Source organism: Marinobacter sp. (assembly GCF_040904845.1).
Classification (GTDB): Bacteria; Pseudomonadota; Gammaproteobacteria; order Pseudomonadales; family Oleiphilaceae; genus Marinobacter.
This window is the reverse complement of sequence record NZ_JBBDSR010000038.1, coordinates 1-43,320: the sequence shown is the minus strand read 5'-3', so window position 1 is coordinate 43,320 and position 43,320 is coordinate 1. Positions and strand designations below refer to the sequence as shown.

The window sequence follows — 43,320 nt, the reverse complement described above, 5'->3', positions numbered from 1 at the left end:
CAATAAATTGGTCGCTTAAATGCGGTCATTTGGACAACTGGGTTGAAAATCGCCGCTCCCGCTCAAGCCCATTACAGCGGGCTTCCAGTTCCTGAATCCGGCGTTGTTCTGGCGTTAAGGCTCTGCCCTTAGGCGTGATGCCTTCACGTTAGTTTTCCAGTTGTTTAAACCAGCGCCTTAACACATTCTCTGCAACGCCAATGGACGTACCGGCCTGTGCGATACTGTAACCCTGATCCAGCACCAGGCTGGCTGATTCCTGTTTGAACTCGGGAGAAAAAGAACGACGCTTTTTGGTCATCAGACACCTCGTTTATGGTGGCCACTTTACCACCTACGTTGGTGTCCCGAATCATTGAACCACTACAACCAGATCTTAGCGACTTCGATAAAAAACTATAAAATACGTAAATTGGACTTCCACTTATTACCGGCTATTTAAATCGCTCAGCATTGAAACAAATTAATGATCACACAATAAATGCTTATAGAGTTTCCCCTTCAAAACAAAAGGGAGAAAAACCGTTATGACTCTCAAAATTCGCCGAGAGGCTCAACGGACGTCCCCCCAGCGCTTCGTCAATGAGCCTCTTAAATTGCTCATAATCCCCATTTTTGAACAGGACGGTTCCAGGATACCGTTTACATACATCTGACGCTATACTAACAGCGCCCATATTTAACGCGTCGGCTACAGCTATTCCAAAGCTATCTCTACTTGTTGGCCGTAAATAATAATCTGACGACGCTAATGCTGTCATAAAATCAAAGCTTGGAGTGTCCCAATGAAAAAAAACATTAACGGGTAGTTCCATATTAAGAAATTGTTCTTTTTTATCTCCATCTCCGTACATAAAAATATGCAAAAAGGCATCATTTCGACCACCAATTGCCTTAATACACCAATCGTGGTTGTAGATCGACGAGGGATATCCTGAAGCAATAAAAACAAGATGTTTTTTATTCGTGTGGACCAAAGAAGACTTTCCATGACAAAAATCATCTTCTACCGGAGGAAGATAAGTGCTTCGCAAAAAAATCACCCTGTCATCGATACCAATTTTTTCATAAAAAACTTTTTGCGTGGGGGTAATTGCATAAACCCTGTCTAATTTTCCAGACAATAAACGAAAAAAATAGAGCGTTAAAAAATTACAACAAAGCTCACCGTGATGCAATACAACATAAAATTTGTTACCCCTCTTAGGTAATAACAAAACTAAAAAAAGACCTTTGGGAGAAGAAAAATTAAAAAAAATCTTCTTCTTAGAAAAGAAATATATAAAAAAATAATAAAGATAAAAACTTTTTCGCCCATTAACCTGCGAAAACTTCCCCCTAAAACTTTTCGGAATATCCTTTTTTTTGGACGGATAAAGGTCCACAACCTCCCCTGTCATGTTGTTTGAAGCGAGCCTATAAATGAAGTTAGTAACGCCACCTATTGGCTCCGGAATTCCACCGACCACTACATCGACAAAGTTCAAAATCAGGCCCTTCCAGTTATTTATAAAACTACACACGATTCGATATAACGCTTACTTTAAAAATCGAAGAAATTTATCCCCTTAACTAAAAACAATTTAGTGCTCGCAGTTTAGAAAATTAGTAACCTGTTTTTTAAGATAAATCACAAACTTATCTTATATTTATATAATTTAATCTAAACGACTTACAATAGAAAAAATAAATGACACTGCACCAGCCCTTAACAAAACCAGACGATAAGCTTTTATCTATCTATGTGCGTCGGGCTCTGATCCATTGAAAAATTACGATTCTCATATATCGCAAAAATAGACCCTACAATCATTCCGACATAAAAATTGGTGATATTTATTTGTATCAACATTCCAAATACAAGAAAAAACAAAATTGTTTTTAGTAATGGATTTTTAGCACTAGAATCTTTAACTACATACAGCCAAATCCAAAATATCAAAAAGGAGCCAAATCCGAAAAACGAAAAGATATCTATAAATTCGTTATGAAAAGATCCATCCAGAACTGATTGTCTATAATCATTCCCTACCGGATAAAAAACGTCGATTATTGTGATGCTTTCAAGATAATGCTTCCAATGATTGGTTCGGGTAACCATGGAACTTTCTTCAAACCACTGATGTAGAGCACCAATCCAGGTAAGCGAAACAACAATTGTAAAACTAGTTCCAGAAATAACTAAAGAGCTCAAAGGAACTAGTTTAAAAAATGTGTAAACTAAAGGTGACGCTAATGCGCATGCGAAAAAATATCTCGATGTAGAAAAATGTATTTCGATAAGTGCAACTATTAGAATTACACATGAAATTAATATTTTTTCTCTTTTAAACAAATTATCAATCGCAAGCAATAAGACTACCAGCGGCAAAAAGGAAAAATAGTCGTAATAATTGTATATTCTTATTTCTTCTATAATAAATATTGAACTTGGATTTCCATACCACAAAGAACTAATTAATTTCACTACAACAATTGCAGACAGTCCTAGGAAAACATTCACTCTTAGTTTATCTATATTCACAGATTTTTGCTGCGCTCTTAGTCGTATACAGTAGTACGTGAATACTGGAATCAGAGAACCTATAGACAATGCAGCCGACCGCACACCTCCATCAAAGATATTTAAGGAAGCCATAAACATAATGCCAAAACTAAATGCGAGTATTTTTTTTGGTATAATATTTATCCTAAATACAAAAATAAGGAGAAATAGCAATCCAATTGGAATTGCAGGCATACCGTACCTATTAAAAGGATCGCTATCAAAACGGAATTGACCAGAAAGATCAACTGTTACAAACAAAGGAACTGCAACTATCACCGGGATCCAAGCCCATAAAAAAACTTTACGCCGACGATTTAACTTTAACATACATCTGAATTCACTATATCGCTAATATTTTACAGGCCGTTTACGGCTCTACACGTGAGGTTTTGCATTATTTTTTGGCACATTTTCAACTATTCAGGCCGAATTGGAGCCTGCCGAGAAAATCCCTGCAAGAATCTTCGCCGTCTAGCAAGCTCTGAAGTCAACAATTAACTGGTACTTTTGGCTAGGCCCTAATAGCAGATCTTTCTGAGGCCAAGGAACAGTTTGATGTACTGGAATAGATTTTCAAGCTTGGTACTGGTACTGGTACTGGTACTGGTACTGGCTTTGAGTTTCGGCTCTAAATTTAAATTCGTCCCGATCCTTGCTAGTGTCGGGCGTCGGCTTTTTACGAACAATGATGAGCTTATCTGTAGTATATGTCTCCATCATGCCTTTGACGCCCAATATATCCAGAAATTTTACACGCTCGTTGCCGCTTCCATAAAGCAGAAATCAAGGCAGGATACGGTGAACGTTAGCGAATATTGCGTCGATGCTACAAAAACTGCCAAGCGTGTCGTCAACGCTATTGTGAATTTCGGAATACACACTGCTTCCTTTTTTGGTATTCAAGGAAGTGATCAAAAATGAAAATGGTGATTTCATACGGTAAGTAGCCCAATTGCAGTCGAGCGAGTTGCGACAAAGTTCGACGATGGCCTGCAGGATTTTTCTATGGCAACGCGGCTGGGTAATGTACCCGTAATAGTAATAGGACGCCTTCTACTTAGTCTTAGTCACGTTCAATAACTCCATAACAATTTCATCGACAGCTTTATAAACATCTTTTTTTGCCCTAGCTACCGCTGAATTAATATTAAAACTTCGATAAACATCAAAAGATATCCGACCAGGGTCTCCAACCATAAACTCTTCTAAAATATCCTTATTCCTGCAAAACATTTCAAACATCCCTCTCACTTTTGGATCCCACGCGAAGCCGATACTTGGAATTCCATAAGACAGAGCAAAGATAAGGCTATGCATCCTGCATCCAATAAAATACGCAACGTCGGCGTAAGAGTCAGCAATACCAGTTGGTTCGCCCGGTACGTTTATAACCTTCACTGTCAATCCTGACTGAATTGATTGGACCAAGTCTTTAAATTTTAATGATTCAAGTGCGTCGTGTGGATATGCGGTACAGATGACCTTGATGCCGAGAAGATTGTCGCGAGCAAGCTTCGCTACGGAATGTGCCAATTCAACAAAATCGTCATGATTGAGAAAACCGTAAATTATATTAACGCCAAGATATTGTCCTTTATTTTTTTTGACAGGAGGCGCAATATCGGATATCACAAAAGCAGGATCTATTACTACTTGAGCTTTTTTAAAATCAGGTGGAAAATATTCAAGAGACACTTTATCTCTTAAATATAATTTATCGCAGTTTTTGGCTAACCCATTAATAATTTTCTTCGAATCATATGGAAGGGGACCAGCACCTGCACCGAAAATTATTATAGGCTTATTAAGGTTTTTAGAGAATGATAGCAACCGATAACCATAATCGCTTCCCATCTTAGTCATCACAATATTACCACCACCAAAAATCAATGCGTCGTACGATTCCAGCTTACTTCTAAGCTTCTTTCTATCTCCGGATAGAACAAAAATTAATTTCTTTAATACATAGAAAAATATTGGGAAATTGTATTGGAGAAATGTTGATATGGCAATCCGATTATTTTTCACTCCACGGCCTGGGGTGTATGAAAACGGAACTCTAAACAAAAGATCTTCGCTCGTCACTCCAACTTTTTTATTAGAAAATAGGTATTCTATGCATTTCGAAATTGCCACGTCCCCTGAATTATTTCCGTATATTGGAGATAGCTTTAATAATTTTATATTTTTCAAATCTTATCTCCAGAAGAAATATAGAAAGTTATGAGAATTAAAAAAATACACAGGAAAGCATTTAATACCGAGGTAATATAGACGAATTCTATTTCACTTAATCCAAAAGCAATCGATACGAAAATAAAGAGAAACCTAGAAGTAAGGTTAACTGCTTCATAGCACATGTGATATTTTGGGATTCCAGTTACATTAAGCAACGAAACGCTTGGGACGTAAAAAACAGTAAAAGCTAGCCAAATCGATATAGGTAGTACAAAATCCTCAACCCCTACCCACTCAGGCCCCAATCCTATCTCTATTAAAAATCCGGAAATTAAATTGATTCCAGAAAAAACTGCTAACGATAGAATCCCCAAAAAAAAAGTAAGATTTTTCGCAACGTTTAGTGCCTGCTTATACGAAGATAGGCTCAACTCTCTAAGTAAAACTTGTTTCGCGGAGTTCCCCACTAGCCGAACAGGTATTACCAGCAGTTTTTGACAGAATGCAAAAAGACCAGCTGATTCTTTGCCACCAATATGATCAACACCAACAATCATCACATTCAAGGATACTGCATTTAGTACCGACTGGATAACATTTGGCTGCCACTTTTGTTTTTCAATTCTCATCACTGTCCAATAACCCATTGGAGAGGTTTCTTTTTTTGTAGTGATGATATCTTTCGGACAGAAAACAAGGAAAATAAGAAAAGAAGATATAAAAAACGAAAATATATACCCCAGGACTAACCCATGCCAATCGAACCCAATAACCCCCAAGGTAATCTGCATTGCTAACGCAAGAAGTGCTTGGACAGCAATCAGAAATCCGAACTTCAAAGCCTGCCCATGGAAAAGAATTATGGAGCCGACTAAAGTAAATATTCCAAACGATGACACACAGAGAACCACTAGAAGAAATAAATTTAGTTTACTCAGACTTAACTCTAAGAAAATTATAGACAAAGAGCCGCCAACGACTGAAACCAATGCTATATTTACTAGCGCTACAAACGAGTATTGTCTCGCTTTAGATACGTCGGTTAATGTCGGTATTATTAAATCTAACTTCAACAAAGATGACGAAGCGAAGATAGCTGAATAAAATATCAGCATTGAGTATTCGCCGTAATCAGAAGGAGCGTAAATTTGCGTTATTATTGGATATGAAGCTGCATTTATTAAAACGGAAATTAGGCTTCCACTCGATAGAGCTCCGATTTTCTTGATGATTCGACTAAGCATTTAATTTATTTCATACTTTTCATATATAGACTTCAAGAGTAGATCTTCAGTAGTTAGCTTCAAACTTTTGACGTGCCCGAGATAGAGTTGCTTAACGTCCAATTTTCCGTAGAATTATGTATTAGGTTGAAAAAACTTTTAAGCGCGATTTCGGTATGACCCTCACCTCTGTTATTTTTTTGCCCGCTTTTTGCCTTTTTGGCTGAACCGGGAGAACCTACTGCGGCAGGTATTGTTCACCTATCACAAGCTGCTGAATCCCTTCAGCACTATTCAGAGCCCCCTAGCTGAATGCCCCGCAGATCGCTTGCGAACTTTCTTCGGGATTTCTCACTTGCTGAGCTTCAAGTTGGCGGAGCTTCTCACCGGCCAGCTTGGCAAAGGCGTTTAACGCCAGCCTGCAGGTCCTTTTGATCTCCTCGCGGACGGTCGCGCTCCGGTAGAGTCAATGGTTTTGGCTTGTGCGATTATCGAAATGTCTTTGATCACCAATCTGTCCCGGCTTCAAACGCTTTGATCTGAAACCGCGATGAAAGGAGAGGAGTCCGTCATCCTAAGAAGGCGGGACGTGCTTCACTTTCGAAACCAAAAAAAGGGTCTGTTCACCAATATATAGCAAGGAGGGGCTTTAGATTTCCAGCAACTTAACCTATATCCGGTCCCCCGGCCCTATACCTCTTCCCGTTTGCCATTTACGTTGGAAGGACTAGCTTCGGCGATGATGCGCAGGAAATTGTCTGTAGTAGAGGGGTAGCCCACTTTAGGGACTATTTGTCGGTACCTTCACCAAGCTGCTCTCTGACGAGCATTACAAATTCGGCGACAAAGGCGAGAAATACTCCAAGCATACCTCCCAGAACCGCTGCCAAAACCACCACCAAGCTTCGGCTAGTGCCTGTGCGTTCAGCACTTTCCCTGCTGACAGCGAGCGTTTCTCCAGGGTTCAGGCCTTCCAGCTTGCCCTCCAGATCAACTCGTTTTTCATAAGCGTCCGCAATAGCGGAACCGGTATCTTCGCCACCCTGCAATGACTCTACTGCACGGTCTATGGCCTCGATCCGGTTCTCCAGACTCTTTTTATCCCTCGTCAGCAGCGATTGCTGCCGCTCTTTTACCTGATTGATCAGCTTTTTGTGGGTTTCCTCCACCAACGTTGCGTTTTCCTGCGATGCTTCCGAAGCCATGCGGATTAAGCCAGTGTTCTCCGGGTTGGAAAAGTTGATCTCAAACGGTAGCTTTTCCTCTTCCATCTCGCGATGAGTGGCCTGAACTTCAGGAAACCAGCGGTTTTGCAATGTGGCAATAGTTGTTGCTGGTGCCACTACTGTTTTACCTGATTCCACTTCAGCCATCTGATAAAGACTTACGTATTCGTATTTCCCCGGCATCAACAAGGCATAGGCGAGCCCCACCAGAGTTGTCACGAGAAAAACCACGTAAAAAACGCGCCGGCGGCGGATAAAAGTCGCCGCCAGGTCAACCAAACTGATTTCGTCGTCGTAATAGGGTCTTTGTTCTGGAACGTTGTTCATTGTTTGGGAATCCGCTTATTGCCTATCTTGTTGGTTCGGGCACGCTACCGCCCCACCGGCCATGCTCAGCGTATCAGGCGTGCGACCAGCGAAGGTGACAGGCTGGTGTTTGTTGGTCTCGTATTCAAAGCGCGGATTTTACGGGAAATGCGGCCGTTTTTCAGTTACTCGTTGTTAGGATTGCCGGTCTTTTTAATAAAGGCCCGCACAAAAACGATGAAAACCGCCAGCATGCCGCCCAGCAGGGTGCCCACTATGACAATCAGCGCCCGCTTTGGTTCGCTCTTCTCCTGAGGGGCGACGGCGGGGTCAACGGTTTTGAAAACGTATTCTTTTTGCGCGTTGGCCAGCATCACGGTGCGGGTTTCCTGCTCGATGAGCTGGTAGAACACCTGCTGCATGCCGGATACGTTGGTTTCTTCCAGCTTTTCTTCCAGGTAGCCAATGCTGCGTTCGGCGCTTGCGACATCCTGGGCCCGCATGTGTTCGTTGATGTCACGAACCAGCAGCGCCACCCAGTCGCGGGCGGCGGAAGGTGACTGGCTGCTGAAACTGATGGTGAGCATGCCGGTGTCGGCGGATTGGTTTACCCGTAGGTTGGCGCGAAAGGCCTTGACCAGATCCCAGTCTGTTGGCTTTCGGCTTTCTCCCGTGGCTTCATCCGCCTGCCATTCGCCGGTGGCTGGATTGTAGATATCTTGATCGATCACCCAGCTGTTGTTGCGCTTATCCCAGCTTTCCGTGGCCATCAGGGCGACGGCCAGGCCGTGGCGCTGAATGAATTTCGTCAGAAAAATGCGGGACTGGAGCACTTCTTTGGCGATTACGGTTTTGCTGGCACTGCCGCCACCCAGGTTAATGCCCGCCATGCTCGCCAGGCCACCGAACTGGCCAGCCAGTTTGCCCAGGTTGCCGCCGTCTTCACCGGTGGCGGGTGCCAGGGTGGCATTCGCGGTGTAAATATCCGGTTTGGCCAGGGCGTAAGCGATGCTGCCCAGCGCAAACAACAGGCTGATGGCGATAATCCACCACTTGCCGTGCCAGACTACGGCGAACAGTTCCCGCAGGTCGATTTCATCGTCCAGGTGGTCGTATCGATAGGGTTGCGGGCCTGGCTGCAAGGGCGTTAAAGGCTGGTTCATTACATCTACTCCTTACAGGTTGCCGACAACGGCGGCACCCAGGGCCATTTGATAAACGATCTGGCTGACGTTGGTCCACAACTCCAGCTGGTTCAGGCGGTCTACGTCGATGGGCACGATAATGGTGTCGCCGGGTTGCAATTGCTGGCTGCGGCCGCCGAACCACCGGCTTTTCTCGGGCAGCATTACGGAGCCGTCGGCTTTTACCACGTAGACGCGGTCATCATCCGCTTGTCGTGTTGGGCCGCCGCTGCGCTCGAGGTAGTCGTCCACCGCCAGCCCTCTGGTGTGAAGGTGGCTGGTGGGGAACTGCACTTCCCCGAACACACTGACCGATTGCGGCATGTTGGGTACGGTCAGGGTGTCGCCGTCCTGCAGGCGAATGGCTTGATAGCTCTCGTCGTCCAGCACGGCGGCCAGGTCAATGACCATGCGGCCGAGGGGCCGGGCGCTTTGCACGTCTTTCAGTAACTCTTCCACCTGCTGGGTGCGCTCGGCGTTCTGACCACCGAAGTTGTCGCCTTCCAGCTGAACCCCCAGCAGATCACCCTGAAGGCGTTCCTCCGCTTCCCGCAGGCGTTGCTGTTCCCGTTGGCGGAGTTGCTCGCGGGTGAAGATGGCACCTCTGGGGAAGGCGTTGTCAGTCAGGCCGCCGGCGCGGGTGATGACTTGCCGCAGGGTTTCGTCGCTGCGCAGCGTATATTGGCCGGGGTAGCGCACTTCGCCATCCAGGGTAATGGTTTTGGCCGCCGCAAATTGCGGGATGGATTTGATCAGCAGGCGGTCGCGGCTTTGCAGGGTTATGCTTTCTTCCCCGGTCAGGATCGCCTGCAGGTTGATCTGTTTGATGTCGGTTTGGCCGGTGCCTTGCTCGCCTGTACTGAAACGGGCCAGCTCGGCGGTGTAGAGCGATGCGGAATCTTTCAGGCCGCCGGCGACGTAGATGGCGTCGGCCACCTTACCGGATTCCGGCAATGGGTATTCGCCGGGGTAACGCACCGGGCCGGTGATCCGGATGGTCTGTTCCGGGGCACCCGGTTGGGCCTGGGCCTTCAGGCGGTGGAGCACGGGGGCGAACAGAGATTCGCGGCTGAAGCGGTTGTCATCCCCACCGCTGGCCTTCAGTTTGCCCTGGTCTGTGAAAATCAGCAGCTGGTCTTTCTCGGCCAGGCGGACATCGTCGGCACTGCCCGGGTTACTGAGCGCGTCGCGGATGCGCAGGTTGATCACGGAAACCGCGTCGGTGTCTGGGTCGGTTCGCACTATGGCGGCGTAGCGTTTGTCCGCCACTGGCAGCAGGTCGTTATCCAGTGAGCGGACAACCGAACTCACGCGCATACCCGGCACCCACGCCAGGCGGCCGGGGCGGGTGGCTGCGCCTTTGACCTCGACATACTGGCCGGTGATTTCTGACACAGAGGCCACGGTGATCCGGTCGCCGGACTGAATGCGGGCGCTCTGGCCCTGGGGCTTGGTGAGGTCGGCTTCGGCGAGTATTCGCAGGTATTCCTCATTGGTACGTTCGATGCGCGTGAGCTTGGGGTAGGCCTGGGGCGTCAGGCCGCCGGCGAGTTGAATCAGCTCCTGCAGTGTGGATTCGTTCTTCAGCTCGTACAGGGCCGGGCGATGGACTTCGCCTTCCACGCCCGCGCGCTTTCCCACCGGCGGTATGAAGATCACGTCGCCCGGCTGCAGGCGGTTATCCTTGGAGCTGTCGCCTTTCAGTAGCAGATCGTACAAATCCAGTTGCCCTACGACTTTGCCGTTGCGCTTGTGCTCGACCGTTCGCAGGGAGCCGGTGCGCTTGATGCCACCGGATACGTACAAGGCGTTGGTGATGGTGGACAGGGAGCTGACGGTGTAAGAGCCAGGGTTGCGGGCCTCGCCCAGAACGAACACTCGCATGCTGCGCAGCTCTCCGAGGGTAACGCTGGCCTGTACGCCGATGTACTGCTCGGACACCAGTTTGCGAAGCTGGCGACGGGCTTCGGTAAAGGTCAGGCCGGCAAGGGTTTGCGGACCGGACTGCGGAAAGCTGATGCTGCCATCGCGGCCAATAGGCAGTTCCAGTTGCTGATTCTCTTTCCCCCACAGCTGAACGTGCAACACGTCGCCAGGGCCGAGCGTGTATTCCGACGGCACGGGAATTTCAGTGACCGGCGCGAAGGTGGTGGCGCTGCCGGCGAACAGGTCATAACCGAAGGGCTTCAGCTCGCCGGCTGGGCCGTTCGCGTCCTTGTCTTCGTTTTGCGGCCGCAGTTCTTCGCGCTCTTCATTCGAAATACGGCTGACCGGCTCGACCACCTGAACATTGCGCGGCCGCTGGCGCTGCTGCCCGCCGGATTGAATATCGTCGAGATCAACGCCGTATTGTTTGGCGAGGGCCTGCTGCTGGGACTGAGGCAGGCTTTTGAACTGGTCGATCTGGGACTGGCTGATGTCTTGCGCCTTGGCGACCAAAGGAGCCATCAATGCCAGGACGACTAAAAGCGATTTCAGGTTCACGGGTATGGAGTCCGGTAGTTAGGTGGTGTTTAGAAACGGTAACGCCAGGTCGCACCAAGAGAGAACGGATCTCTGGTGCCGCCGAGGAGCTGAATGTCTTTGTCGGTGACCTGGAGGTTCACATCGAGCCAGCCATTGAACAGTTCGGTGCCGTACCCGAGGGTGCTGATGGCCACCTTCTGGCTGCCCCGGGGTACGTGGTAAAAAATATCGTCGCTGGTGACAACGGTGCGATTCGCGCCATCCACGTTGAGTTCGGCGTAGCTGACGGTGGCGGTCAGGTTGCTGCCGCCACTGAAGAAGTTGAATGCGCCCAGGGTTATGGCTTCGGCGTCGCCACCGAAGGAGGCCGCCATGCTGCGGCCGTAATAGCGGTAACCGCTGCGATAGATGGAGTGGTCGTAGGTGATGTTGGGCATGGCGTCGCCCAGGAAGTCATCGGCGAGGGTGTTGGTGTATTCGACGAACCATTGCTGGTGGTGCGCGGCCAGCTGGCTTGTCCAGTCCAAACCGAGCAACCAGGATTTGCGGGCGGGGAAGGCACCGGCTTCGTCTTCGCCCATCATCTGGCCGTAGATCCCCATTGATTGAGCGCCCACAGCAAAACCGTAACGCACATCGACACTGCCGAGCTGATTTCCGGGGTCGTCTTCGCCCAGTTGGCCATTGTCCCGACCGATGAAGGCGTTCCAGAGCGTGGAGCCGTTCTCTGGCCGCCCTTCCCCGCCAAGCATGATGGCGCGGGACAGACCGATATCAAGGCCGTCCACCGGGCGGAAGGTGAGGCGCATGCCAATGAGCTTGGTGTCTGCAACGGCCCGCTCTTGTTCCAGCTGCCCGGCGAACACCGAAAACTGCCAGGGCCCCACCCAGCGCAGCCAGTCGCTTTCTGGTGCGTGGGCGTCTTGGCGGTTCAGCCATACGGAAGGGATGGGCCGGGCGTTGTTGGACAGGATCAGGCTGGACTGCCAGCCCGGCCCCCACCAACGGTTGATAGCACCAGCACCAAACACCCAGTTACCGGTGGTGGCGGCGATGTAGGAGCCATCAAGGCGGTAGCTTTCATCGTCTTCCGGATCAGCCGCCACACTCGGGTTCAGCCCCAGCGCCCAGGCCGTACCCTGCCATTGCGCGTTCAGGCTTGCGGTGCCACTTTCCCGCTGGGTTTGCTGGAAGCCGCGAACGAAGGTGGGCTCGGTGGTTCCGGCCGCTGCAAACTCGGCCCGGAAGCCGGGTGATGCCTGCTCACTTTGCTCAAAGCGCAAGTAGGCCAGCGCCCCGCCCACGGACTCGGAATCGCCGGCAACGGTTCCCCGAACGCCATTTTCGAAGTCGGCCCACATCATGGGCCAGGAGGTAACGCTGCGGTCCAGATGGTGGCGATCAGCCAGTTTTTGTGCGGCGTGCCGAGCACGAAGGTCACCCGGCTCAAGCCAGGGGGCTGCCTGTAGCACTGACGTATGCAAAGACGCAATCAGGCACGCTACCGCCCCACCTACCAGAGTTGAGTGTTTTGAGGTCATCGGATGATTGGCTGTCAAGTGATTGAAAATTCGTTAGCAAAGTGTGACGGGAGACTTACTTGACTTAGTCTGACACGCAAGTGCTCTAATCCCTGATTGCAGATACCGGCACTTTTACTCTCTGGGCTTTCTGCATAAAACTGATCAACACTATGGCCCGCTCTTCCCCATCGTAGGCCTGGAATATGGCACTCAGGCCCTGAAATGGCCCTTCGCTCAGCTCCACTGCCTGGCCAGGTTTGATGCCGCCCTGCTCTGCCACGGCATCCAGGCTTTGTTTGATGTGCTGAATTACGTCATCGGCGATGGCTGCCGGTTTGCCGGCGAAGCCCACAACTCGGATGACCCCACGGGTAGAACGTAATTTGGACCACATTGGATCCGTTTGTTCCAGATTTATGAACAGGTATCCGGGGAATAGCGGTTCGAGCTTTTTGGTGCGTTTGCCTGCGGTGATTTTTTCCACGGTGATTTTGGGGTAGAAGCAGGCGATGTCCTGGTTTTGCAGGTGCTGCAGGGCTCGGTCACCCTGGGTGGGCTTGTGTTGTAGTGCGTACCATGCCATAGGGGTTCGTTCGGTCCGTCGAGTTGCCGGTATTAATGTGGCGAGTGTAACACTTTTCGGTTTTTTGGCGGAGCCTCCAGGGGGTGGGGTTGTCGGATTACGCCTTTGGCTAATCCGACCTACGGGGGATTGGGGGGGCTAGAACGTCCATACTGTTGGGATGATGGCTACCGCCACCGCGCCCACCACCACGCTCAGTGGCGTGCCGATACGCACGTAATCCAGGAACTGGTATCGGCCGGGGCCGTAGACCATCAGGTTGGTCTGGTAGCCCAAGGGGGTAATGAAGGAGGCGGAGGCACCGATCATTACGGCGATGGCGAAGGGGATGAAGTTCACTCCCAGTTGTTCAGACACGGCCAGCGCGATGGGAAACATCAGCACGGCGGCGGCGTTGTTGGTGATGACTTCGGTGAACGCGGCGGTGAGGATGTAGACGATGGCCAGGGCGACCCAGGGGGTCAGTGGCCCGAAGCCGAGCAGGCCGCCGGCGATCCATTGCGCGGCCCCGGTTTCGGTCATGGCGTTGCCGAGGGCGAAGGAGGCTCCAATCACCACCAGCACCGGTAAATCCAGGCTGCGGCGGGCACGGCTGGCGGTGAGGCAGCCTGTAACGATCATGGCGCCGGCGGCCAGCAAGGCGGCTTCCAGTATGCTGAGCAGGCCGCTGGCGCTGAGCAGTACCATGACCGCCAGTATGCCGAGGGCGCGGGGCGCTTTGTGAAAATCCGGCGGGGTGGAGTCGTTCAGGGCACTGACCAGTAGAAAGTCCCGGCGAAAGCGGTATTGCTCGACAAACTGGTGGCTGGCTTCCAGCAGCAGGGTGTCGCCCATGCGATAGGTAATGTCGCCCAGCTTGCCGGGCACGCGTTTGCCCTCGCGGGAAACGGAAAGAATGACGGCGTTAAAACGGGTGCGGAAGCGGCTGTCGCGAATGGTTTTGCCCAGGGCGGGAAATTCCGGGCCCAGCACCACTTCCACCAGGCAACGCTGGTGGTTCTGAACTTCCAGCTTATGCACGCTGCCACTGGCGGGTTTCAGGCCCTGGATGCGGCGCAGTTCGCTGGCGCATTCGGGCGCGCCGACAAAGTAGAGCTTGTCGCCGGCTTGTAGGGTGCGGTCCGGCTCTACGGCGGTGATCAGCCGGCCGGCACGGTCTATTTCGGTCAGGTAGCCGTATTGCAGCGCCCGCAGGCCGGCCGCGACAATGGTTTTGCCAATCAGCGGGCCAGCGCTTTCCACTTCCACTTCCACACCGTATTGGCGTACCTGTTCGAGTTCTTCGGTGACGCCGCCCCGGTCCGGTAACAGGCGCGGGGCCAACAGCACCAGAAAGCCGCCGCCGGCGATGAGAATGGGCACGCCCACCCAGGCCAGTTCGAACAGGCCGAGATGGATGTCCAGCCGGCTTTGCAGCATGCCGTTGACGACCAGGTTGGTGCTGGTGCCGATGAGCGTGCAGGTGCCGCCGAGAATAGCGGCGTAGCTCAAAGGCAATAACAACCGGGAGGCGGAAATGCCGAGCCGTTGCGCCCAGGACTGCACGGCGGGGATAAACATGGCCACTACGGCGGTGTTGTTCATAAAGGCGCTGAGCACGCCGGTGGGCACGATCATCCGCAGCTGCGCGCCGCGCTCGGTATTGGGGTGGCCAAGCAGCAGGCGGGCTATCCACTCTACCGCGCCGGTTTCTTTCAGGCCGGCAGCGACTACGTAGAGGGTGGCAATGGTGATCACGCCCGGGTTGCCAAAGCCCGCCAGGGCTTCGCTGGGGCCGAGGATGCCGGTGATCAACAGAAACGCCAGCGCGGCCATCAATACCAGGTCCGCCGCCACGCGGGTCATGGCGAGAGCGGTCAGTACCGAGAACAGGGTAAGCAGTGTGACAATGCCTTGCCATTCCATGGTTGATGGGGCTCCGTTTCAGGCCGTTACTGGGTGATCAGGCCGCGTTCCAGCAGGTAGGCCATTAACTGACCCACACATTGGTCCACACTCATCACCGCCGTATCCAGCCGTAGTTCTGGGCGCTCGGGGGTTTCGTAGGGGGAATCGATGCCGGTGAAATTGGTAATCGTGCCTTCCCGGGCTTTCTGGTAAAGGCCTTTGGGATCGCGGCTTTCGCAGGCTTCCAGCGGCGTATCCATGAACACTTCAATGAATTCGCCGGCGGGGAGCAGGTTGCGCACCAGCAGGCGGTCGCTGTTGAAGGGAGAGATAAAGGCGCTGAGTACGATCAGGCCGGCGTCGGTGAACAGTTTGCTGACTTCGCCAATGCGGCGGATGTTCTCTACGCGGTCGTCGTCGGTAAAACCGAGGTCTTTGCACAGGCCGTGGCGTACGTTGTCACCGTCCAGCAGAAAGGTGTGGTAACCCCGGTTATGCAAAGCCAAATCCAGCGCGTTGGCGATGGTGGATTTGCCCGAACCGCTCAGGCCGGTGAACCAGAGCAAGCAGGGTTTCTGATGCTTGTTAACGGTGCGTTCGGCGCGGGTGATTTTGTGGTCGTGCCACACGATATTGTCAGGCAAAGCTTTTTCCTTTGAATCCGCAGGGTGGTTGTTCTGTTATTTTCCAAAGGCAATGAAGTACGGGTTCAGTACGTCTTCCTTGCCATAGTGTAGTGGTTTTCCCTCCAGTGTCTCCACTTTCCCGCCGGCGGCGGCCAGAACGGCGTGGGCAGCGGCGGTGTCCCATTCGCAGGTGGGACCCAGGCGCGGGTACACGTCTGCCTTGCCTTCGGCGATGCGGCAGAATTTCAGCGAGCTGCCGGCCTGCACCAGTTCGTGTTCGCCCAGCTTTTCGATGAAGCTTCGAGTGCCTTCGTTGAGGTGGTTCTTGCTGGCCACTACGCGCTGTGCCGGTCCGGGGTCTGCCGTGTGGATTGGGTGGACCTGGCCGCTGCCGTTGCGCTTGAAGGCACCCTCGCCTTTCGCGCCCCAGAAGGCTTCGTTCAGCGCAGGTGCGGTGACCACGCCCAGCACCGGTTCGCCGTTTTCAATCAGCGCGATGTTGACAGTGAACTCGCCGGAGCGCTGGGTGAATTCCCGGGTACCGTCGATGGGATCAATCAGCCAGAAGCGTTGCCAGTGCTTGCGCTGGTCCCAGGGGGCGTTGGCTTCTTCTTCGGAGAGTACGGGGATATCCGGCGTTAGCTGTTGCAATCCATCCACGATGACGTCGTGGCTGGCCACATCGGCGGCGGTGATGGGGGATTCGTCTTTTTTGTAGTTGACCTTGAAATCCGTCTGGTAGATTTCCATGACGCGTTCGCCGGCGGCATCGGCGATTTTGAGGACTTCCGGGAGGATGGTGCCGTGGTTCATTGGTAACGCTCTGCTTATGGGTTTTGCGGTAGTTTAAAACAGTGCCAGCCGTTTTACATGATTTCGCACGCCTTGAGTATCGGCTCGCTGACCTTTGGCGGAAAGCCGGATGGCAGAGATAGTAGGCCGCCTGATCGCCGGTGACGAGCACCCGCTGAAGATTTGGTAAAGCAGTAGGGGCTGGGGAATTGCACCGAGCGGCTCCGCCGGAACACCTCAGCGAAGACTCACCACATTGTTCTTAAACCACTCATAGGTGGCACTCAGGCCCTCGTCTAGCGAGATACTAGCCGTCCAGCCCAACGAGCTCAACTTGGAAACATCCATTAGCTTCCGCATCGCACCATCTGGCTTGCAGGAATCAAACACCAGCTTGCCTTTAAACCCTGTAACCTTGGCGACTGATTCCGCCAGCTCTCTAATAGAGCAGTCTTTACCCGTTCCAACATTAATGTGAGAAAGCATGGGTTGAGTACTGTCCGCATAAATCTTTGCATCCAACTCCATGACGTGCACGCAGGCTGCTGCCATATCATCTACATGCAGAAACTCTCTCATAGGTTTCCCGCTGCCCCAGATTATCACCTCTTCGTCACCAGCCCGAGCCCCTTCATGGAACCGGCGAATTAATGCAGGGATTACATGACTGTTTTCCGGATGGAAGTTGTCATTGGGCCCATAGAGATTTGTCGGCATTACGCTACGATAATCCCGTCCGTGCTGACGGTTGTAACTTTCGCAAAGCTTGACACCAGCAATCTTGGCGATGGCATAGGGCTCGTTGGTAGGCTCCAGAAGCCCCGTCAGCAAGGCACTTTCCGTCATTGGCTGTTCAGTCATTTTCGGATAAATGCATGACGAACCGAGGAACAACAGTTTTTGGACACCGTTCAGGTGAGCCGCATGAATGACATTGGATTCAATCATCAGGTTTTCATAGACAAAATCCGCTGGAAAGGTATTGTTGGCATAGATGCCCCCAACCTTCGCTGCCGCCAGATACACCTGGTCGATTTTCTGCTCCTCAAAAAACAATTGCACGGCCCTCTGACTGGTCAGGTCGAGCTCTTTTCGACTCGCCGTAATCAGGGTAACCTTTGGATGTTTTTCTAACTCGCGGAGTATGGCCGAGCCCACCATTCCGTTATGGCCCGCGACGAAGATGCGGGTCTTGCTTACAGGCATATCAGTTCTCAACCGAAACAGGAATTTCATACCCATGGTTTTTCAGAAGCGCATGGCGTTGTGCAGTTTTCAGATCTTCGGCCATCATCTGCGAGCACATTTCTTCAAGTGTGATTTCTGGTGTCCAGCCAAGTTTTTCATTCGCCCGGGTAGGGTCGCCCAGCAAAGTCTCCACTTCAGTAGGGCGGAAATAGCGAGGGTCTATCCGCATCACTACATCACCTACCTTTAGTGCCGGAGCCTTATCGCCGTCAATAGATTCAATGACTGCGACTTGATCCATGCCCTGCCCCTCGAAGCGCAAGGCAATTCCGAGCTCCTTTGCTGAAAGTTCAATGAACTGCCGAACGGAACACTGCACACCGGTAGCGATAACAAAGTCCTCTGGCTGATTCTGCTGTAGCATCAGCCACTGCATGCGCACGTAGTCTTTGGCATGCCCCCAGTCACGAAGCGCATCGATATTCCCCATATACAGGCAGTTTTCCAGGCCTTGCGCTATGTTGGACAAACCACGAGTGATTTTTCGGGTAACAAAGGTTTCACCTCGTCGCGGAGATTCGTGATTGAACAGCACGCCATTACAAGCATACATGCCATAAGCTTCGCGGTAATTTACAGTAATCCAGTAGGCATAAAGCTTTGCCACTGCGTAAGGTGATCGCGGATAAAATGGCGTGCTTTCTTTTTGAGGCGTTTCCTGGACCAGGCCATACAGCTCTGAAGTAGACGCCTGGTAGAAGCGGGTTTTCTTTTCCAGCCCCAGTAATCGGATGGCCTCGAGCAACCTTAGAGCCCCCATGGCATCCACGTCAGCTGTGTACTCAGGTGCCTCGAACGAAACCGCAACGTGAGACTGTGCACCCAGGTTATACACTTCATCCGGCTGAACCTCCTGAATAATGCGGGTGAGGCTTGAAGAGTCCGTGAGATCACCGTAATGGAGTACAAAGTTCTGGCATTCTACATGGGGATCCTGATAAATGTGATCAACACGTTGGGTATTGAACAAGGAAGCACGGCGCTTGATGCCGTGAACTTCGTAACCTTTTTCAAGAAGGAATTCAGCTAGGTAAGAGCCGTCCTGCCCTGTGACGCCTGTTATTAGAGCTTTTTTCATTCTAAATCCTCAGAGACCAGATCTGAATACAAATCGATGTATTGCCGTGCAATTACTACAGAGTCGAATTTTGTAGATGCAGACTTCGCGGCAGCGTGCGACAGCGACTCATAGTCGCTTTTATTTAAAACCCAATCTACCCCCACCGCCATATCTTCTGGATCAAAAGGCGCAGCTTTATAGCCATCCACCTTGTGCTCTATGATGCCCTTCGGGCCGGTTGCGTCAAAACTCACAACAGGTGTTCCACATGCCAGAGACTCTACCAGAGTTTTACCAAAAGCCTCTTGCACGCTGGGAGCAACAAAGACATCAGCGGCATTGTAAGCAAGACGCATTGAAATATCATCATTAAGATATCCAAACGCTTTGAATTCGAAGCCCGTCCCTTCCAAAAGCGAAATGTCCGGCTTTCCAAAAACACACAAAAATATAGAATGTTTGTCCAAATATCTCAGAGATTCTAAAAACAAATGAAAACCTTTGTAAAAATCTTTAACATTAGTAGATCCTGCAAGTATCACTTTCTTTTCTGTGCAAACCCCCAAAATTTTCCGGGCGATATCTTTTTTCATGGGATAAAACAACGAACAATCAACATTGTTATTAATATAACCAGCTTTATTCCCACGAAAAACAAAACTTTTATTAGCTTGCTCAGCAATCCATTCACTGATCCCTACAGGTTTTATATCACTAAAATATTTTTGTTTTGACTGGGCTATCAACTTCGAAAAATCCCAGCCAAAACCACTATTTAGCTGAGGACACCCACCACAACCTGTCTCATACTTTTTACAATCCAAAGCGTAATGGCACCCTCCGGTCATAGGCCACATATCCCTGATTGACATAACCACCGGCTTGTCAATATTCTTCAATGACCTCGTAGCCACAAGTCCATTCACCCAATGCAGATGAACAACTTCCGCCTCTCTGAAAACCTGCTCACGCTTATAATTAAGACCAAAAAAACCCGTACTAAAAATTCGCCTTTCTCTTTTGGGGAAGATTAACAACAAAACTAAATCCAGACTACTCATAAGTTTTGATACAAATCTTCTTAACTTTGAAACCGACAACGACTTAACAGTTGGATCGCCCAAGTTATCATGATGGTTAGTAATAATGTGAGAATCGATGCCGTGCTTGAGCAAGCCTCTGTGAAGCCAATATGCCCCCCTTGCCGCACCGCCCCTTAAATCCCCAGCCACAAGATGCACAACTCTGATTTTCTTCAATACAACTCCATGCCCTTTATATTGCATTCTCTGATACCAAAACCTTAAATTCAACCACAAATCATAGAGTGGAAATATGGTTATTCCTATTTCGTTACGATCCGAAATATAAAATTAATCTTTAAAGCTCGACTTTCTGAAAACAAAAAAACGATGGTACGGATTTTCATTTACCCGATAAGTCCGTATCAAGGTTACACCAGATACTTTTTCCAGATCACTCCGTATTCTAGATAACGAATATCCCGCCTTATTAATCTCCCAGTGATGTTCACCATCAAATACATGCTCTTTTAGGCGAACACGAGGACTGTGAATATGGAAATTAAAGGGGCCAACCTTGGGAATATGGATTACACATGGCCACGCAGCTTTTGCGTCAGGCAAACTGACAACTATTCCTTTTTTAGCCACACGAACCATTTCACGAAATATGGCTAGGCTCATTTCATATGGGACATGCTCCAACATCTGAAAAGCACATACGACATCGAACTCGCCATCACAAAAAGGCATACAATCTGCCGATCCCACGTAATCGGGCTGAAGCTCAGAATCAATATCCAGAGTTTTTACCTCCATCCCAAGCTGAGTAACTAAAGCTTTAAAAATCCCAGGCCCCGGCCCTATCTCAAGCACAGTTCCCGGAGAATATTCCAACACTTCACTTACTTGGTTCCACATGCTGGCCCAACGTTGCTTTGACATATAACTACTGAACTTATAATGATCTTTTTCAACTTGCTTTTTCATTACTCGACCTCACACTTGCACAGCAAACTATCCAAACCATCATCAATATATAAGAAAATGCGCCGGATAAGGAAAAAAGTGCAACAGCCCACAAATCACTATTGAGCACATAAAAGCCCACCAACAGGCCAATTATTTTCGCCCCTGTGCTGAATATTTCATAAAAAAGCAAGCCACGCTGAATACCTAAAGCTGGAACAGCGGCGACACTGGGCTTATTAATAAAGTTAAAGAAGAAAAAAACCGACAACCATTGCGCGTACTCGCCGGCAGAGGCCCACTCACTACCGAAAACAGTACTGAATAACCAAGGCCCGAAGGCGATCATCACGCTGAACGGTAAAAAGCCAATAGCAATCAAGGCTCCTGTAGCGCGAACTATATGTTTTTGGAGATTCTCACTCCGGCGTGCTGCTTCTGTAATTCGAGGGTAGAAAACATCGTTTACCGCTTTACCCAATAGCATTGCAGGCATCCCCATTACCATCTTCGCAATGGTATAGAACCCTGCAGCAGCAGGCCCAAAAAACGCGGCCAGCATAAGAACAGGCAGGCTTTGAGACCCAGCATTGATCAGATTCTGCGGTGCCCTATAGAGGGGAAAATCCCGATACCGCAGAAGCAGCTCGCGCAGTCGTACTTTTCGTCCCTTCTCCGAACTCGAAGAAACCGGATGATACTGCCTTTTCGCACCGATATATAATAATGCAGCCTGCAACACATGGCCTACCGTGGCCAGCGCGATCAGCGTTGCTCCAAAAGGATAAAGCCAACCAACACCAACTTTGGCACTGCTCAATATGAATGAATGCACTAGAGCGGTACGAGCGATGAGACCAAATTCCTGTTTTCTGATCAACCACTGTTCGACCGTCTGCATCAGTGCCGCAAACAGCATGGCCAGCGGAATAAGAATCAGGAACTTTTCAATTGCTTGTGCGCCAAGCAGGGTCGCCAGCCAACTGTCGCCTAGCGCCATCAATACACCTGCAACAACTGCAATGACAAACGACAAAACTACCGACAGCTTGACCAGGCCAAGCGCTTCACGCTCCTCTTCCGGCAGAACGATAGCAATGGGGTAGGCTAATGCGGCAAAAGGTACCACGACGGTCACGAGAGCCAGGTAGGTGCCCAGCAGACCAAATGCCTCGGGGCCATAAATGCGTGTGACAACGGGGGAAATAGCCATGGCAATCAGTTGGGCACCGGCAGTGCCCGAGCTGACCAGCGCTATATTTCGCGCTAGCGGACTATTCCATGTGCGGCTCAAAGCCTTTCTCGGAAAAGTCAGCAAGCTATTCATTCGCTCAGGTTCCATTGGATTTTCGGTTAGCTAGCGAATACGTTCTTAGATTCGCTGATTTTTATAACGCTCAAGCTGCATAATTTCCGACGTCTTAACTGACGCACAGGTTAGAGTCTACGTGAAACCAGACACTTTTTCAGGGTACGCAGTGGATCTGTGGTAATCTCTGGCCCGCCACTTAACTTACGGTAGAGTGCAATCACTTTCCCGCATCGTTGTATAAGACCATCGAGCGGATTATAGACCAATGATAATGAAACAATGTACACTTAACGTTCAGCTCGCACGTCAGTATTGGATGCATATCTGTAGGACAAAAAATGACATTACAACGCAAACACCCCTGCGACCATCAGCGCCCGACCTTTAGTATAATTACAGTTGTATTTAATGACGAAAACAATATCGAAAAAACCATTAAAAGCGTGCAGTCGCAAACATGCAAGGATTATGAGTATATAGTTATAGATGGAGGATCCAATGACAACACCCTGAGCATTTTGAAAAAACATAACGACCTCATAAATATTTTAATTAGCGAAGGCGACCTGGGAATTTATGATGCCATGAATAAGGGTGTGACAGTTGCCTCTGGCGAGTTTATTAGCTTCATGAACTCAGGGGATACATTTTTCAACATACAAACACTCGAAATTGTGCGCAATGAATTAAATAATGTTGACATACTGTATGGTCTCACAGAGTTTGTTGACAGCCAAGGAAACAAAACTCTATATAAACCCGAATCGCCTCTCCGATTTTACTTCAATCTCCCATTCAATCATCAATCCATGTTTATTAGAACCCAAATTCATAAAGAAAATTTGTACAATATTCGATTCCGAGTGTACGCAGACTTGGTACTTTTTTTTAAGTTAAGCAAAAAAAATATTATCTTTCGAGAATCAAACGTAGTTATCGCAACCTATGATTCGAATGGAATTAGCTCCAAGGTAACTCTAAGAACTCTACTTGAGAGATTTAGAGCTGGAAATATTGTACATGGAAGAATAAAAAATCTTCTTTTGTTTTCTTTTTTCTCTGCACGGCGCATTCTTAATGATGCCAAGTCTCGACTCAAAAAAAATTAGAAATAGCCAAGACTTTGGTATAATTCGATATAAGAATTCACTGCGCGCTCTTCAGAGAATTTATTTAATACTCGTTTTCGCCCGATTTTCACAGACCTCTCATATAAACCATTCGAGTCTCTGAGGTTCCTGATCGCTCTTGCAAACCCGACAACATCATCTACTTCACACAACAACTCGGGCATGTCTGGCCCGACTACTTCCGGCAAGGAGGAGCAATTCGAAGCAACTACTGGCAGCCCGCATGACATAGCTTCAACGGCAACCAATCCAAAGCCCTCTAACCTAGTAGGGAACAACAGCACATCATTTGAATGGTATTCGTGCACCAGATCTGCCACCGACCGTAGATAGCCAATGTTTTTCACCCTGTGGGCTATATCCGATATGTTGCCCCAGTCGTGCAAGTTTCCGGTCACTCTGAGCTCAAACCCTTCACCAAGTTCCCTCATAATCGCAGGCAAAAGATCGCTACCTTTACGCTTATTTAGCGAACCGATACACAGAACCCGAAAGGGCTTAGACTTACATTTCGTAACGGTTTTACGCTCCGGAAAGGCCTCGGTGTCTACCCAGTTATAAATTGTTTTTATACCTGAAGTGTCAAAAATATGTTCGGTCATTGTCGCCGTATATGCACTAACTGCAGTTACAGCAGTCGCTTTTCTAATTGACAACGCTTCACATCGTTTAACCCATAATTGGTGATACCAGCTCTGCGCACAGGATTTATAGGGTATCAACATAGGGTCATGAACACATGAGTGGACAGTCACTACCAATGGCAGGTTGTCGGGAATAAATCGACTGTGTAGCCATGAATTCACATGAACAAGTGACGCCCAAGAAGGAGCCTCTGGAACGCTAACGCTAAAGGGAAAATATTCTGCCCTTTTCGGCAACCAGGTAATTTCGGCTCGAACCCCTCTTTTATTAAGCGCCAAGACTAAACGCTCAGTATACTTGTCAACCCCTGTGCCGACTTGAACGGCAGGAAACCAGACTCCCCCGCTACCTGCAGACGTCATAGCTTTCACCGCTGGGATATTCTTTTGAGCTTAGTCGCATATCTCGTCGCTACGTGATTCCAGTCAAAACATAATTTCAATTGTTCTGAAGACTGCCACTCGGAGGTACGATCACCCGAACACTCGACAGGCTTTAACATCTGCGATACTGCGGAGGTTATGGCACGGGGATCCCCTGGCGGGACCACTGTCACAGAGCTCGTGTGCTCAATTACATCCTCAACCGCTGGCAGTTTCGATACCACAACCTTACAACCGCAGCCCAAAGCCTCCACCAGCACTAAACCCAAACCTTCCTGATCCCCCCCTTCTGCACGTACAAAAGGTGCCACAAAAACGCAGGCTCGCTGGTAGTATTGCGGTAGCTCATGCTGCTCAACTGCTCCTACGAATTCCACACTGTTGTCAAGGCTCAGGTTGGAAGCCTGATCCTTCAGATTGGCCTCTTCAGGACCAAACCCTACGACAATAAGCTTAGCTGCAGGGTGGTTGGAAAGAATCCCCGGCATGGCGTCTAACAGGTATTTCAACCCCTTTTTCTCTACCAGTCGGCCGACAAAAAGAATTTCATTGTTTGATCTCGCCACTGCCGGGTCATTAACAAAACGACCCGATAAATCCACGCCCATTGGCTCAACAGTAATCTCCTGGCACGCAATATCAATTCGGCGAGCTTCTTCTAGCATTGCTCGACTTACAACTGTACATGCATTCGCACGTCGGGCAACAAACCTCTTGAGTTTCTGAAAAATTGAAGAACGTAAAGAATATAAATCTGCACCGTGGGATGTTACCAAAAAGGGCACTTTGCAACCCAAGACAGAAAACATAGCGGCCATCAAGCCCTGCGGGATCAGCCAGTGAGCGTGAATAACATCGGGCTTCCAGGCTATTATGATTTTCAAGAACGCGAAAAACTGACCCAAGATTAACAGAGGCAACAGCGTCGCCTTTAATGGATTAGCCTTAATATTGCCGATTATTCCCCCATTATGTATAAGACTCTCGAAAGGAGAAGGTGCGTATCTGAAACGGATGATTCTGACATCATCAATAAATTCCAGGGAGCTAGCACCCTTTGAGCGGGGGCAAAGAACAGTGACCTCAAATTCTTGCGTAAGACGTTTACTAAGCTCATGAACAAAGCCCGGCTCATAGTCCCCAAGCCAGCGTGGATAGGTAGATGTCAAAACCAACAACTTCGCCTTTTTTTTACTCATCGATGAACCCGATATTGAGGTTACTCTTCAGTATCTTTATAGAGCAATGCCGTAATTTGCTCAGACACCAAGCCAACAAGGAAAATTATGAGCGATGTTGTGAACATCAATGCACTCATATTTGTGAATCTACCAGCAGAAGAGTACGTATAGCCATAATATCCAAGCCCTAAAAGAAATATGGAAAAAGAAATTGGTACAAATAACTTTAAGGGTGAGTAAAGAGTTCCTATCTTAAAAATAATGAGCAAAAACCGAAGACCATCCTTTAGTGGTTTTATATGACTTTTCCCCTGACGTTTAAGAACTTGCACCGGCTCATAGGCTACGGAGTAACCGGCCCTAAAAAAAGCCATGGTCGAGGTAGTTGGGTATGAAAATCCGTTTGGCAACAAACTCAGGAATTTAATAAACTTATTGCGCCACACGGCTCGGAACCCAGATGTCAGGTCTTCCACTCTCTGCCCGGTCATATACGAAGCTAACCGATTGTAAAAGCCATTGGCCAATTGGCGCCCAAATCCTGCCTGGCCATCATTATCGCGGGTCCCAACAACCATATCAAAACCTTCATCTAAACGGTTTAGCAGTCGGCCTATATCAAGTGCTTGGTGCTGCCCATCCCCATCCATTAAAACAAGAATATCCCCTGTTGCCGCTCTGACCCCGGATTTAATTGCCGCACCATTTCCTTTACTTACCTGATGATTAACCAATGTCGCTCCACTCTGACGTATGACTTGAGAAGAGTTATCAGTGGATCCATCATTAACGACGATAACCTCATGAAATTCCGACATACCCATCAGTTCGCTCAGCAGTCGCTTAAGATTATCCGCTTCATTTTTTGCAGGAATGACGACGCTAATTTTATATTTCATATATATTCCAAGAGTACCCTTGTTGGATAAAATTATTCAGAACAAGATCAACCTAATAGAAAATCACCCGTCATGGCCTGCACTTTCCAGTTTTTTGTCTATTCGTTCAAATAATGCAATATACTTCTCCATATCTCCAGAATCTATGCCTGAGCCCGCATCTCTTTCTATTGCAATTTCCAGAGCCTGCCGGGCCTCTTGATACATGTGCGCTCCCATGTACAGGGCCGCTAACCTCAATGCCGAGTCAGGAGAGGGGATCATGCGATCAACTTCAAGATAGTGGTGAAACGCACCGTCGCCATCGCCTATAGCCTTGAATATATTGCCGGCTATAACTTGCATGGAGGCAACTCCGGAGCGACTCGCGCCGTCTTCAAGCATAACATGGGTTCTACCAATAATATCTGCTATGACAGGAGCGATTTCCACGCACTTCCCAGATGCTACCACACCTTCCAAACTATCCGCTGTCGGACGCAAACCATCAGTCCAGCGATATAAACCCACCTCATTCTTTAAGTGATTTGGCTCCACCCTTTGAGAAAGACCGAAAGAGCATGAAATATTAATCATCATTAAAGGAATGCTCAGATCTTCTGGAAATTGCTCTCTAGAGACTTCCAGCTCACTCAATGCTGCTGGAGCCATTCCCCGCGATGCCAGGAAATGAGCATAGGTGCGCTGCGCCCTGGGAGAATCAGGCTGCTGGGCAGCCCAAACCGAGATGAGCCGCTCTTCGTTTCCCCACTCGCTTGCGTAACCCCAAGTAATTGCACCACACAGACTTATAAACAAACCGATTATAATCGGGGAAAACTTGTAGAGATCTCCGGAAAACCTCTTGAGTGCCATATAAAGCAGAGCAACGAAGACGAAAGCTACTCCCAATAAGGCCAGGTAATTCCGATGCTCAAAATATAGCTCCAGGGCGACTGTCGTCGACTCCAGAATATGGCCTGTAAAAAACCATAGAATCCCAAAGCTAAGGATTGGCCAACGCTTTCTTACAAACAGAGCGACCCCAATTGCTCCAACCAAGCCGAAAATCGATATTAAAGGAAGAAAAGATAGTAGTGAGTCAAATACGGGATAGGCATCGTGAAACAAGCTCAAGCGGTGAACTTTGAGAGAAAATATACTAATTATATAGTCCCAGATTACAACTGGCTCTGTTATCAACCTTTCCCATAGATTAAAATCTCGATATTTATATGTATCTATCCATTTCGGAATATACATTATATAAGATATCAAAATTAGCGAAGGAGCGTATAAAATTGTGGCGCGCCATGCCCGATATTTTTTTGATGAAACCAAACGGGAAAAAAGCGTTATCTCAATCACGCTTGCATAGACAGGCAACAACACCCCGGACTCTTTACTCAGGGTTGCGAGCACAGTAAACGCGCCAACGCCGAATGATAAAAAAACTAACTCCCACCAACTTGGATGTGCCCACTTAAGTCTAAAATACACAAAGAACAGCAAGCCGGAAACTGTGAAAAGTGTTGCCAACTGGGTCATTCTCTGGACTACGTAGAGAGTTGTCGAAACTTGTATAGGATGCAGCAACCACAACGCAGTCACGCTCAAGGAAAGCCAACCCGCTGTTGAACTCTTAAAAAATCGGGAAAAAAGAATATTGACTAAAGGGAATATCAACACCCCAATCAGAAGGTGAATCAGAACATTAGTTCTTTTAAAGCTAAATGGGCCGGAAGGCCATGCATTATCATTAATCAGGAAGCTAAGCTTGGAGATCGGCCGCCCAAGCGGACCAGCGTTACCTTTTTCAAGATAAGCTTTAAGCGAATCAACATCCGTAACCGGATTCTCGAGAACCTCCAGGTTGTCGAAATCATCAAGCAAAAATGGCCCTGTCAGACCTGCACTAAGAGCTAGCCAGGTACAGCCAAGCAACGACATAAACCCTACGCAAAGGAGAATCGCATGAAGCTTTGCGCTTTTACTTTCGTACGAGGGCGAACGGACATTGAGGTTCATAGTGTTGCCTAATTAAAAAAAAGCCCTCTCGAAAGAGGGCTTTTAATAACTCTGTTTTACTGAATTACTTGCGGCAGTTCGCTGGACGGTATTTTGCCTCGAGATCACCACCGGTGCAATCCACTTTCACACCAGATGGGCTACCAGTGACCAGGTATTCCATGGTCTTATCCTCGGTTGCAGTACCACCAAAGGCGGTCAGGGTATACTCCAACAACGCTCCACCAGTCGATGTAGAGAATGCAATACCCTTGATGTACTCGCTTTGATCCGCATCGGTGCTAATACCAGCAGCTGTAGTTGTTGCCGGGTAACCACCGGTACTGATGTAATACTCTGCCACAGTCGTTCTCGCTGCACTCGCGATGGTCAGAATTTCACTGACTTTGGCGCGAGTTGTGTAATCCTGGTAAGCAGGAATAGCTACCGCTGCCAGAATACCAATGATCGCCACAACAATCATCAGTTCGATCAGGGTGAAACCCTTTTGTACTCGGTTCATCTGCATGTTTTTCATTGTTCGACCTCTATGGTTGTCGTAGTTTCCAACTTTAGAAGGCTTCGAGGCCGGTGGAGTCTTGCCCCGCAACCGGTTTAAGCCTACGACTTAGAATGCAGGTATAATGCCAACCTTTTTAAAAAATTAAACCTGTTTTAATTCAACATGCTACGGAACAACCGAGAACCACTTCACACTTGGCTGCGGCGAAATTCGTGTTAATCATCGTCACTACATGACAATTTTCGTCACCGCAACCCAAGCCGCTGAGATACGGAACTTTTTCGATAGCCCATGATTCTATCGAAGACCATGCTTTACAGTTCGTGACTTTCCAAACCATGGCTGGACATCTAAACTCATGGCCATTCGCTCTTGGCAGAGTTTCAGCAACTTAGGCAGCACTCCTTATATCTTTTATGGCTACCAACAAATCTAACGTTACACTCACCGGTCTTGCGCGTCGCTTTGTGGAAGACGGCCATCTTGATGAGCCGGCCGCGAAAGATGCTTTCATTCAAGCCTCCCAGAACCGCATCCCGCTCATAACCTATCTTGTTCAGAACAACCTCGCGAACAGCAGCGGTCTCGCCTTTTCCGCCGCCATGGAGTTTGGGGTTTCCGTTCTCGACCTGAGTTCATTCCTGCCGGAAATGATGCCCGAGAAGGTTGTTGACGAGAAGCTGATTCGCAAACACAACGCGCTTCCCATCTATAGGCGAGGGAATCGCCTGTTTATCGCGGTTTCAGATCCGACTAACGTTCAGGCGCTGGATGAGATCAAGTTCAACACTGGCCTCAGTACAGACAGCATACTGGTCGACGATGCAAAACTCCGCGCAGCTATCGATAAGTATCTGGAATCCCAGGAAACGACCATGGGAGACCTCAACGATGCTGATCTTGAGGGAGTTGAAACCGAAGGCGGCGAGCAGGAAGACGACGGCGCAGTGTCTACCAGCGATGTCGATGACGCTCCAATCGTCAAATATGTGAACAAAATGTTGCTGGATGCGATCCGGGGCGGTGCCTCGGACGTTCACTTCGAGCCTTACGAAAAGGTGTATCGGGTGCGTTATCGCACCGACGGCATTCTTAAGGAAATGTCCCGCCCTTCCATCAAGCTGGCCCCCAAAATCTCAGCGCGGGTAAAAATCATGGCGCAACTTGATATCTCAGAGCGTCGGGTTCCCCAGGACGGCCGGATCAAAATGAAGCTTTCCAAAACCAAGGCCATCGATTTCCGGGTAAACACTCTGCCCACGCTGTGGGGTGAAAAAATTGTTTTGCGGATTCTGGACCCGAGCCAGGCCAAGTTGGGCATTGATGTGCTCGGGTATGAGGCTGACCAGAAACAGCTCTATATGGATGCCCTTCAACAACCCCAGGGCATGATCCTGGTGACCGGCCCCACCGGCTCCGGCAAGACCGTGTCTCTCTACACCGGCCTCAACATTCTCAATACGCCTGAATTGAACATTTCCACGGCGGAAGATCCGGCGGAGATCAACCTGGAAGGTATTAATCAGGTCAACGTGAACACCAGGGTGGGCCTTGGGTTCCCCGAGGCCCTTCGGGCGTTCCTGCGGCAGGATCCGGATGTGATCATGGTGGGTGAGATCCGGGACCTCGAAACCGCCAATATTGCCATCAAAGCCGCTCAGACCGGGCACCTGGTGCTTTCTACACTGCACACCAATAGCGCCGCGGAGACTCTGACACGGATGATGAACATGGGCGTGCCCGCGTTCAACATCGCCACATCAGTGAGCCTGATTATTGCGCAACGTCTGGGCCGACGGCTATGCAGCTGCAAGGAACCCGCTAAAGTGCCGAAGGAAATACTTTTGGAGGAGGGGTTCACACAGGAACAAATTGACACAGGCTTCACGTTGTACCGCCCTAAGGGCTGTGATAAATGCAATGGTGGATATAAAGGGCGTGTCGGTATTTACGAAGTGGTCAAGATTACCGACGAGCTGGCGAACATGATTATGGAAGAGGCCAGCTCCATTAAAATTGCAAAGCAGGCTAAGGCCGAAGGCTTCCAGAATCTCCGCCAGTCCGCCCTCTTGAAAGTAATCGAGGGTGTGACCAGCCTTGAGGAAGCCAACCGCGTGACGAAGGATTAACCATGGCAGAAAAAGCAAAAAAGCTTCAGGCATTCGTCTGGGAAGGTAAAGACCGTAAGGGCAGCAAAGCCAAGGGCGAGATCTCAGGTACCAATCTGGCCTTGGTAAAAGCCCAGCTTAGAAAACAGGGCATCAACGTGGGCAAGGTAAAGAAGAAACCGAAGCCTCTGTTCGGCGGTAGCAAGAAAATAACCCCTTTCGATATCGCGATGTTCACGCGGCAAATGGCCACCATGATGAAGGCCGGGGTTCCCCTCGTTCAAAGCTTTGACATTGTTACTGACGGCTTGGAAAACCAGGGCCTCAAAGAGCTTGTGTCAAACATTCGAAACGACATAGCCGCTGGTACAAGCTTCGCAGGCTCACTCCGAAAGCACCCAAAGCATTTTGATAATCTTTACTGCAATCTTGTAGACTCCGGTGAAAAAGCCGGCGCGCTCGAACAGATGCTCGACCGAATTGCGATGTATCTTGAAAAAACTGAAATACTGAAGAAGAAAGTCAAAAAGGCGATGACCTACCCGATCGCGGTTGTTGTCGTAGCGATCGTAGTAACGGCTATCCTGCTCGTAAAAGTGGTGCCTCAGTTTGAAAGTCTGTTCGATAGTTTTGGGGCCGACCTTCCAGTCTTCACGCAGTTCATCATCCGCATCTCTGAATGGATGCAACAATGGTGGTTCATTGTACTGCTCGGAATTGTCGGGTTCATATTCCTGCTCAAAGAGGCACTACGACGATCACCAAAGTTTTCCGATTTTGTTGATATATATCTTCTGAAATTTCCAATTGTTGGCGAGATTCTCGATAAATCCGCTGTGGCAAAATTTGGTCGCGTGTTATCGACTACTTTTGCCTCTGGCGTCCCGCTGGTGGAAGCCCTGGATTCTGTATCCGGAGCTACCGGCAATGCCCTTTACCGGGATGCCGTTCTTCGCATTAAGGACGATGTGTCCAGTGGCACCCAGCTCCAGGCCTCGATGAAACAGACCGGCGTCTTTCCGGTCATGGCTGTTCAACTTACCGCCATCGGCGAGGAATCCGGTAACCTGGACGAAATGCTGGAGAAGGTCGCAGAGCATTTCGAAGGCGTAGTTGATGATATGGTCGATAACCTGACCGCGCTGATGGAGCCAATGATTATGGCGGTTCTGGGCGTTCTGGTTGGTGGTCTGATCGTTGGCATGTATCTGCCTATTTTCCAGATGGGTCAGGTTGTGTAACACCCTGGGCTTACCTATTGTGTCGGGTTACGCTCTGCTAACCCGACCTACGATTTCCTCAGTGTCGGGTTACGCTTTGCTAACCCGACCTACGATTTCCGGATGAATCATGCAATTTTTTGATGTTTTGCTGGCCACCCCTTGGCTCCTTTACCTCGCCGTTATTTTTGTCTCCCTCTGCATTGGTAGCTTCCTGAATGTGGTCATTCTTCGCCTGCCCAAAATGATGCAGCAGGAGTGGCGCTGCCAGTGTGAGGAATTTCTTGAACTGACCGATGGCCAGCGCGAGGAGGATGATCGCGTAACATTGTCCTCTCCTGCTTCCACCTGCCCTTCTTGTGGCCACAGAATTCGCGCCTGGGAAAACGTGCCGGTGATCAGCTTTCTGTTGCTGCGTGGCAAATGCGCTGCTTGCAAAACCCGCATTTCGCCACGCTACCCGATTGTGGAAGCGTTTACTGCGGTGTTTTCGGTGGTGACGGTGGCTGTACTGGGGCCGACGGAGTCTGCCTTGTGGGCGTTGCTGCTGGTGTGGTCGCTGGTGGCGTTGACGATGATCGATTTCGACACCCAATTGCTGCCAGACAGCATTACCCTGCCGCTGATGTGGCTGGGGCTAGTGCTGAATTACTTTGGCGTGCTGACGGACTTTCACAGCGCGTTCTGGGGTGCGGTGGCCGGTTACCTGTCGCTGTGGTCGGTGTACTGGCTGTTCAAGCTGGTCACCGGCAAGGAGGGCATGGGCCACGGGGATTTCAAGTTACTGGCGGCGCTGGGGGCCTGGCTGGGTTGGCAGTTGTTGCCAGCGGTGATTTTGCTGTCGTCCCTGGTAGGGGCGGTGGTCGGCATTAGCCTGATGGTGTTCCGTAAGCATGGGCGCGAGGTGCCGATTCCGTTCGGGCCTTACCTGGCAGCGGCCGGGTTGTTGTGTGTGTGGTTTGGCCCTGAAATTCAGGCTTGGTGGTTTGGGTTTTTGGGGGTTTGATGGTCGTTGTAGGATTAACGGGCGGGATTGGCTCCGGTAAGTCCACGGTGGCGCGGATGTTCGGGCAGTTTGGCGTGCACTGGGTAGACGCGGATGATGTGGCCCGGGAAGTGGTGGAGCCCGGCACCCCGGCACTGGCGAGCATTGCGGGGCATTTCGGGGCCGATATTTTGCAACCGGACGGTTCTCTGGACCGCGCTCACCTCCGTACGCTGATTTTCGATAACCCGCAGGAGCGCGCGTGGCTTGAAGGGCTACTGCACCCGGTGATCCGTGACGAGCTGATTCGCCAGCTTCACGCCCGGGATTCCGACCCGGGTTACGCCCTGCCCTATACGTTACTGGTCTCGCCGCTGCTGCTCGAAACCGATCAGCACCAGTTGACCGACCGCGTGGTAGTGGTGGACGTACCGGTGGAGGTCCAGATTGCACGCACCGTGGACCGCGACACTAATTCAAGGGAACAGGTTGAGCGCATCGTTGCCGCTCAGATGCCTCGCGAAAAACGACTGCACAACGCTGATGAAGTGGTCGATAATACTCAGACAATCAGCCACGTGGAAGATCAGGTCGGTGAGCTGCACAAAGCGTTTATGGTGGCCTTTGGATAAGCAATCCCTGACTGTTCTGGGAGTATGCGTTATTGTGGCCGCCGCCCATGCACAGGCAGATGACGCGGTGTTCAAGGTAAAGGACCCGTCGATCAGTGACGTGTTGTCGCCGGAAACACTGCCGCCCGATTTTTACGATTTTGCCCCCGATGATTTCTGGATGGAGCCAAAAGACTCCTACTGGATGAATTTCAGTAACTGGGTGCTGCGCCAGGAACGCACTCAGGGCCAGCGTGTTCAGTCACTGGGGGAATGGGCGGATCGCACGTTTTCAGGCGCGAAGGCAGGGCTACCCAATAACGAAAGCTATCTTCGCCTCGGCTTTGCCACCGAATCTGAATACGGAGACCCGGCCCAGTTTGATCCTGAGGCCCGTTTCCGGCTGGATGTGCCCACGGTGGAAGAAAAACTTCGACTGGTGATCGAAAGTGAGAGCGATGAACTGATTCCGCTGTCGGAACGCCGCCGGGACCGCCAGCTGACCGAGGACGAACGCTCGGAAACCCAGGCTACCGGTGCCCTGCGCTATTTTTCAGAGGTGGGTGACGCGATCAACCTGAGCAACGATGTGGGTGTGCGGTTGCGGTTCCCCACCGACGCGTTCTGGCGGGTTACCGCGGATAAGCGCTGGCAATTGAACAATGACTGGGGGCTCAAGGCCGAGCAGCGCCTGTACTATTTTCATCAGGACGGCTGGGGGACCCGCTCCTGGCTGGGCGTTGGCCGGGATTTCGGTAATGGCTGGAATTTTCTGTCCGCCAGCGAGATGGAGTGGGTGCACAATGATCGCCGCTTTGAAATGGCGCAAACCTTCAATTTCTACAAACGCCTGAACAACCGCGCCACGCTTAACCCCCGTTTTGGCATACTGGGGGAAAGCAGGCCGACATGGCGACAAACCTCACTCTTCGCAGACGTGACCTACCGCTACCGGCTGCACAGTGACTGGCTGTTTGGTGAGATCATTCCGGCATTGGAATTCCCCCGGGCTGAAAGCTTCAAGGACCGGGCCTCACTGATCCTGCGCATCGAATTGTATTTTTCAGGCAGCATTGACCGATCATGACCTACACCCCGCAGGATGCACTGGCACTGACGCCCATCGCCTACACCCGCTCGTGTTTTCGCGATAAATTTGGCGTTCCGCGGCAGCCGGGTCTCACCCGTTTTGCGCGCGCTGACCTGGTGATCGAAGCACCGTTTGACCGGGAGGACGCCTTCCGGGGCCTGGAAACCGCCAGCCACCTGTGGCTCACCTTCCAGTTTCATGAAGCCGTGCGCGAAGACTGGCGGCCCGTAGTGCGGCCACCCCGGCTTGGCGGCAATCGTAAGATGGGGGTGTTCGCCAGCCGCTCGCCGTTCCGGCCCAACAGCCTCGGCTTGTCGGTGGTGCGTAACGAAGGCCTGTGCCGCAAAGGCAATCGGTTGGTGCTTCAGATCAGCGATCACGACCTGATCGAAGGCACCCCGATTCTCGATATCAAACCCTACCTGCCCTTCTCCGATTCACTGCCGGAGGCCACTCTGGGCTGGGCCGACACGCCGCCGACCGAGCGCCTGCCGGTTGCCTTTCTTGACGATGCCACCGCGCAGTTGCAACGCCTGCCAGAGGATCAGTATCCCGATTTGCGGGCGCTGATTGAAGATGTGGTGAGCTATGACCCCCGCCCGTCGTTCCGCCGCGGCCGCGAGGAAGATCGCATCTACGGTGCGCACCTGTATGATCTGAATGTGCGCTTCCGCTTTGTCCACGATCCTTCCGGAGAACGTGTCGAAGTGCTAACGGTCTGTTAAACTGCCTGCTGTTTGAACAGTTGTTCATCAGTCACAGGGAATACGTGTCTTGCCTTTGATCGGGTTATTCAAACGAATAGGTGTACGACCACTGGCGGCAAGGCTGTTGGTGTACGTGTTGCTGTTCAGTGTGGTGCTGTCTCTGGCGGCCACCGGCATTCAATTGATTGGTGAATACGACCGCCGCACGGAAGACCTCCGCTCCACCCAGCACAAAGCCGCCGACCTGATCTCCGGCAGCATGAGCAACAACCTCTGGCTGATGAACTTCAGCGAAGTGGCCAACAGCCTGGACGACATGCGCGCGATGCCGGTTATCCAGCACGCCCGGGTGATCACATCCAGCGGCGAAGAGTTCAGCACCGGCACCTATCCGGAAGGGCGGGTTATCAGCCAGTCGTTCCCGCTGGTCTTTAACCGGGCAGCGTTTCCGGGGCCCCGCAATCTCGGCACGCTGACGGTCACCTCTTCGGCGGAACAGGTTCACGACGATCTGATTGACCGCGCTTTGATCACCCTGCTGTTCCAGTCCCTGATTGTGATGCTCGGTACCCTCGGGCTGCTGTTGATTGTGCGTTTCACACTGTCTCGGCATCTGGAAACCATGGCCGATTACGCCACGCAGCTGAACCTCGACGCCCTGATCGAACCCCTGAAACTTCGCCGCAAGGCCCGGAAAACGCCAGACGAACTCAGCGAGCTGGAACAGGCTCTGAACAAGATGCGCCTGCAGCTACTGGAGGACACCCGCTCTCTGCGCCAGACCACGCTGCAATCCCAGGGTGAGCGAGACGAAGCCGTCAGAGCCAACCACGCCAAAAACCAGTTTCTGGCCAATGTCAGCCACGAGCTGCGCATACCCCTGCAATCGGTACTGGGTTACGCCACGCTTCTGGGTGATACGCCCCTGGATCAGGAACAGAAAGAGTTCGTGCAAACGCTGCTGAGCGCGTCCGAAAGCCTGTCTGCCATCATCAATGACCTGCTGGATATTTCCAGCATGGAAGCCGGCAAACTGATACTGGAGGACCTGCCCTTCGACCTGCGGGAAACCCTGAACGATCTCGTACACATGTTGGGCACTCGCGCCCGGGAAAAAGGCCTGGCGCTGGAACTGCGGGTGGATGAGAACCTGCCCTGGGCGCTTCGCGGTGACCCCGTTCGCATTCGTCAGATTCTGTTGAACCTGACCTCCAACGCCATCAAATTTACCGATTCCGGCCATGTACTGATCAGCATTGAAGTGCTCGGGCGCAAAGAAAACCGTGTGCGGCTGCGCCTGTCACTGGAAGATACCGGTGTCGGCATCAACCCGCAGGACCTTCCGCTGGTGTACGAACCCTATGTGCAACTGGGACAACACTTTCAGCGCCAGTTACCCGGGGCCGGCCTGGGCCTGACCATCTGCCGGCAGCTGGTCAAACTGATGGAAGGCTCCCTGGACGTGGAAAGCCGACCGGGCGAAGGCAGCACCTTCTGGGTTGAGCTTTCACTACCGGTGGCACCGGAGAACACCACACGAATCCGCCACGATACCCGCCTGATTCAGGGCACACGCATCCTGGTGGTGGATTCCTACGAGCTTTCCCGCAAAATCACCCTGGAAATGCTGTCCCGTCACGAGTTGCACATTGAGGCCGTCAAAGCCGCCGGCGAGGCCTTGACATCCATGCGGCTGGCATCGGATAACCAGCAATCTTACGACGCCATCGTGCTGGACGGCTTTGTGCCCGATATGGACAGTGATCTGCTGTGCCGGCAAATTCGCAGTAACCCCGAGTGGACAGACACCCGCCTGCTGGTATTGTCGTCCAACCCGCAACGCGGTGATGCCGAGCATTTCCGGCAGGCAGGGGCGGATGCGTTTCTGAGCAAATCGCTGCGGGAATCCTGCCTGACGCCGATTCTTCACCAGTTGTTCGCGGATCGCATCTCCGGTGATCGCCGGTTCCTGACCCGGTTCTCTTTGCAGGCTGTCAGCGATACACCCGCTCGCCGGCGGGAACTGCCGTGCGGGCGAATGAAAGTGTTGCTGGTCGAAGACAACCCGGTGAACCGGACTTTGGCCCGCCGGTTACTGGAAAAGCTCGGCTGTGATGTGATGACCGCCAACGATGGCGAAGCCGCCGCCAGCCTATGGCAATGGCACCCGTTTGACCTGGTGTTCATGGATTGTGTGATGCCCCGCGTCGATGGCTTTGAGGCCACCCGACGATTGCGTGTCTGGGAACGTGAGAACAACCGGGAGCCGGTTCCGGTGGTGGCGCTGACCGCCAGCGCCATGGAAGAGGACGAGGAAAAGTGCCGCGTTGCGGGGATGGATTCTTTTGTTGCCAAGCCTGTCAACATTGAAATGTTGCGGGCAGTACTGGAACAATACTGCAATCTATCCACACCGTCCTGACATCAAAGGTTACCATGAACGTAGAGTGCCCCAACTGCAAAAAGTCCATTGAATGGAGCGAGAGCAACCCGTTCCGGCCCTTCTGCTGCGAACGCTGTAAACTGATTGACCTTGGAGCCTGGGCTAACGAGGAATACCGCGTGCCCGCCGAAAACGTGTCACCGGACGATCTTGACCAGATCGACGATCTGACCCGTCACTAAGGCCGTATTAACAGGCTCTTACGGCGTTTTAAGTTGAGCCACCCGCGGCTGGCCGTTACCATGCGATCACTCTTATTTATCACCCTGATTTATCACTCTCATCGAACCAGAAAGGTAGAACAATGAAATTAACCCGTATGTCCGTTCTCGCCCTGTCGCTCGCTGCAACCCCGGCGCTGGCGTCCGATCTCGATCTGAGCCTGACCAATGATTCCGTCAAAGGCCAGGTGAACTTTTTCGGCGGGAATTCAGACCTGCAGTTGGGTACTGGCTACACTTACCATGAGGGCGGCCGCCACATTGGTAACGTGGATTTTCACGCCCAGGGCCGCACGGCGCTTGGCAACCTGCCCACTACCGCCGGCATCGGTATGCGGGCTATTGGCTGGGAAGATGATCACCTGGACGGCGGCGCGGTCGCACTGGGCGGCTTTGCCACCGTTAACATTCCCGATGTACCGGGCCTGTCGGTAACCGGCGGCCTTCATTACGCGCCGAGCATCCTGTCGTTCGGGGATTCCGAAGACCTGACCAGCTTTGAGCTACGCGGCAGCTACCGGGTCATTCGTAACGCGGAAGTCTTTGCGGGCTATCGCTACCTCAACACCGATCTGGATTCCCCCGCGCGTGTCGATGTGAATCTGGACGAAGGTGTTCTGGCGGGCATGAAGATTTTCTTCTAAGCCTGAATCACGCCATCTGTATCAAAACGGGCACCCTTGAGGTGCCCGTTTTCGTTTCGTGCCCTGCCTCACTCTTTGCCGCCAAAGCCCCTGCTAGACTGCCCGCTCATGTTTTTTAGAAAGGGACGGCTGCGGGCATGGCATTGCATTCACTCGGTCACAATCGCTCAATGACCCACCGGCTTGGGCACCACACTTTACCCTTGATCATTGCCGTCACACTGATGGCCGGCTGCGGTGGTGAGAGTGCCGTCGACGAGGCCGGTTCCCGCGGCAACAGCTTCCCTTCTGCCAAAAACGCACTGGATGACTTTACCTCGGGCAGCACCGGGGATTCGAACAACACCAATGGGCTGGGTGCCAACCAGGTCCGCGTGACGGTGGAAGTGCCTTTCAGCGTCGCCCCGGACGCCGAACCTACCCGCCGCAATTTGCGAATTGTCACGCCAGATCGGATCGAGGTTTACCGGACCGATCCAAGCCTGCACAACCTCGGCTCAGTGGATGTCACCAGGACCACGGAAGCCAGTGGCCGGGAAGTCATCACCTTCGAAAACGGCCTGCCCCTGGCACCGGATGTCATCATCGAAGCGGTGTATAACAATACCCGCATGCGAGCACTGGCCGCCGACGCCGACCGGGACGTAAAGATTAACCCGTTCTCTGAATATCTGGTCACCAACACCATCAGCGGCTATTCCAGCACCGAGTTTGATGAAATTCTCGACTGCGTGAATGACGCTGGCGGAGAGCTGTGCCTGAACAAATATGTGTGGTCCACCCTGGCCGATCAGGTGCACGATTTTGAGATCGACATTCCGGATGGCAACGACCTGGCCGACGCGCTGGACCTGCTGGACGAGCGCGGCGATTTTGCCCGCTATGTAGACAACATGGCCGCCTATGCCGTACTGGATGAGCAGTCCTCCGGTAAAATCAGCGCCAGTTCCGCCGATTATAACTCGGTGTTTCTCGGCATAGAGCTTGGCCAGACTTTCCGCGAAGCCAGCCTGGTCGGCTCCGGCCAGTGGGGGGTGCGTACCGCGCAGGAAGAGAGTGTGACCGACAACAACGGCACCGGTTACGTTTACCCGGCCCTGACCCTCACCAGTTTCGATGCGTTTAACATCCGGGTGACGTCCCTGGCCAGCGACATTCCCTACATTCGCGAAGCGCTGATACACGAAAACGGCAATCACTTTTTCGCGCGGGGTTCGGATCAATGGGAACTGAATACCCACGCGTCGGCCCCGGGGGCGGCCACGCTGCAGGGTGATACCCGCCTGCTTGCGGGCCGCGCGCTCTACCAAAGTGTAACGGGCCAAGGCAGCTCACGGATGACCGGCTGGACCCGAAACCCCTATTATCTGGACGCGTTTGTCAGCGCCACAGACGATGAGAACGGTGCGCCCGACCGGGTGCTCAGTGGCTATTTCAGTGCAGGCAAAGCGATAGAGCTGGAGGCCAGCGCCGGTGCGCTCATACGTATGGGCACTCTGGAGGATCATTACCTGTCGGTACTGGAGGTCAATCTATTACGCCAGGAAGGGTTTACCCTGGAGGCGTTAGACGACAGCTACAACGTTCTGTTTCTCAGCACACGCTTTGGAGAGCCCGTTGAGCCGTTGCAGATTGAATCGGGCACTGGTACCTGGGCGGTCAGTGGCGGTGACCTTGACCAGCAAATGACCACCAGCACAATTGGCCGTGCCAGCGACGGCACCGTCACTGGGCCTACCCCCGGGGACAGAAATACAAACTGGCGCGTCAGCTCCCGGCCTTCCCGGCTGAGCGTTGGTGACAGGCACATTGGCCGGCTCAATCTGGATATCAGCGGTTCTGCTAGTCAATTCGAAACGCCGGAACTGGGTGTCGGGGCCAGCAATCCCGACGGTTCACTGCTGGCATTCAACCTGAACAATGGAGACACCGGTGACGGCATGTTGATCGCCGCTGCCACCTCCGGACAGGTGCCTGAGGACGGTGACTACCGGCTACAGGGCATTGCCATGGCGCTGGAGGACGGAGCGAACCGGTTGCGCCACTTTGACGATGCAACGCTTTCGATTGATTCCGGCAGCTCTGCCTCGCTCTCTCGAAGGGCACTGGATATACGCCATTCGGTCAGCGATGAGACGGTCACAACGCCGTTACCGGTCGACGAGGGCACTGTCAATCTTGCCTACACGGATATCGGGGATGGCCGGGTAACGTTTACCGCCGGTAACCTGACGCTCCAGGGCTTCGTGACACCCGATCAGGACCAGTTCTTTCTTCGCCTGACCGACACTCAGGGCGGCGAGCAGTTGATGGGGCTGGTTATTGCCACGCGCCTGCCCGGAGATCAGTAAGCCACCTGGCAAACTCAGACGTATAACCTGTTATAATTGCAGTCATATCGAATGTAACGAGAGGTTTTATGTCTACTGGTATCCGGGCGCTCACGCTGGTTTTCCCTTTGGTGGTTTTTCTGATCTGGGGCAGTTTTCACACACCGGACCCTGACAGCACACGGGGCTATGGCGACGACGACTCAGACGTGGTGCTGTCTTCCCTTCCAACGCTGCCTTCCTGGGCGAGTGCGGAGCTTCCGGATTTCTCCCAGCACCGGGACAGTACGGAACGCAAGGCTGCATTCTTCTCGTTTTTGTACCCGCGCATCATGCTTGCCAACTCACGCATTCTGATTGAGCGGGATTATCTGGCCTCCCTGGCCCAGAAAACCGAGCTCAGCCAGACCGAGCAGTCCTGGCTGTCCGATCAGGCCCAGCGATTGCGGGTGGATGAAGAAGCGGGTAGCCCGGAGCTCTTTGATCGCCTTCGCAAGCGCCTGGATGTTATCTCCCCGTCATTGATTCTTGCTCAGGCGGCGAATGAATCCGCGTGGGGCACTTCCCGGTTTGCCACCCGCGGCAACAACCTGTTTGGCCAATGGTGTTTCTCGAAAGGCTGCGGGTTGGTACCGTTAAGCCGCGTGGATGGCGCATCCCACGAAGTCGCAAAATTTGCCTCTCCCTATCGCTCCGTGCGGGCCTACATTCAGAATCTGAACCGACACCCCACCTATCAGGTGCTCCGTGACGTTCGGCTGGATGCTCGAAACAGCGGCGAACTCGCATCGGGTACCGCTCTCGCAGCGGGCCTGATCGGCTATTCCGAACGGGGCGAAGACTACGTAAAAGAGATTCGCAGCATGATTCGCTACAACAATCTCAGTTACTTTGACCTTGCGTTCAGTGACACCATCGAGGGCAGTAACAGCCTGAAGCTCAAGCAGCTGGCCTCAACCAAAAAAGAAAGTCGCCTGTTGCCGAGAAGTGGCGACGAAGACGATCCGGAGTCCGGGAGCTGATTCTCCAAGACACTCTTCAACCTGGTTACTGACGCCTTATCCGGGGAACACCGACAATGCTCAATTTCTTGCCCGCGCCCCTGAAGGGAACTCTGGCAGCGCTACTGGTCCTTCTGAATACCCTGATTCTGTTTCCGGTGCTGATGCTGTTCGCCCTGTTAAAGCTGGCCATACCGGCCACCCCGGTTCGTAGAATGTGCACCCTGACCCTGAATACCGTTGCGTTCCTCTGGATTGGGGGCAACAACCGTTTCCTCGACCTGTTACACCGCATCGAGTGGGATGTTCGCGGTGCGGACAACCTCAGCCGTGAGCATTGGTATTTTGTCACCTGCAATCACCAGAGCTGGACCGACATTCCAGCCATTCAGTACGTGCTTAACAGTCGGATTCCGCTGCTCAAGTTCTTTCTGAAGAAAGAACTGATATGGGTTCCCTTGCTTGGCGTTGCCTGGTGGGCGCTGGATTTCCCGTTCATGCATCGCCACACCAAGGAACAGATTGCCAAGCGCCCGGAACTCAAAGGCAAAGATGTCGCGGCGACTCAAGCCGCCTGTGAAAAGTTCCGCTATACGCCGGTCACCATTTTCAATTTCATGGAAGGCACACGTCTGACCCCCGCCAAACACGTGGCGCAGAAATCTCCCTACAAACACTTACTGAAACCCAGGGCCGGCGGCACCGCATTTGTGTTGGGCGCGATGGGTGACATGCTACACACCATGCTGGATGTGAACATCGTTTATCCCAATGGAAAAGCCGGAATTTGGGATTTCATCTGTGGGCGCACCAACCGCATCGTGATCGATATTCAGGTACGGGAAATTCCGGAACGGTTCCTGGGGATGGACTACGAAGGAAACCGCGAAACTCGTGTGGATTTTCAGCGCTGGGTCAGCCAGGTCTGGGCGGAAAAGGACAGACGGATTGAAGCACTGAAGGTTGAAACCAGCGGCCAATCACAAACCGTAGGTCGGATTAGCGAAGCGTAATCCGACAACCATCCCCCACGCCCTGTCGGATTACGCTTCGCTAATCC

At 51.5% G+C, this 43,320-nt stretch carries 36 protein-coding genes and 1 pseudogene; 14 read left to right on the top strand and 23 right to left on the bottom strand.

What is annotated here, in order from left to right; all coding sequences use genetic code 11:
• Positions 1-52: 52 nt before the first annotated feature.
• The 3 genes and pseudogenes from WD429_RS04220 to WD429_RS04210 all read right to left on the bottom strand — a co-directional run.
• Positions 53-301: pseudogene (locus WD429_RS04220) on the bottom strand (transposase); the annotation flags it as partial.
• A 184-nt stretch (positions 302-485) separates the two neighbouring features.
• On the bottom strand, positions 486-1,487 hold the full coding sequence (locus tag WD429_RS04215; protein ID WP_368420923.1) for a glycosyltransferase: 1,002 nt from the start codon (positions 1,485-1,487) through the stop codon (positions 486-488).
• A gap of 245 nt (positions 1,488-1,732) precedes the next feature.
• On the bottom strand, positions 1,733-2,875 hold the full coding sequence (locus WD429_RS04210; RefSeq protein ID WP_368420922.1) for a hypothetical protein: 1,143 nt from the start codon (positions 2,873-2,875) through the stop codon (positions 1,733-1,735).
• 228 nt (positions 2,876-3,103) lie between these two features.
• Between WD429_RS04210 and WD429_RS04205 the strand changes: the two genes are divergently transcribed.
• Positions 3,104-3,469, top strand: a complete 366-nt coding sequence (locus tag WD429_RS04205) for a hypothetical protein (RefSeq protein WP_368420921.1) — start codon at positions 3,104-3,106, stop codon at positions 3,467-3,469.
• 132 nt (positions 3,470-3,601) lie between these two features.
• On the opposite strand, the gene WD429_RS04200 is transcribed toward WD429_RS04205, so the two are convergent.
• The 15 genes from WD429_RS04200 to WD429_RS04130 all read right to left on the bottom strand — a co-directional run bounded on the left by WD429_RS04200 (position 3,602) and on the right by WD429_RS04130 (position 22,168).
• Complete coding sequence (locus WD429_RS04200) at positions 3,602-4,741, bottom strand: polysaccharide pyruvyl transferase family protein (RefSeq protein ID WP_368420920.1); 1,140 nt, start codon at positions 4,739-4,741, stop codon at positions 3,602-3,604.
• Complete coding sequence (locus WD429_RS04195) at positions 4,738-5,970, bottom strand: lipopolysaccharide biosynthesis protein (RefSeq protein WP_368420919.1); 1,233 nt, start codon at positions 5,968-5,970, stop codon at positions 4,738-4,740. The genes WD429_RS04200 and WD429_RS04195 overlap by 4 nt, the downstream gene beginning before the upstream one ends.
• 767 nt (positions 5,971-6,737) lie before the next feature.
• Positions 6,738-7,502 (bottom strand): Wzz/FepE/Etk N-terminal domain-containing protein, encoded by a 765-nt coding sequence (locus tag WD429_RS04190; RefSeq protein WP_368420918.1) that lies wholly within the window; start codon positions 7,500-7,502, stop codon positions 6,738-6,740.
• A gap of 164 nt (positions 7,503-7,666) precedes the next feature.
• Positions 7,667-8,644, bottom strand: coding sequence for a Wzz/FepE/Etk N-terminal domain-containing protein (locus WD429_RS04185; RefSeq protein WP_368420917.1), 978 nt, complete (start codon positions 8,642-8,644; stop codon positions 7,667-7,669).
• A gap of 12 nt (positions 8,645-8,656) precedes the next feature.
• Positions 8,657-11,149: an SLBB domain-containing protein gene (locus WD429_RS04180; protein ID WP_368420916.1), complete on the bottom strand. Its 2,493-nt coding sequence runs from the start codon at positions 11,147-11,149 to the stop codon at positions 8,657-8,659.
• A gap of 29 nt (positions 11,150-11,178) precedes the next feature.
• Entirely contained in the window at positions 11,179-12,672 is a 1,494-nt protein-coding gene (locus WD429_RS04175; RefSeq protein WP_368420915.1) for a capsule assembly Wzi family protein, read from the bottom strand.
• Between the two features lie 85 nt (positions 12,673-12,757).
• Entirely contained in the window at positions 12,758-13,237 is a 480-nt protein-coding gene (rfaH, locus tag WD429_RS04170; RefSeq protein ID WP_368420914.1) for a transcription/translation regulatory transformer protein RfaH, read from the bottom strand.
• A 138-nt stretch (positions 13,238-13,375) separates the two neighbouring features.
• The gene (locus WD429_RS04165) at positions 13,376-15,142 is read right to left on the bottom strand and encodes an SLC13 family permease (RefSeq protein WP_368420913.1); all 1,767 of its coding nucleotides are present in this window, start codon (positions 15,140-15,142) and stop codon (positions 13,376-13,378) included.
• Positions 15,143-15,168: 26 nt separating this feature from the next.
• A complete protein-coding gene (gene cysC / locus WD429_RS04160; RefSeq protein WP_368420912.1) occupies positions 15,169-15,768 on the bottom strand; it encodes an adenylyl-sulfate kinase in 600 nt (199 codons plus the stop codon).
• Between the two features lie 36 nt (positions 15,769-15,804).
• Positions 15,805-16,563: a 3'(2'),5'-bisphosphate nucleotidase CysQ gene (cysQ, locus tag WD429_RS04155; protein ID WP_368420911.1), complete on the bottom strand. Its 759-nt coding sequence runs from the start codon at positions 16,561-16,563 to the stop codon at positions 15,805-15,807.
• A gap of 216 nt (positions 16,564-16,779) precedes the next feature.
• Positions 16,780-17,784, bottom strand: a complete 1,005-nt coding sequence (locus WD429_RS04150; protein ID WP_368420910.1) for a GDP-L-fucose synthase family protein — start codon at positions 17,782-17,784, stop codon at positions 16,780-16,782.
• Complete coding sequence (gene gmd / locus WD429_RS04145; RefSeq protein WP_368420909.1) at positions 17,750-18,868, bottom strand: GDP-mannose 4,6-dehydratase; 1,119 nt, start codon at positions 18,866-18,868, stop codon at positions 17,750-17,752. Before gmd ends, WD429_RS04150 begins: the two co-directional genes overlap by 35 nt.
• On the bottom strand, positions 18,865-20,109 hold the full coding sequence (locus tag WD429_RS04140) for a glycosyltransferase (protein ID WP_368420908.1): 1,245 nt from the start codon (positions 20,107-20,109) through the stop codon (positions 18,865-18,867). The genes gmd and WD429_RS04140 overlap by 4 nt, the downstream gene beginning before the upstream one ends.
• A 114-nt stretch (positions 20,110-20,223) precedes the next feature.
• Complete coding sequence (locus tag WD429_RS04135; RefSeq protein ID WP_368420907.1) at positions 20,224-20,862, bottom strand: class I SAM-dependent methyltransferase; 639 nt, start codon at positions 20,860-20,862, stop codon at positions 20,224-20,226.
• Positions 20,846-22,168: a lipopolysaccharide biosynthesis protein gene (locus WD429_RS04130; protein WP_368420906.1), complete on the bottom strand. Its 1,323-nt coding sequence runs from the start codon at positions 22,166-22,168 to the stop codon at positions 20,846-20,848. The genes WD429_RS04135 and WD429_RS04130 overlap by 17 nt, the downstream gene beginning before the upstream one ends.
• Positions 22,169-22,491: 323 nt before the next feature.
• Between WD429_RS04130 and WD429_RS04125 the strand changes: the two genes are divergently transcribed.
• On the top strand, positions 22,492-23,262 hold the full coding sequence (locus WD429_RS04125; RefSeq protein WP_368420905.1) for a glycosyltransferase family 2 protein: 771 nt from the start codon (positions 22,492-22,494) through the stop codon (positions 23,260-23,262).
• On the opposite strand, the gene WD429_RS04120 is transcribed toward WD429_RS04125, so the two are convergent.
• The 5 genes from WD429_RS04120 to WD429_RS04100 all read right to left on the bottom strand — a co-directional run bounded on the left by WD429_RS04120 (position 23,259) and on the right by WD429_RS04100 (position 28,900).
• Positions 23,259-24,290 carry a glycosyltransferase family 4 protein gene (locus tag WD429_RS04120; protein WP_368420904.1) on the bottom strand — a complete coding sequence of 344 codons (1,032 nt, stop codon included), beginning with the start codon at positions 24,288-24,290 and terminating at the stop codon, positions 23,259-23,261. The genes WD429_RS04125 and WD429_RS04120 overlap by 4 nt on opposite strands.
• A gap of 5 nt (positions 24,291-24,295) precedes the next feature.
• Positions 24,296-25,510: a glycosyltransferase gene (locus tag WD429_RS04115; protein WP_368420903.1), complete on the bottom strand. Its 1,215-nt coding sequence runs from the start codon at positions 25,508-25,510 to the stop codon at positions 24,296-24,298.
• Positions 25,511-25,530: 20 nt separating this feature from the next.
• Positions 25,531-26,391, bottom strand: coding sequence for a glycosyltransferase family 2 protein (locus tag WD429_RS04110; protein WP_368420902.1), 861 nt, complete (start codon positions 26,389-26,391; stop codon positions 25,531-25,533).
• 63 nt (positions 26,392-26,454) lie between these two features.
• Positions 26,455-28,398, bottom strand: coding sequence for a hypothetical protein (locus tag WD429_RS04105; RefSeq protein ID WP_368420901.1), 1,944 nt, complete (start codon positions 28,396-28,398; stop codon positions 26,455-26,457).
• 64 nt (positions 28,399-28,462) lie between these two features.
• A complete protein-coding gene (locus tag WD429_RS04100) occupies positions 28,463-28,900 on the bottom strand; it encodes a pilin (protein ID WP_368420924.1) in 438 nt (145 codons plus the stop codon).
• Positions 28,901-29,316: 416 nt separating this feature from the next.
• Between WD429_RS04100 and pilB the strand changes: the two genes are divergently transcribed.
• From pilB to WD429_RS04040, 12 genes are all read left to right on the top strand, one after another.
• Positions 29,317-31,029, top strand: coding sequence for a type IV-A pilus assembly ATPase PilB (gene pilB / locus WD429_RS04095; protein ID WP_368420900.1), 1,713 nt, complete (start codon positions 29,317-29,319; stop codon positions 31,027-31,029).
• A gap of 2 nt (positions 31,030-31,031) precedes the next feature.
• Positions 31,032-32,249, top strand: coding sequence for a type II secretion system F family protein (locus WD429_RS04090; RefSeq protein WP_368420899.1), 1,218 nt, complete (start codon positions 31,032-31,034; stop codon positions 32,247-32,249).
• A gap of 109 nt (positions 32,250-32,358) precedes the next feature.
• Entirely contained in the window at positions 32,359-33,234 is an 876-nt protein-coding gene (locus WD429_RS04085) for an A24 family peptidase (RefSeq protein ID WP_368420898.1), read from the top strand.
• Positions 33,234-33,845 (top strand): dephospho-CoA kinase, encoded by a 612-nt coding sequence (coaE, locus tag WD429_RS04080; RefSeq protein ID WP_368420897.1) that lies wholly within the window; start codon positions 33,234-33,236, stop codon positions 33,843-33,845. The genes WD429_RS04085 and coaE overlap by 1 nt, the downstream gene beginning before the upstream one ends.
• 34 nt (positions 33,846-33,879) lie before the next feature.
• Positions 33,880-34,911 carry a hypothetical protein gene (locus WD429_RS04075; RefSeq protein ID WP_368420896.1) on the top strand — a complete coding sequence of 344 codons (1,032 nt, stop codon included), beginning with the start codon at positions 33,880-33,882 and terminating at the stop codon, positions 34,909-34,911.
• Complete coding sequence (gene tsaA, locus WD429_RS04070) at positions 34,908-35,639, top strand: tRNA (N6-threonylcarbamoyladenosine(37)-N6)-methyltransferase TrmO (protein ID WP_368420895.1); 732 nt, start codon at positions 34,908-34,910, stop codon at positions 35,637-35,639. Before WD429_RS04075 ends, tsaA begins: the two co-directional genes overlap by 4 nt.
• Before the next feature lie 115 nt (positions 35,640-35,754).
• Positions 35,755-38,043, top strand: a complete 2,289-nt coding sequence (locus tag WD429_RS04065) for a response regulator (protein ID WP_368420894.1) — start codon at positions 35,755-35,757, stop codon at positions 38,041-38,043.
• Positions 38,044-38,057: 14 nt separating this feature from the next.
• Positions 38,058-38,246, top strand: a complete 189-nt coding sequence (gene yacG, locus WD429_RS04060) for a DNA gyrase inhibitor YacG (protein ID WP_368420893.1) — start codon at positions 38,058-38,060, stop codon at positions 38,244-38,246.
• 122 nt (positions 38,247-38,368) lie between these two features.
• Positions 38,369-38,929 carry a YfaZ family outer membrane protein gene (locus WD429_RS04055; RefSeq protein ID WP_368420892.1) on the top strand — a complete coding sequence of 187 codons (561 nt, stop codon included), beginning with the start codon at positions 38,369-38,371 and terminating at the stop codon, positions 38,927-38,929.
• Positions 38,930-39,066: 137 nt separating this feature from the next.
• Positions 39,067-41,280: a hypothetical protein gene (locus WD429_RS04050; RefSeq protein WP_368420891.1), complete on the top strand. Its 2,214-nt coding sequence runs from the start codon at positions 39,067-39,069 to the stop codon at positions 41,278-41,280.
• Positions 41,281-41,348: 68 nt separating this feature from the next.
• Positions 41,349-42,281, top strand: coding sequence for a glucosaminidase domain-containing protein (locus tag WD429_RS04045; RefSeq protein WP_368420890.1), 933 nt, complete (start codon positions 41,349-41,351; stop codon positions 42,279-42,281).
• A 56-nt stretch (positions 42,282-42,337) separates the two neighbouring features.
• A complete protein-coding gene (locus WD429_RS04040) occupies positions 42,338-43,273 on the top strand; it encodes an acyltransferase (RefSeq protein ID WP_368420889.1) in 936 nt (311 codons plus the stop codon).
• The last annotated feature ends 47 nt before the right edge of the window (positions 43,274-43,320 follow it).

Coding starts and splice junctions, on each gene's coding strand:
- WD429_RS04210 (WP_368420922.1), bottom strand. CDS start 2,875: ATGTTAAAGTTAAATCGTCGGCGTAAAGTTTTTTTATGGGCTTGGATC.
- WD429_RS04205 (WP_368420921.1), top strand. CDS start 3,104: ATGTACTGGAATAGATTTTCAAGCTTGGTACTGGTACTGGTACTGGTA.
- WD429_RS04195 (WP_368420919.1), bottom strand. CDS start 5,970: ATGCTTAGTCGAATCATCAAGAAAATCGGAGCTCTATCGAGTGGAAGC.
- WD429_RS04190 (WP_368420918.1), bottom strand. CDS start 7,502: ATGAACAACGTTCCAGAACAAAGACCCTATTACGACGACGAAATCAGT.
- WD429_RS04185 (WP_368420917.1), bottom strand. CDS start 8,644: ATGAACCAGCCTTTAACGCCCTTGCAGCCAGGCCCGCAACCCTATCGA.
- WD429_RS04175 (WP_368420915.1), bottom strand. CDS start 12,672: ATGACCTCAAAACACTCAACTCTGGTAGGTGGGGCGGTAGCGTGCCTG.
- rfaH (WP_368420914.1), bottom strand. CDS start 13,237: ATGGCATGGTACGCACTACAACACAAGCCCACCCAGGGTGACCGAGCC.
- WD429_RS04165 (WP_368420913.1), bottom strand. CDS start 15,142: ATGGAATGGCAAGGCATTGTCACACTGCTTACCCTGTTCTCGGTACTG.
- cysQ (WP_368420911.1), bottom strand. CDS start 16,563: ATGAACCACGGCACCATCCTCCCGGAAGTCCTCAAAATCGCCGATGCC.
- WD429_RS04150 (WP_368420910.1), bottom strand. CDS start 17,784: ATGGGTATGAAATTCCTGTTTCGGTTGAGAACTGATATGCCTGTAAGC.
- gmd (WP_368420909.1), bottom strand. CDS start 18,868: ATGAAAAAAGCTCTAATAACAGGCGTCACAGGGCAGGACGGCTCTTAC.
- WD429_RS04135 (WP_368420907.1), bottom strand. CDS start 20,862: ATGAAAAAGCAAGTTGAAAAAGATCATTATAAGTTCAGTAGTTATATG.
- WD429_RS04130 (WP_368420906.1), bottom strand. CDS start 22,168: ATGAATAGCTTGCTGACTTTTCCGAGAAAGGCTTTGAGCCGCACATGG.
- WD429_RS04125 (WP_368420905.1), top strand. CDS start 22,492: ATGACATTACAACGCAAACACCCCTGCGACCATCAGCGCCCGACCTTT.
- WD429_RS04120 (WP_368420904.1), bottom strand. CDS start 24,290: ATGACGTCTGCAGGTAGCGGGGGAGTCTGGTTTCCTGCCGTTCAAGTC.
- WD429_RS04115 (WP_368420903.1), bottom strand. CDS start 25,510: ATGAGTAAAAAAAAGGCGAAGTTGTTGGTTTTGACATCTACCTATCCA.
- WD429_RS04110 (WP_368420902.1), bottom strand. CDS start 26,391: ATGAAATATAAAATTAGCGTCGTCATTCCTGCAAAAAATGAAGCGGAT.
- WD429_RS04105 (WP_368420901.1), bottom strand. CDS start 28,398: ATGAACCTCAATGTCCGTTCGCCCTCGTACGAAAGTAAAAGCGCAAAG.
- WD429_RS04100 (WP_368420924.1), bottom strand. CDS start 28,900: ATGAACCGAGTACAAAAGGGTTTCACCCTGATCGAACTGATGATTGTT.
- pilB (WP_368420900.1), top strand. CDS start 29,317: ATGGCTACCAACAAATCTAACGTTACACTCACCGGTCTTGCGCGTCGC.
- WD429_RS04090 (WP_368420899.1), top strand. CDS start 31,032: ATGGCAGAAAAAGCAAAAAAGCTTCAGGCATTCGTCTGGGAAGGTAAA.
- WD429_RS04085 (WP_368420898.1), top strand. CDS start 32,359: ATGCAATTTTTTGATGTTTTGCTGGCCACCCCTTGGCTCCTTTACCTC.
- coaE (WP_368420897.1), top strand. CDS start 33,234: ATGGTCGTTGTAGGATTAACGGGCGGGATTGGCTCCGGTAAGTCCACG.
- tsaA (WP_368420895.1), top strand. CDS start 34,908: ATGACCTACACCCCGCAGGATGCACTGGCACTGACGCCCATCGCCTAC.
- yacG (WP_368420893.1), top strand. CDS start 38,058: ATGAACGTAGAGTGCCCCAACTGCAAAAAGTCCATTGAATGGAGCGAG.
- WD429_RS04055 (WP_368420892.1), top strand. CDS start 38,369: ATGAAATTAACCCGTATGTCCGTTCTCGCCCTGTCGCTCGCTGCAACC.
- WD429_RS04050 (WP_368420891.1), top strand. CDS start 39,067: ATGGCATTGCATTCACTCGGTCACAATCGCTCAATGACCCACCGGCTT.
- WD429_RS04045 (WP_368420890.1), top strand. CDS start 41,349: ATGTCTACTGGTATCCGGGCGCTCACGCTGGTTTTCCCTTTGGTGGTT.
- WD429_RS04040 (WP_368420889.1), top strand. CDS start 42,338: ATGCTCAATTTCTTGCCCGCGCCCCTGAAGGGAACTCTGGCAGCGCTA.